The organism is Erysipelatoclostridium sp. An15, assembly GCF_002160675.1.
Lineage (GTDB): Bacteria > Bacillota_I > Bacilli_A > Erysipelotrichales > Coprobacillaceae > Thomasclavelia > Thomasclavelia merdavium.
Genome location: NZ_NFLA01000002.1, coordinates 57672 through 115342, shown reverse-complemented (window position 1 = coordinate 115342; position 57671 = coordinate 57672). Strand labels below are relative to the sequence as shown.

General features: G+C 29.1%; 50 protein-coding genes and 1 pseudogene (1 of these 51 only partly in view). 38 read left to right on the top strand and 13 right to left on the bottom strand.

The window, feature by feature from the left end; translation table 11 throughout:
• The 4 genes from B5E92_RS01595 to B5E92_RS01575 form a co-directional block, all read left to right on the top strand.
• Positions 1 to 1342, top strand: partial view of an ABC transporter ATP-binding protein gene (locus tag B5E92_RS01595; protein WP_087298672.1) — the 3' portion only. It extends 434 nt beyond the left edge of the window; only the last 1342 of its 1776 coding nucleotides appear in the window; its start codon lies beyond the left edge, outside the window; it ends in the stop codon at positions 1340 to 1342.
• A 460-nt stretch (positions 1343 to 1802) separates the two neighbouring features.
• Positions 1803 to 2108: a type II toxin-antitoxin system RelB/DinJ family antitoxin gene (locus B5E92_RS01590; RefSeq protein WP_087298671.1), complete on the top strand. Its 306-nt coding sequence runs from the start codon at positions 1803 to 1805 to the stop codon at positions 2106 to 2108.
• Positions 2105 to 2434, top strand: a complete 330-nt coding sequence (locus tag B5E92_RS01585) for a type II toxin-antitoxin system RelE/ParE family toxin (protein WP_087298670.1) — start codon at positions 2105 to 2107, stop codon at positions 2432 to 2434. Before B5E92_RS01590 ends, B5E92_RS01585 begins: the two co-directional genes overlap by 4 nt.
• 577 nt (positions 2435 to 3011) lie before the next feature.
• Complete coding sequence (locus B5E92_RS01575; RefSeq protein WP_087298668.1) at positions 3012 to 3641, top strand: SDR family oxidoreductase; 630 nt, start codon at positions 3012 to 3014, stop codon at positions 3639 to 3641.
• Between the two features lie 85 nt (positions 3642 to 3726).
• Here B5E92_RS01575 and B5E92_RS01570 read toward each other — a convergent pair whose 3' ends face one another.
• The 4 genes from B5E92_RS01570 to B5E92_RS01555 all read right to left on the bottom strand — a co-directional run bounded on the left by B5E92_RS01570 (position 3727) and on the right by B5E92_RS01555 (position 7946).
• A complete protein-coding gene (locus B5E92_RS01570; RefSeq protein ID WP_087298667.1) occupies positions 3727 to 5199 on the bottom strand; it encodes a hypothetical protein in 1473 nt (490 codons plus the stop codon).
• A gap of 173 nt (positions 5200 to 5372) precedes the next feature.
• Positions 5373 to 5885, bottom strand: coding sequence for a dUTP diphosphatase (locus B5E92_RS01565; protein ID WP_087298666.1), 513 nt, complete (start codon positions 5883 to 5885; stop codon positions 5373 to 5375).
• Positions 5886 to 5926: 41 nt separating this feature from the next.
• Positions 5927 to 7252 carry a HAMP domain-containing sensor histidine kinase gene (locus B5E92_RS01560; RefSeq protein ID WP_239406370.1) on the bottom strand — a complete coding sequence of 442 codons (1326 nt, stop codon included), beginning with the start codon at positions 7250 to 7252 and terminating at the stop codon, positions 5927 to 5929.
• Entirely contained in the window at positions 7245 to 7946 is a 702-nt protein-coding gene (locus B5E92_RS01555) for a response regulator transcription factor (protein ID WP_087298665.1), read from the bottom strand. Before B5E92_RS01555 ends, B5E92_RS01560 begins: the two co-directional genes overlap by 8 nt.
• 140 nt (positions 7947 to 8086) lie before the next feature.
• On the opposite strand from B5E92_RS01555, the gene B5E92_RS01550 reads away from it, so the two are divergent.
• The 5 genes from B5E92_RS01550 (at position 8087) to B5E92_RS01530 (ending at position 13862) form a co-directional block, all read left to right on the top strand.
• Positions 8087 to 10519: a YfhO family protein gene (locus B5E92_RS01550; protein ID WP_087298664.1), complete on the top strand. Its 2433-nt coding sequence runs from the start codon at positions 8087 to 8089 to the stop codon at positions 10517 to 10519.
• Positions 10491 to 10898 carry a GtrA family protein gene (locus B5E92_RS01545; protein WP_087298663.1) on the top strand — a complete coding sequence of 136 codons (408 nt, stop codon included), beginning with the start codon at positions 10491 to 10493 and terminating at the stop codon, positions 10896 to 10898. Before B5E92_RS01550 ends, B5E92_RS01545 begins: the two co-directional genes overlap by 29 nt.
• Positions 10885 to 11832, top strand: coding sequence for a glycosyltransferase family 2 protein (locus tag B5E92_RS01540; RefSeq protein WP_087298662.1), 948 nt, complete (start codon positions 10885 to 10887; stop codon positions 11830 to 11832). The genes B5E92_RS01545 and B5E92_RS01540 overlap by 14 nt, the downstream gene beginning before the upstream one ends.
• A gap of 62 nt (positions 11833 to 11894) precedes the next feature.
• Positions 11895 to 12740, top strand: a complete 846-nt coding sequence (locus B5E92_RS01535; protein WP_087298661.1) for a hypothetical protein — start codon at positions 11895 to 11897, stop codon at positions 12738 to 12740.
• 147 nt (positions 12741 to 12887) lie between these two features.
• Positions 12888 to 13862: a PD-(D/E)XK nuclease family transposase gene (locus B5E92_RS01530; protein ID WP_087298660.1), complete on the top strand. Its 975-nt coding sequence runs from the start codon at positions 12888 to 12890 to the stop codon at positions 13860 to 13862.
• A 523-nt stretch (positions 13863 to 14385) separates the two neighbouring features.
• Here the strand turns inward: B5E92_RS01530 and B5E92_RS01525 are convergent.
• The 3 genes from B5E92_RS01525 to B5E92_RS01515 all read right to left on the bottom strand — a co-directional run bounded on the left by B5E92_RS01525 (position 14386) and on the right by B5E92_RS01515 (position 20420).
• Complete coding sequence (locus tag B5E92_RS01525) at positions 14386 to 17943, bottom strand: M4 family metallopeptidase (RefSeq protein ID WP_087298659.1); 3558 nt, start codon at positions 17941 to 17943, stop codon at positions 14386 to 14388.
• A gap of 285 nt (positions 17944 to 18228) precedes the next feature.
• On the bottom strand, positions 18229 to 19404 hold the full coding sequence (locus tag B5E92_RS01520; RefSeq protein ID WP_087298658.1) for a MalY/PatB family protein: 1176 nt from the start codon (positions 19402 to 19404) through the stop codon (positions 18229 to 18231).
• Positions 19405 to 19406: 2 nt separating this feature from the next.
• Positions 19407 to 20420, bottom strand: coding sequence for a PTS transporter subunit EIIC (locus tag B5E92_RS01515; RefSeq protein ID WP_087298657.1), 1014 nt, complete (start codon positions 20418 to 20420; stop codon positions 19407 to 19409).
• Positions 20421 to 21361: 941 nt separating this feature from the next.
• Between B5E92_RS01515 and B5E92_RS01510 the strand changes: the two genes are divergently transcribed.
• The gene (locus tag B5E92_RS01510; protein ID WP_087298656.1) at positions 21362 to 22930 is read left to right on the top strand and encodes an AAA family ATPase; all 1569 of its coding nucleotides are present in this window, start codon (positions 21362 to 21364) and stop codon (positions 22928 to 22930) included.
• Positions 22931 to 22990: 60 nt separating this feature from the next.
• Here B5E92_RS01510 and B5E92_RS01505 read toward each other — a convergent pair whose 3' ends face one another.
• Positions 22991 to 23677, bottom strand: coding sequence for a PIG-L family deacetylase (locus B5E92_RS01505; RefSeq protein ID WP_087298655.1), 687 nt, complete (start codon positions 23675 to 23677; stop codon positions 22991 to 22993).
• A 323-nt stretch (positions 23678 to 24000) separates the two neighbouring features.
• On the opposite strand from B5E92_RS01505, the gene nrdD reads away from it, so the two are divergent.
• The 6 genes from nrdD to B5E92_RS01475 all read left to right on the top strand — a co-directional run bounded on the left by nrdD (position 24001) and on the right by B5E92_RS01475 (position 30142).
• A complete protein-coding gene (gene nrdD, locus B5E92_RS01500; protein ID WP_087298654.1) occupies positions 24001 to 26160 on the top strand; it encodes an anaerobic ribonucleoside-triphosphate reductase in 2160 nt (719 codons plus the stop codon).
• Positions 26161 to 26162: 2 nt separating this feature from the next.
• Complete coding sequence (nrdG, locus tag B5E92_RS01495; protein WP_087298653.1) at positions 26163 to 26675, top strand: anaerobic ribonucleoside-triphosphate reductase activating protein; 513 nt, start codon at positions 26163 to 26165, stop codon at positions 26673 to 26675.
• Positions 26676 to 26976: 301 nt separating this feature from the next.
• Positions 26977 to 27591: a phosphatidylcholine/phosphatidylserine synthase gene (locus tag B5E92_RS01490; RefSeq protein WP_087298652.1), complete on the top strand. Its 615-nt coding sequence runs from the start codon at positions 26977 to 26979 to the stop codon at positions 27589 to 27591.
• Positions 27588 to 28445, top strand: coding sequence for a phosphatidylserine decarboxylase (locus B5E92_RS01485; protein ID WP_087298651.1), 858 nt, complete (start codon positions 27588 to 27590; stop codon positions 28443 to 28445). The genes B5E92_RS01490 and B5E92_RS01485 overlap by 4 nt, the downstream gene beginning before the upstream one ends.
• Positions 28446 to 28461: 16 nt before the next feature.
• Positions 28462 to 29232 (top strand): ParA family protein, encoded by a 771-nt coding sequence (locus tag B5E92_RS01480; protein WP_087298650.1) that lies wholly within the window; start codon positions 28462 to 28464, stop codon positions 29230 to 29232.
• The gene (locus B5E92_RS01475) at positions 29222 to 30142 is read left to right on the top strand and encodes a ParB/RepB/Spo0J family partition protein (protein ID WP_087298649.1); all 921 of its coding nucleotides are present in this window, start codon (positions 29222 to 29224) and stop codon (positions 30140 to 30142) included. The genes B5E92_RS01480 and B5E92_RS01475 overlap by 11 nt, the downstream gene beginning before the upstream one ends.
• A gap of 464 nt (positions 30143 to 30606) precedes the next feature.
• Here B5E92_RS01475 and B5E92_RS01470 read toward each other — a convergent pair.
• Positions 30607 to 31356: pseudogene (locus B5E92_RS01470) on the bottom strand (Abi family protein).
• A 646-nt stretch (positions 31357 to 32002) separates the two neighbouring features.
• Between B5E92_RS01470 and B5E92_RS15885 the strand changes: the two are divergent.
• The 6 genes from B5E92_RS15885 (at position 32003) to B5E92_RS01435 (ending at position 37467) form a co-directional block, all read left to right on the top strand.
• Entirely contained in the window at positions 32003 to 32290 is a 288-nt protein-coding gene (locus B5E92_RS15885) for an HAD hydrolase-like protein (protein WP_087298646.1), read from the top strand.
• Positions 32263 to 32658, top strand: a complete 396-nt coding sequence (locus tag B5E92_RS15880; protein ID WP_087298645.1) for an HAD family phosphatase — start codon at positions 32263 to 32265, stop codon at positions 32656 to 32658. The genes B5E92_RS15885 and B5E92_RS15880 overlap by 28 nt, the downstream gene beginning before the upstream one ends.
• 2 nt (positions 32659 to 32660) lie before the next feature.
• Positions 32661 to 34061, top strand: coding sequence for an ROK family protein (locus B5E92_RS01450; RefSeq protein ID WP_087298644.1), 1401 nt, complete (start codon positions 32661 to 32663; stop codon positions 34059 to 34061).
• A gap of 148 nt (positions 34062 to 34209) precedes the next feature.
• Positions 34210 to 34920, top strand: a complete 711-nt coding sequence (locus tag B5E92_RS01445; protein ID WP_087298643.1) for an ABC transporter ATP-binding protein — start codon at positions 34210 to 34212, stop codon at positions 34918 to 34920.
• The gene (locus B5E92_RS01440) at positions 34904 to 36457 is read left to right on the top strand and encodes a putative ABC exporter domain-containing protein (RefSeq protein ID WP_239406369.1); all 1554 of its coding nucleotides are present in this window, start codon (positions 34904 to 34906) and stop codon (positions 36455 to 36457) included. The genes B5E92_RS01445 and B5E92_RS01440 overlap by 17 nt, the downstream gene beginning before the upstream one ends.
• A 128-nt stretch (positions 36458 to 36585) precedes the next feature.
• Positions 36586 to 37467, top strand: a complete 882-nt coding sequence (locus tag B5E92_RS01435) for a radical SAM protein (protein WP_087298641.1) — start codon at positions 36586 to 36588, stop codon at positions 37465 to 37467.
• A gap of 23 nt (positions 37468 to 37490) precedes the next feature.
• Here B5E92_RS01435 and B5E92_RS01430 read toward each other — a convergent pair whose 3' ends face one another.
• A complete protein-coding gene (locus tag B5E92_RS01430) occupies positions 37491 to 38252 on the bottom strand; it encodes a DeoR/GlpR family DNA-binding transcription regulator (RefSeq protein WP_158095177.1) in 762 nt (253 codons plus the stop codon).
• A 138-nt stretch (positions 38253 to 38390) separates the two neighbouring features.
• Between B5E92_RS01430 and B5E92_RS01425 the strand changes: the two genes are divergently transcribed.
• The 10 genes from B5E92_RS01425 to prmC all read left to right on the top strand — a co-directional run bounded on the left by B5E92_RS01425 (position 38391) and on the right by prmC (position 49432).
• The gene (locus B5E92_RS01425; RefSeq protein WP_087298639.1) at positions 38391 to 39056 is read left to right on the top strand and encodes an HAD family phosphatase; all 666 of its coding nucleotides are present in this window, start codon (positions 38391 to 38393) and stop codon (positions 39054 to 39056) included.
• Positions 39049 to 40440: an ROK family protein gene (locus B5E92_RS01420; RefSeq protein ID WP_158095176.1), complete on the top strand. Its 1392-nt coding sequence runs from the start codon at positions 39049 to 39051 to the stop codon at positions 40438 to 40440. Before B5E92_RS01425 ends, B5E92_RS01420 begins: the two co-directional genes overlap by 8 nt.
• 186 nt (positions 40441 to 40626) lie before the next feature.
• Complete coding sequence (ascB, locus tag B5E92_RS01415; RefSeq protein ID WP_087298637.1) at positions 40627 to 42102, top strand: 6-phospho-beta-glucosidase; 1476 nt, start codon at positions 40627 to 40629, stop codon at positions 42100 to 42102.
• Between the two features lie 140 nt (positions 42103 to 42242).
• Positions 42243 to 42809 carry a DUF2232 domain-containing protein gene (locus tag B5E92_RS01410; RefSeq protein WP_087298636.1) on the top strand — a complete coding sequence of 189 codons (567 nt, stop codon included), beginning with the start codon at positions 42243 to 42245 and terminating at the stop codon, positions 42807 to 42809.
• 41 nt (positions 42810 to 42850) lie between these two features.
• Positions 42851 to 44809: a DHH family phosphoesterase gene (locus tag B5E92_RS01405; RefSeq protein WP_087298635.1), complete on the top strand. Its 1959-nt coding sequence runs from the start codon at positions 42851 to 42853 to the stop codon at positions 44807 to 44809.
• Positions 44809 to 45255 carry a 50S ribosomal protein L9 gene (gene rplI, locus B5E92_RS01400; RefSeq protein WP_087298634.1) on the top strand — a complete coding sequence of 149 codons (447 nt, stop codon included), beginning with the start codon at positions 44809 to 44811 and terminating at the stop codon, positions 45253 to 45255. Before B5E92_RS01405 ends, rplI begins: the two co-directional genes overlap by 1 nt.
• A gap of 9 nt (positions 45256 to 45264) precedes the next feature.
• Positions 45265 to 46638: a replicative DNA helicase gene (dnaB, locus tag B5E92_RS01395; protein WP_087298633.1), complete on the top strand. Its 1374-nt coding sequence runs from the start codon at positions 45265 to 45267 to the stop codon at positions 46636 to 46638.
• An 11-nt stretch (positions 46639 to 46649) separates the two neighbouring features.
• Complete coding sequence (locus B5E92_RS01390) at positions 46650 to 47240, top strand: thymidine kinase (protein WP_087298632.1); 591 nt, start codon at positions 46650 to 46652, stop codon at positions 47238 to 47240.
• A 258-nt stretch (positions 47241 to 47498) separates the two neighbouring features.
• Positions 47499 to 48575: a peptide chain release factor 1 gene (gene prfA, locus B5E92_RS01385; protein ID WP_087298631.1), complete on the top strand. Its 1077-nt coding sequence runs from the start codon at positions 47499 to 47501 to the stop codon at positions 48573 to 48575.
• Positions 48575 to 49432: a peptide chain release factor N(5)-glutamine methyltransferase gene (gene prmC, locus B5E92_RS01380; protein ID WP_087298630.1), complete on the top strand. Its 858-nt coding sequence runs from the start codon at positions 48575 to 48577 to the stop codon at positions 49430 to 49432. The genes prfA and prmC overlap by 1 nt, the downstream gene beginning before the upstream one ends.
• Positions 49433 to 49480: 48 nt before the next feature.
• On the opposite strand, the gene B5E92_RS01375 is transcribed toward prmC, so the two are convergent.
• Entirely contained in the window at positions 49481 to 49927 is a 447-nt protein-coding gene (locus B5E92_RS01375; RefSeq protein ID WP_087298629.1) for a hypothetical protein, read from the bottom strand.
• Complete coding sequence (locus B5E92_RS01370; RefSeq protein ID WP_087298628.1) at positions 49920 to 50438, bottom strand: CarD family transcriptional regulator; 519 nt, start codon at positions 50436 to 50438, stop codon at positions 49920 to 49922. Before B5E92_RS01370 ends, B5E92_RS01375 begins: the two co-directional genes overlap by 8 nt.
• A gap of 216 nt (positions 50439 to 50654) precedes the next feature.
• Here B5E92_RS01370 and B5E92_RS01365 point away from each other — a divergent pair, with 216 nt between their 5' ends.
• The 6 genes from B5E92_RS01365 to B5E92_RS01340 all read left to right on the top strand — a co-directional run bounded on the left by B5E92_RS01365 (position 50655) and on the right by B5E92_RS01340 (position 56693).
• Positions 50655 to 51029, top strand: coding sequence for a YbaN family protein (locus tag B5E92_RS01365; protein WP_087298627.1), 375 nt, complete (start codon positions 50655 to 50657; stop codon positions 51027 to 51029).
• Positions 51022 to 52755 carry an ABC transporter ATP-binding protein/permease gene (locus B5E92_RS01360; RefSeq protein ID WP_087298626.1) on the top strand — a complete coding sequence of 578 codons (1734 nt, stop codon included), beginning with the start codon at positions 51022 to 51024 and terminating at the stop codon, positions 52753 to 52755. Before B5E92_RS01365 ends, B5E92_RS01360 begins: the two co-directional genes overlap by 8 nt.
• Positions 52742 to 54388 (top strand): amino acid ABC transporter ATP-binding/permease protein, encoded by a 1647-nt coding sequence (locus B5E92_RS01355; protein WP_087298625.1) that lies wholly within the window; start codon positions 52742 to 52744, stop codon positions 54386 to 54388. The genes B5E92_RS01360 and B5E92_RS01355 overlap by 14 nt, the downstream gene beginning before the upstream one ends.
• A complete protein-coding gene (locus B5E92_RS01350; protein ID WP_087298624.1) occupies positions 54389 to 54679 on the top strand; it encodes a nitrous oxide-stimulated promoter family protein in 291 nt (96 codons plus the stop codon).
• Positions 54680 to 54881: 202 nt separating this feature from the next.
• A complete protein-coding gene (locus B5E92_RS01345) occupies positions 54882 to 55376 on the top strand; it encodes a GNAT family N-acetyltransferase (protein ID WP_087298623.1) in 495 nt (164 codons plus the stop codon).
• Between the two features lie 93 nt (positions 55377 to 55469).
• Positions 55470 to 56693, top strand: coding sequence for a PrsW family glutamic-type intramembrane protease (locus tag B5E92_RS01340; RefSeq protein ID WP_087298622.1), 1224 nt, complete (start codon positions 55470 to 55472; stop codon positions 56691 to 56693).
• 16 nt (positions 56694 to 56709) lie between these two features.
• On the opposite strand, the gene B5E92_RS01335 is transcribed toward B5E92_RS01340, so the two are convergent.
• On the bottom strand, positions 56710 to 57300 hold the full coding sequence (locus tag B5E92_RS01335; RefSeq protein WP_087298621.1) for a putative immunity protein: 591 nt from the start codon (positions 57298 to 57300) through the stop codon (positions 56710 to 56712).
• Positions 57301 to 57671: the final 371 nt, after the last annotated feature.

Sequence of the window (57671 nt, the reverse complement as noted above, 5' to 3'; positions counted from 1 at the left end):
TAATGCCTTACAACAAAGTTTTACTCAGATAGTTAGCGGTGTTTTAACAGTGACACTTGCTTTATCAATGATGTATATGATCAATGTCCAAATGGCATTAATTGGAACATTGATAATTCCTTTATCACTATTAGTTACTAAATTAGTAGTTGGTAAAAGTCAAAAATTATTTAAAAAACAACAAAATGCTTTAGGTGATTTAAATAGTGCTATTACAGAAATGTACACTGGATATAATGAAATATTGCTATTTAATCAACAAGAAGAATCAATTGATAAATTTAAACAAATTAACGAGAACTTAAGAACTAATGCTTTTAAAGCCCAGTTTGTTTCTTCAACGATTGCGCCATTAAATTCTTTAGTTACATATTTATCAATTGGGGTAATTGCTATCATGGGAACAGCTAATGTAATTGCTGGAACTTTTATGGTTGGACAATTACAAGCATTTATCCGTTATATTTGGCAAATCAATGATCCATTATCACAAATTTCCAATTTATCAGCTCAAATTCAAGCTGCATTTGCTGCTTTAGGTAGGGTCATTGAATTATTAAATGAACAAGAAGAAGTACCAGAAGCTAATCCACCTAAACATATTGAAAATGTTCAAGGTAATGTAACTTTTGAACATGTTAAATTTGGATATTATGATAATTTATTGATCAAAGATTTTAATGTAGAAGTAAAAAGTGGCCAAATGGTTGCCATTGTAGGTCCTACTGGAGCTGGAAAGACAACAATTATCAATTTATTATTACGTTTCTATGATGTTAAAGGCGGAAGCATTAAAATTGATGGTGTTGATATTCGTGATTTAAAACGTGGCGAACTACGTTCAATGTTTGGAATGGTATTACAAGATACTTGGTTATATTCAGGCAGTATTTATGATAATATTCGTTATGGTCGTTTAGATGCGCGAAAAGATGAAGTTATTAATGCTGCCAAAATGGCCAATGTTCATCATTTCATTAGAACTTTACCAGATGGTTATGATTCAATGATCAATGAAGAGGCTAATAATATTTCCCAAGGTGAAAAGCAGTTATTAACGATTGCTAGAGCTATTTTAAAAGATCCACAAATTTTAATTTTAGATGAAGCAACTTCATCAGTAGATACCCGATTAGAAAAAATGCTTCAAGAAGCAATGCACCGTGTTATGGAAGGGAGAACAAGTTTTGTTATTGCCCATCGTTTATCAACAATTAAAAGTGCTGATTTAATTTTGGTAATAAATAATGGTGATATTGTAGAAAAAGGTACTCATGAAGAATTGTTAGCCAAAAAAGGCGCTTATGAAAAGCTATACAATTCGCAATTTAATCATGAATAATTTTTATACGATTCTTAAAAGTAGGTGTTATCTACTAATAAGAATCGTTTTTTTTGTTGTGGAAAAAACAACTAAAAATTCTGATTGTCCGCTAAAATACTGTACTTATCAGCACATCAGTATTAAAAAGATTAAAATTGAACATCACAAGTAGATTATGGAATGTCGATATTGACGTTCTTTTTCTATTTCCAGCCGTTTAGAAATGGACGGTTTTTTCTATATCCAAACGAAAGGAGAATTATAAAAGCTATGAAAAAGATATTGAAGCGATTAATCACATGCTTCCTTGTGATTGCTCTAGTCGCTGTCGGGCTGGCGTTCAATGCTTTTGGTGTCAAGGACATGTTGTTGCAACTGTTCAACAATTATCGAAGTGTAAGAAATAATGCATTGCTGTTGTGCGGACAATTGTGTATAATAAAGAAAAAGATATGCACGCGAAAGGAGTGTTGTTATTATGGCAAAGTCAGCAAATTTATATGTGAGAATAGAGCCTGAAATCAAAGAGCAGGCTGAAAAAATCCTATCTACACTGGGTATTCCTGCTTCTAATGCTATCAATATGTTTTATAAACAGATTATCTTACAGCGAGGAATTCCCTTTGAATTAAAAATCCCAGACAGAACGCCCGCAGACATAAGTATGTTGGAAACAGATAAATTGCATGCAGAGCTGAAGAAAGGGTATGCGGATATGAAAGCTGGTCGAACCAAAGACGCAAAAACGGTTTTTGCTGATATTCGCAAAGATTATGGTTTATGATTTTTAATGTAGTTACATCCATACAGGCTGAGGAAGATTTACGAGGGATATTTGAATATATCGCTTTTGAACTTTTATCGCCGGAAAACGCAGAAAAGCAACTGGAACGTCTGGAAAGGCAGATATTAAGTTTAGATGAAATGCCGGAACGCTTTCCGAGATATGGAAAAGAACCGTGGCATAGCCGTGGATTACATTTTGTTGCGGTAGATAACTATATTGTGTTTTATATTTTAGATATAGAAGAACAGGTGGTAACAATTCTACGTGTCATGTACAGCGAACGCAACATTGAAGAACAGCTAAGTGTTCATACAAAGCAATAAACAATTTCATATGCCACACACAAAGCGGTTACTCCATTGTAGATCAACCGCTTTTCTATACTCAAATTTAAGATTGGAGTGATTGATTGAATGATATTTTTACGGATATGCAGTCAAAAATCGGGTGTCCGTATTTTTTCGACCTACTCTATTACAAGCGTGCAGTCTGGTTTGAGATGAAACGCCTTTGCCTGTCTGACTATCTTAAGAAAACGTTAGAAGATTTTACTTGCTATGTATTCGGTGTGCCTTACGCCATCATACTGGAAGTATTGAAAAGAGAGGACGTAATGAAACATGGAAGAACTGCTAGGAATTGATATAAATACAGACTATTACTATATCACGGGCAAGGAGCGTATAAAAGTTAAAATAAGATTACCCAAATTGTTGCAGATAAGTGGTTACGCTTTGTATCAATTAAGATAATTTTTTATATGAATGTTTTGTAGAAAGTGATAGCTAAAGAAGAAAGATTAAAAGCTTTTAATGTAACCATCGGCATTACATTAAACTGGTGTTATATTATAGATGTAATGATAAAAGTTACATTAAATAAGAAATGGAGGAAATAACAATGAAAATTGCAGTAGTATGTGCTAACGGGAAAGCCGGTAAATTAATTGTTAAAGAAGCAGCAGAAAGAGGTTTAGATGTAACAGCAGTTGTAAGAGGTGAAAATCAATCTGTTGCTACAAAAGTAATTCAAAAAGATTTATATGATCTTACAAAAGATGATTTAAAAGATTTTGATGTTGTTGTTGATGCCTTTGGTGCCTGGGCTGAAAAAGATTTACCACAACACAGTACATCATTAAAACATCTGTGTGATATTTTATCAGGAACAGATATTAGATTATGTATTGTTGGTGGAGCTGGAAGCTTATATGTTAATCCAGAACATACTTTATGTGTTGCTGATGGAACAGATTTCCCGGATATCTTTAAGCCATTAGCTTCAGCAATGGCTAAAGCTTTAAAAGAATTAAGAAAACGTTATGATGTAAAATGGACTTATGTTTCACCAGCTGGAGATTTCCAAGCTGAAGGTGAAAGAACTGGAGCTTATATTTCAGGTGGCGAAGAATTAACATTGAATGAAAAAGGTGAAAGTGTTATTTCATATGCTGATTATGCAATTGCTATGGTAGATGAAATTGTAAGTGGAAATCATCTTCAAGAAAGAATAAGTGTTGTTCAAAAATAAAGAATTAAATATAAAAAGTTCACTCAATATTTTATCAAGTGAACTTTTAATTTCAAATATTTATTCTTTTCAACAAAATCTAATACTATTTAATCTTTTCGATACTGTAATCATCAAATTCAGTTTTTAAACTATCTTCAACACCATCAGCAGTAGTTAAGTAATTTCTTTGACTATCATCTAATACAGTATAATGCCAGTAATGACTGTTATCATCATCTAAATAAGCTGAGTTAATTTCGGTATTTGTATAGAATGCATAATAGTAAGTATTTTGAGTTACTTCATTGTTCCAAGAAGATGTTCTAGTGGCATCTACTTTATAAACAGCAATAGCACCATCATAGTCGTCACCTTTAGCGAACCACATTGAATCTAATGAGTAGTTATAAGTTGTTGAATAACCATCATCAAATTGATCTTCAGCTTCATCGTTTGCTTCAGATTCTAATTCTTCAATTAAATCATCAGGTAATGCTGCTGCATTTTTATATCTTTCGATTAACCCTTTTACTTTAAAAGTTTTAGAATCATTAGTAACTTTAATTTTATTTGCTTTTGCAGTTTCTTCTGAATATTTGACAGTAATTGTTACTTCATCACCGTTTGAAAGTTCATAACTAGTATCATAATCAAGACGTGTATCGTTGACAAATGCAGCTAATTGTTGATTGTTTTTGTCATAATCAATGTCATTTTTGACATCAGTGATATATCCTTCTCCATCTTTACCAGTAAATTCACAAGTAATGTTTTTAGCTAAATCGATTTCAGTATAGTTAAAGAAATTATCATAAATTTGATAACCAATAAAGGCAACCAAAGCAACAGCAATTACACCAACAGTAATTTTACCATTTTTTGATTTGATAAATGCTTTAAAATCAAAACTTGATTTAGGTGCATTTTGATAACCACCAGAATTATTTGCACCATTACCAGTATAATTACCAGAGTTAGAACCGTTATTTGTTCCTTGATATGAGTAATTATTTATATATGGACCTTCTTCTAAAGAATATTGGAAGTTATTGATATGAATAACATTTTTAATGATTAGAAGGACAACCATATTTAAAATAAATACAGCAATTGATACATAAAGATAATATTCAAGATTTGTTGCCATGCTAGAAAGTGCTGAGTAAGCAGATTCATTGCTAATACTACTTACAGCGCTAAAATCTTGACTTAAATAAGCTCTTACAGCTTTACAAACCAAGTTTACACCAGACATTGATAATAAAAGTAGTACTGAGCTAATGCATGATGCAATGAATTCCCCTAACATAATGTAATCTTGTTTGTCTTTTTTAAAGAAATAAAAAGCACTCAAGATTGCTGTAACAATAGCTGCAATCAATAACACGTAGAAGACAATCTGAAATAGAGTAATAATTGTTCCAATTGATGATAAAGCATCAATACTGCTATAACTACTACTAGAACTACCAATTCCAAGTTTTGAAAGTAGCCATAATACGGTAATAAAACCTGATGAAACTGTTGCTAAAAGATAAACAGTTTTCTTTTTTGAATATTTATTTAAAATATCCATACTATTCCCTCCTTATAAAAATACATAGATATAATAACAAAATTAGCTATAAAATACCATTATTTTAGCATTATAAACACAAAAAATGCCTTATTTTTACGAGTTTTTTTGATATTTTAATAAATTATTTATAGAAAAACAAAAAATCTCATGTTTATAACATGAGATTGAAACTATTTAGTTGTTGAACCAAAACCACCATTACGAATAGCATCGCTATCATCATCTTCGACAATACCAAATGGCATAAAGATACCTTGTCCAAAACCTTGACCAGCAGTTAAAGAAACTGTTTTATCTTCGTTACTATCATTAGTTATTTTGATAAAAATATGACCTTCATTATCACTATGATAATAATCACTATCAATTATTCCTACTGTATTATTAAGTTGTAAACGATATTTAAAACCTAATCCACTACGAGGGAAAATAGCTAAAAACCATCCTTCATTAATAATAACTCTAATACCAGTAGGAATTTTAATTGTTTCATGTGGTTTTAAAGTAAAATCAATAGGTGTATAAAAATCATAACCAGCAGAGCCAACCGTAGCTCTTTTTGGTAATTTTAAATTATCATAAATTTTTTCAATTTCTTCGATATCATAGTTTGTGAAACTATCTTGAAAATCGTTAATAAATTGTTGTTTTGATACTTTTTCAAATTTTGCAACTACTTGCATGTCATTCTCCTTTTCTTTGATTTGCAACTATTATACACTAATTACTTTATTAAAGGAAAGGTAATTATAATAGTAAAGTAACTTTTATCATCAATAATAGTCAAATTACCATCATGAATTTTCATCATTTGTTTAACACTCTTTAATCCAATGCAATTACTCTCAATATAATCAACAGTATGAATTTTAGTATTTTTAACAGTAAATTTTAAATTATTATCATCAGTAGTTAATTCAATATTAATAGGTTCATTTTTATTAGCATATTTAGAAACATTAGAGAAAATATTATTAATAATACGTTTAAGAAGATTAATATTACCAAAGATGAAATTATCACTATGTTCGATTTGTTTTAATACTGTAAACTCATTTTCTTCTAAAGCAGCAATATTTTCAATAATATATTCATAAATAACGCCTAGTGATATTTTAGTAAGTTCGGTATCTTGTTCTTTACTAAAAACTAAAAAGTATTCAAACATTTTATTAGCTAGTTCATTAATTTGATTAACTTTATCAATTGAATTATTTAAATATAGATTATACTGCTGTTCATTTTTATATTTTTTAAATCTAATAATATCTAGATATCCCATTAAAGAAGTTAGTGGTGTTCTAAGGTCGTGAGATAAAGCAGTAACTAGTTCATAGTTAGCACGCCGATTAGTTTCTTCGGTTATAAAATTATTTTTTAAAGTGATTCTAAGATCATTAATTTGTTTTGATAATTCGGCGATTTCAGTATTACCGTTAATGGTAATTGGATGATCTAAATCGCCTTGAGACATAATTGTTACTTCGTCTTTAAGTTTAACGATATAATTTACTTCTCGTTTAATAAAAAGGAAGGTTGGAAATATAAAGATAATCAACGAAATAATAGCAGCAAAGCTAATATAAGGAATTACCGATTTTGCTAGTGCATATGAGTAAGTGTATATTTCGATAGAACCATCCTTTAATTCCAAAATACTATAATATGGTTCGACATCATAGATAGACTTAGATTCATAGATTGTAGTACTAATAATAAAATCTTCAAGAATTGTTGCATAAGAACCGGTTATATAAAGATTATCATCTGCATTATAAATAGAGACACTATATATTTCACTAGATCCTAAAATTTCATCAATAGCATTAATATCATTGATAGAAACATTGTTATCAATTAGTTTGTTTTCAATTTCGGTAGCATAAGTTTCCGTATTGTCAGAAATAATACCTAAATCTAAAACAAAGTTAAAGAAATAATCTTTATTATAATATAGAAAACTAAAAGTAAGGAGAGCTAAAGCGCCAAACAGGATAATTACTGCTGAAATCTGGATACTTAGTTTATTTAAACAATTTTTTTTAATCACAGCGATACCCCTTACCCCAGATCGTCTTGATTATTTTAGGATTTTGAGGGTCTGCTTCAATTTTTTTACGTAAGTTTCGAATATGGACCATGATCGTATTGTTAGCACTATAATAATATGGTTCATTCCAAATACTTTCATATAAAGCTTGAGTCGAAAATATTCGTTTACGATTACTTACTAATAAATAAAGGATTTGATATTCCAGATATGTAAGTTCAACAGGTTTCCCATCTAATAATACTGTTTCATTATTTGGATTGATGACAATATTTTCATAAACAATATTATCATCTTGTTTTTCTTGGTGTTCAGCTTTTCCTTGATATACATAATAACGACGTAATAACGCTTTAACCCTAGTCGTTAATTCATTATAAGAAAAAGGTTTAGAAAGATAATCATCACCACCACTAGAAAAACCTAGGGTTTTATCACTTTCTTGCCCTTTAGCAGTTAAAAACAAAATTGGAGCATTAGACTTTTTTCTAATTTCAACACAAGCCTGATAACCATTAACAATAGGCATCATAATATCTAAAATATAAAGATCAATATCTTCGTTAGCTTTATCAATTGCTTCTTGACCATCTTTAGCTTCAATAACTTCATATCCTTCACTAGAAAGTAAAACATTAAGAACCTCTCTAATTTCTGGATTATCATCAACGATTAATATTTTATTATTTGTCATAAATTCACCAACTTTCGTATCTATTATACATCATAATAAGGATGAAAAAATTGTTTAAATTAAATTTAAGAAATATTTAGATATTATTAAGCAGATTCTTAAGCAATGTATGTAATAATTTTTTCGGAAGGGTGATAGTAATGAAAAAAAAGCAGTTAGTATGTTCAATTATATTTTTATTCTTTTTAACAATTGTGATGGTTATGATCATCACGCCTTCTTCATATCTTTTTGGCTCAAATACCGATTGGCTTAGTCAGCATGTAAATTTGGCTGATTATTTGCGTCATACTATGATAGAAAACAAAACACTTTTCCCCGATTTTGCTTTCAATATTGGCGCTGGAGTAAATATTTATAATCTATCTTATTATGGTTTGTTTCGACCAGATGTCTTGATTGGCTGTTTGATTCCTAGCGTAGCTATGAAAGACATAATAATTATATATATGGTTATCAATCTAATATTAAGTGTTAATTTGCTCTATATTTGGCTAAAAAGTAAAAATTTTAATAATGGCTTATGTATTATTGGAGCTATTTTGTTACTATGCTCTTCCGTTTTATTTCATAGTCATCGACAAATTATGTTTGTTGATTATATGCCATGGCTGATTATGGCATTAATAGCAATAGATCGTTATTTGAAAAATAGTCGAAGTTTAATGTTAATTATTGCGATTGTTTTAATGATTGTTAATAGCTATTTTTTCAGTGTTGCAGGCATAGTGGTCGTATTTAGTTATTATTGTTATTGTGTAAAGAAGATTAATTTGAAAAATATTTGGGCATTTATTAAACCGGTAATGATAGGTATTTTAATATGTAGTGTTTTATTATTACCTACGGCATATGTGATGCTTGAAAATCATCAAAGTAAAGGAAGTAGTATTAATTTTTTATCTTTATTTATACCACGTTTAAATATGGAAGGGTTACTTTATGATAATTATGGTTGTGGATTAACTTATTTAAGCTGGATTGGTTTGGTTTTAAGTTTAAAACTAAAAGAAATTAGGAAATTAAGTATTTGGTTATTATTGTTGATTTTTATACCAGTATTTTGTTTTGGATTAAATGGATTTTTATATTCACGACCTAAAATATTGATACCATTTATTCCGTTATTAATTTATGTGACAATATATTCTTTAAGTAAGTTCGAAGAATTAATGATAAAAATCGATTATCGACTATGGATATTGATTTTATTACCAGTAGTTATTTTTTATCAAAAACCACTAGTGATTTTTGATATTGTTTTTGCTATTTTTAGCGTATGTTTATATTTAAGATTTAATAAAAAAGCGCTTTATTTAATGATGATCATGCCATTAGTCTTGAGTTTTAATATTAATAAACAGGAAGAATTTGTATCATCTGACACTTATCAACAAGTTTCTAGTATAAATGGTATTAAAGTAGATAACGGTACTAGATATGATATTTTTAAACAATCATTAAATACTAGTAATCTTGCTAATAATAATGAACTACGGACATCAATTTATAGTTCAGTTAATAACAGTTTATACAACCATTTTTATTACGATATTATTAACAATCCGATTTCAATAAGGAATCGAGTTGCTTCACTGTCTAATTCTAATATTTTATTTCAAGGAATGATGGGGGTTAAAACAATTTATAGTGAAGAAACTGTACCTATTGGATATCAAAAAATTGGTAATAATTTATATGAAAATAATGATGTTTTACCAATTATTTATGCTACAAGTGATACTTATAGTGAAGAAAAGTTTGATGAGCTGGCTTTTCCAGCTACGTTAGATACTATTTATAATAATGTTGTTGTTGCAAATGGTGATAATCAATATCAAAGTCAAATAAAAGAATTAAAATTAGATTATCTGATTAACAAGCAAAGTTCTAATTTACATATAACAGCTTTAAAAAGTGGTTATCGGGTCAATACTAAGGGCAAAGGTGTATTGCAATTAGATCTTAATCAAAATTTTGAAAATCAAATTATGATTATTGAATTTGATATTGATAAAGTGAAATATTTAAAAACTAGGGATACTTCAATTACTATTAATGGTATTAAAAATAAATTATCAAGTACATCAGCTGCTTATCCAAACGGAAATAATCATTTTACATATGTAATAAGTCAAAATGAACCTTTAAGTGATTTACAAATAGAGTTTAGTTCCGGACGGTATGATGTTTTAAATATTAAATTATATAGTCTTGATTATAATGTGATTAAAAATCGTAATAGTCAAATTGATAAATTAAACGGTGTTTATAATCAAGATGGTAAGATTGTTAAAGGCAGTATTGATGTAAGTAAAGATGGTTACCTGGTCACTTCTTTACCTTATCAAAACGGTTATATTATTACTATTGATGGTAAAAAGGTTGATTCATTTTGTGTAAATAAAGCATTTTTAGGAAGTAAAATATCTAGTGGAAAGCATCAAATAGAAATTACGTTTAAAGCACCAGCTAAAAATATTAGTTTATTTGGTAGTGTAATAGGGTTGGTTTTATTATTATTGCATGGAAGAAGGGAAAGAAATGAGGAAAGATTTAAAAGAATTAATTAGTTATATCTTTGTAGGTGGGTGCACAACCCTAGTTAATTTTATTATTTATTATATAACTATTCAATGGCTAAATATAGGCTGGTTAATTGCTAATATCTTATCTTGGTATGGTGCTGTTATTTTTGCTTATTGGGCTAATCGTCAATATGTTTTTAAAAGTTCTAATGATACTAAAAAAGAAGCTTATCAGTTTTTTGTATTACGTTTAATGACGTTAGCTGTTGAAAGTAGTTTATTGTTTATTTTTATTCAACTGTTAGGAATAAATGAAATGGTAGCTAAAGTATTTGTTAGTGTTGTCACAGTAGTTTCTAACTATGGACTATGCAAATTCAAGATTTTTTCGCCTAAAGGAGAACATGGATATGGACAAAATTAGTGTAATAGTTCCTTGTTATAATGAAGAAGAAGTTTTACCGATGTTTCACCAGGAAGTTACTAAGGAATTAAGAAAAATTGAAAATATTGATTATGAGATCATTTTTATTGATGATGGAAGTAATGATCGAACAATTCAATTATTAAAAATGATTAGTGCTAAAGATAAACGATGTGATTATTATTCTTTTTCAAGAAATTTTGGTAAAGAAGCAGCAATGTTGGCGGGATTGGAAAAATCAACCGGTAATTATTGTGTCATTATGGATGCGGATTTACAACATCCTCCTAAATTGTTAGCACCGATGTATCAGGCTGTGAGTAAAGAAGGTTATGATTGTTGTGCTGGTAAACGAATTGATCGTGAAGGTGAAGGGAAAATCAGGAATTTTTTAAGTCGAACATTTTATAAAATTATGCAAAAAATATCAAAGCTCGATATGAGTGATGGAGCTGGCGATTTTAGAATGATGAGTCGTTTAATGGTTAATTCAATAATTGAAATGCGTGAATATAATCGCTATATGAAAGGCTTGTTTTCATATGTTGGTTTTGAAACTAAATGGCTGCCATTTCATAATGTTGAACGGGCAGCTGGTAAAACAAAATGGAATTTTAAAAGTTTGTTTTCTTATGCTTTAGAAGGAATGTTTTCTTTTTCGACAGCACCGCTTAAAATTGCTGGAATATTTGGGATTATTTTATTTGTTGCTTCAATAATATTGGCATTATATACAGCTATCTCTACTTTATTATTTGGAAATAGTGTCGGTGGTTATACTACTATTGTTTGTTTAATTTTATTTTTAAGTGGAACGCAGATGTTGCTAATTGCAATACTAGGAGAGTATGTATCAAAAGATTATATGGAAAACAAAGCTCGACCAATTTACATAGTTAAAGATAGTAATCGTAAAGAAGCGTTAAGTAAGTAGTAATAAAATTTTGACTTGGATTAATAGAGCTATTATAATGAAGTTATCAAGGAAGTGATAACATGAAAAAATTTGTTAGTGTAGTATTAGCAATCATAATGGTTGGTTTGGTTGTTTTGCTTTGTATTAATATATCAATAAAATCAATGGCTGCTAAAACTGTATCTAATGCAGTTGTAGCTAATGAAACAACTGATCAAATTCAACAAGTAATAACGGAAAATTTTCCTAACGTTACAGATGATCAGATTCAACAGATTCAAGAAGTTATTTCTACTAGCAGTTCTATAAACTCATTTACTGATGATCTATTAAATCAAATTACTGAAGCAACGTTAAATGGTGAACAAGTAGATACTGCTTCAATTATGAATCAATTATCACAGGTGTTTGTTGATAATGTTGATCAAATTGAACAAGTAATTGATCAGGACATTACTGATGAGCAAATTCAAATTGTTCAAGAACGGTTAACTGATCAAAATGGAGCTCTTCAAACTAAAATTAATGAAGTAGTTGATTCTGTTCAAAGTGGTTCTACTAGTACCACTGAGTTTTTACAAACTTATCAAACAGTTAGTAGTATGGCAGTTAGAATTGGCTGTATAATTGGAATAATTGTTTGTATTGTATTAATTGGTTTATTAAATCGTTCATTATATGACTGGTCAATCTATGCCGGTGTAGCCGCAATTGTTTCAGCAATAATAATTGGGCTTTTTGCACCACTGGTAGTAAATGCAATTGAATTTACAATTGGGCTTCGGGTTTTAAATATGAGTATTGATATTCCGGTATCGATGTTAAGAGTAGAAGGAATTGTACTAGGAGTTATTGGAATTATTTTAATTATTGCTTATATTATTTTAAGCCGTAAGTTCCCTAAGTATGAAAGAAGTTATTATTAATATTGTTTTAGTAATTTGATAGTTGAATGGAATAAGGATAGAAATTATAGTAATTTTGATTTCTATCTTTTTTATTTATATATTTTTTAATTAATAAAAGTAAAAACCTCTTTTGTAAATGTATATAAATAACAAAGGAGGTTTTTTATGAAAGAAACAGATAAAAAGATTTATGATTTTAAAAGTGATGTTCTTTTTAAATATTCATTAGCCAATGATCAAGATCATGACTCTCTTTATTTGTTAAAACTGTTTATTGAAGGTATTTTAAATATTCAATGTCAGGATATCAAAGTATTAAATCCCGATTTAAATCGTAATCATGTTGAAGATAAAGATATGATCTTAGATATTAGAGTAACTGTTGCATCGGGTGAGCAGATTGATATTGAAATGCAGAAATCATCTTTTTCTGTTAGCCAACGCCATCGTTTTCAACTATACGGAGCTAAAATGCTTACATATCAAGAAAAAAAGGGGAATAAATATCAATTTATTATTCCAGTCTATCAGATTATTTTTATCAATGATATAGATAGTGATAATCTACAGCTTTATGATACATATCAAAGTAGAAATAAAGAAGGTAAATTAGAAAAGAATAATCTGATGAATCGAGTATATGTTCAAGTGCCTTATATCAATGTCATAAAGCAGTATAAAGAACTAGATAAATTCAGTGAATTAGAACTAGCGATCTATATACTTGCAAACGGGATAACAGATGATATAATGAAACTGAAAGAATCGAAGGTGATTGAGATAATGAAAGACAAGATGGAAAGATTTAATCAGGATGATGAACTAAGATTAGCAGCATATAATCGGGAGCTGAATATTTATGCTCATGAAATGGAACTCGAAGAGAATTATCAAAATGGAAAAGCAGAAGGAAAAGCGGAAGGAAGAGAAGAAGGAATAGGAATTGGTAAAGAAGAAGGCATAAAGATTGGCAAAAAAGAAGAAAAGAAAAATCTAACTAACCAATTATTTAAATCGAAATATCCAAATGAAGACAGTAGCATTTTAAATGATTTAGAAATAGAAGTTTATGACCTTATTTTTAAAATGTTATTAGAAGATCAATCACTAGAAAAAATCAAGAATGTAATTAAAAAATAGTTAAAAGCTTAATTTATTAAACAGGTGAGTAGAAGAAGCAATCGCTATTGATACAAGCAAGAAGTATATTAGTCTATAATTATTTGATGATTAAAAAGAAATAGATAATAAAAAAATGTAATGTTTTATTATAGCAATCGGTTAAAAAACATAAGGTAAAAATGGCAGCTATTACTTAGCTGCCATTTTTAGTTATCTTTATCATCTTTTAAGATCGTAGTAATTTCACAATTTTCAATACTGCTTATATTTATTAAAAACATTAATTTTTTATGATATATTTTATTGATATTATTTAATTTTTTCTCCCTTGTTTTAAAAAGCAAAAGGAAATTTGGGATTTGATCCTACAAATTTCCTTTACGAGATTCTTTAATTTAAATTGTATTTCTTTATTATTTTAACCTTAATCACGGCATATCTAGTTATCAATAGTAGATCCATATTATCTTGATAACTACAATATACTTGAAAAATTATAGTAAATGTTTTCTTTATAAGATGTAATTTTTTATAAATTAAATTATTTTTTATGTTTTTTAAAATACCAGTAACAAATAATACCACCTAAGAAAACAACAATAGTTAAGATAAAAATCAAATCAAGCCAGGAATTATTTTCAACAATAGAACCACTTTCATTGGCTGCTGCCTGATATCTTAAATCATAATTACCATCGCCATCTTCATCAACATTGATGACAGTTGTTTCACTGACTTCGGCTTTAGTGTCAATTACAGTCTGATTAGTAATTTCAATATTTTCAAATTCTCTAAAGTCACTGTAGTTACCTTCTTCATCCATAAAGCCAATAGTATAATTCATCGTACCTTGATCAGTACCATTGATTTTAATATCATAAGCCTGCTCTTCTTTTAATCGTAAAATTTTAGTTTGATTGGCGGTGCCATTATCTTCAAAGCTTAATACACCAAACTTAGTTCGAGTATTTAAATCACTTTCTTTTGAGCTTAATGTTTCTCCATTGTAGCTAACAGTAACATCAACAGGACAAGCAATTCTAATATAGATATATCGTTGACCATTGATTTGATCAGCAACATCATCAAAGAAAAATACTAGATCGTCGCTATTGGCTACTTCATAATGACAACCTTCACTAGCAATTCCTTCCATTAATTCTTGGGCTTCGCTTTTATCATCCATTTTTTCAAAGAAGCCTAGTGTATAAATTAAAATATCAGAATCTTTTATTTGATCGGCATATGAGATTAAGGCGTTACCCTCTTTTCCAACATTAGGGACCCCATCACTCATTAACACAATAATTTTAGTTTTAGCATTGCTATTTTCAAGCATGTCATAAGCCTGTTCTAGACCGTCACCAATATTAGTATTACCATTACAATCTAGAGAATCAACGTTTTCTTCTAAATTATCATAATCCACAGAGAAATCAGAAATTATATTGGCATTACTATTATATGTAACTAAACCGATACCGGCATCTTCTTTTAAGACTGTTTCAATAAATTTATTAGCAGCTTTTTTTGTTTCTCTAAGTGGAGAACCGGTCATACTATTAGAAGTATCTAAAACTAAGACTATTTCTCGTTCATTTACATTGGTGCTATCTTGGCTTGTACCTTCATAGTCACCCCATTCACAAATAAAAGCAGCATTACTATTAACAGTTTGATGACCAAAATCACCATCATTCCATGTTCCATCAGAATATTTATAATAGAACATAGCATAATCTTCATTTTTATTTTCACTATTTGGTTCACCAGGATGCCAATTGGTATAAGAAACTTCTTCACCGTTTATCCATTCCCACTTACCTTCTTGATTATAATCAGATAAACCAAAATAAGCACTTTCAAAATCTTGTCCGGTAAGATAATTGTATAAAAATTCATTTTCTTGAGCAGATGTAATTGTTGCAAGATAACCACCTTGGTTTTTACAATATACACTAGCTTCTTGCCCATTATCTATATCATCAAGTTCATATAAATAATAATAATGACCATTAAATTCAACCGCATTTTCAGGAATATTGGTAGTATCAGTTTGTTTTTTATTATCGGTTACCTTTTTAAATTGGGTGATAACATTTATAGTATCACTGCCACTAGAAGAAACAGTTACATAAAACCTTTGAGTCTGGCTATCATCAGTTAAATCAGTTATTGTAAAATAATAAATACCAGGTTCTAATGAAAGTGAGTATGGTTTATCATCACTGATAGTTACTGTATCGACTTCTTTAGTATTAGGTTTTGCACTTGGTCCTTGTGGCAGATTTGTTATGTCTACTTCCTCGATTTTTAATGAATAATTATCATAAAGTTCATTATCGATATCATAAACACAAAGATCAAAATTTTCAGTAACAGTATATGTTGTTGTTTCGCTAGATAAGCCAACTTGGTTAAAAGCTTCTTTGATAGTTAAAACCTGTTTATTTGATAGGTTTTCTTGTTCATACATTTGTAAGGCACAATTTATGATAATTTGTTTAAATTGCTGAAATGTACAATTAGAACTCATATGAGGCATAGCACTATAAAATAAATCAGCAATATCTTTAGTACTTAAACTACTATATATTTGTGAATTATCTTCAATGCCAATAGACATTAAATAAGCAGCATGAGAAATAACGGTATTATTAGTATGAACACCACCTTTATCATTATTAGTGTCAACAACATCCACCCAATATTTGCCTAAATAGCTATCAGGATCATCATTAGAATTTGGATCAACTATATCACGATATGGATTGATCCAATCGCAAGTACCGTTAAAAAGTCGATCATCGGCCCAATCTTCAACGATTTCGCCAAAGATATCACTATAAGCTTCCATTAAAGCTCCTGATTCGCCTAAATAATTTAGATTGCTGATACATCGTTCCACTGAATGAGTATATTCATGAGAAATAACATCATAATCTAAAGTATTATCAGAACCAAAGGTAAGAACTGTCAAAGGTAATTGACTAGCTCCCCATGAATAGGCATTAGTAGTATCACCAACTAACCAGTTTACTCCTAAAAAATCATCATAAACGGCAAGAACCACACCATTTTTGCCATTAAAACTAACCCGGTTATAGTTTTCTTTCCAAAAGTCGTAATTAGTACTTACGCGTGACATCAAAGTAACAGCTTTAGGATTATCCCAGGTTGTGGAATTGGAAGTTACTTCGGTTACTGTCGTGAATATATTTTTAGTAGTTAATCTAACTGCATATTCACCTTTAGTAGCAATGACTTTGCCATCTTTATCTTTGATTTCGAAACTATAGTTATCACCGGTAATTGTTACTTCGTTGTTATCTTCATCATAATATTTTTTATCTTTAGAGGTATAAATTTTATTGTTTTCATCAACGATTACTATTTCAGGAACAAGAGTTGAGTTATTAGCATTAAATACCCGAATATCTTTTTGATTATCGCGCATTCGATAAGAACCATCAATTTGTTCAGTTGTAAAGTTTTGATTTTGACCATCTATATCAAGACCATTTCCTGAAACATCTTCACCATAAGCCATTGAAAGTTCAGCAAGAATATCACCGGATTTTGCAGAAACAAAACACTGTTCATTGACGTCCTCATTTATAACATTTATTTTCCAGGCAATTTCGGGTTCTTGTTTATCTAAAGAATATATAACTAATCCTTCACTAGTAATGAATGTTTCACTTCCAAATTGTTCTTTCATACTATTAAAAGCATCATCTTTAGAAAAGTCAACACTAGTATCTAAATCACCAAGGTTTAAATAATTACCGGATAGCATTAAGCAATCTCCTTGACTATTAGCATTAATGGTAACTGTTCGGCCATAGACAGGAATATCATCGTATTCTTGATAAAAGCGATAATAATTATTTTCTAAAATATTTTCTGTTTGACAATTATTTAATTCATCTTGAACATCCTGGATTCCTAAAAGATCTTTGGCATCATCAATGGCATTTAATGCTGATGTTTCATCTTCGATAGAAACATCACTAAAAGAACCATCTAAACAAACAAAATTAGATGTACTATCGTCTTCTTGATTATTTTTATGATCAATTAAGCCCGTTTTTTCCATGACATCACTAATAATCGGAAAATCAATAATGCCAAAATAAACTAAAGTACTAGTGATTCCCGTAAATAATATTACGAGTACTAAAAAAGTTATTAAAAATCAAATACTGTACTTTTTTAATTTTTGCTTTGATTTACTTATTGCTTGTTTATCACAATTAGGGCATAATCCCTTCTTATTTAATTTAGCACCACATTTACCACAATATTTTTTCATGTCTATCCCCTCATTAATATAATTTTTATCTATTTTAACATGTTTATTTCAATGATAAAAGTAAGCGCTTTATTTATTATAGTTTAAGTAATCAATACTTATTTTTAATCGCTTTAAGCCTTCTAATAATTTATCTTTACTACAGCCAACGCACATTCTTAAATAACCATCTTCAAAATAAGTATTGCCAGGCATAATTCCCGCTTTACCAATGTTTACTAGGGCATGTTGTAGCTGTTTGCTGGTAAATGGTAATTGGCGACAGTCGATCCAGGCCAAGTAAGTTGCTTCTGGTTTGATAAATTTTAATGGTGAACAATTATTATTAATATATTCTTCAATTATGTTCATATTTTCATTTAAGTAGGCAACTAGCTGTTGGCGATAATCGTTGGCTTCATTGTAGGAACTAATTAATGCCATCATCCCCATATAATTAGCTGAGTTTACAAAATCACGATGTTTAGTTATTGTTAAAAAGTTATTTTTAATCTCAGGATCACTAATAAAAGCATAACTACCACCAAGACTTGGATAATTGTAGGTTTTAGAACCAGAAGAGACTAGATATAATTGTGAATATTGATCTAAAAAAGAAACAATTGGATAATGCGTTTTATGATAAACGATGTCCATATGTATTTCATCAGAGATGATTTTTACACCATATTTTTTAGCTAATTCAATTATTTTTAATAATTCATCTTTGTCCCAAACTCGTCCAGTAGGATTATGAGGTGAACATAGTAAGAAGACTTTACATTTTTTAAAAGCATCTTCTACGGCTTTAAAATCGATGGTATAATAACCGCCATTATTATTTAATTTAATACGAACTGGCTGTAAATGATGATTAATAATCGCATCTTCAAAATCAGGGTACATTGGTGAAAAGGTCGCAACATAGTCGTTTGGGTTAGTAAGCAAAGACATTAATAATGATAAACTATACATAACCGATGGACTATAAATGATCCAGTCAGGATTAATTAAAGTATTAAAATGTTTTTTAAAATAATTACAAATTGCATTTTTAAAGTCATCGTGATTCCAACGCGTATAACCAAAAATTTCCATTTTGGTAGCTTCTTTTAAAGCATTTGTAACTGGTTTAGGGATGATAAAATCAGTATCCGAGATAGAAAAGGGTAAAATATCATCACGACCAAATCGATCAGCGATATAATCCCATTGGCTGCTGTAAGTATTTTTTCGATTGACTAGTTGATCAAAGTTATATTTCATGTTTAATTCTCCCTATATAAAAATTTCCAAAATAGTAATGATCCACCAATTTGGATCAGATTAACAATGATGCTTCGATAATCAAAGTTAACTAAAAAGCCCTCAATAAAAATACCTAGATATGGGGCATCAAAAATAGGCTTGTTTAAATAGCCTAATGCCATTAAAACAAATGGGAAACTGCCAAGGATCGTGCCACCAATAACAAATGGTAAAAAAGCTTTTTTGTTTTTTGTTACTGGCAAGCCAAAAATAACATTTTCATTTACACCAAACCAGGCTGCTTTTAAACTGCTAGGAGCTAATTTTTTTGATAATAAGACAATACCAATAGTAACCCCAGTACCAGACATATTTGCAAAAGCTGACATCGTTCCATGAGTAAATAAATGTTCTAATGGTAAATTAAGTAAAGCGGCCTGAATATTTTCGCTTAAAAATAATAATTGAATCGGACCAAGAAAAGCTAATAATAAAGCTGGATGATAACCAAAATAAAAAAGCAGGCAGTAAAGAAAAATGATTAGGATACAAGTGATCGGTAAATCGAATAAAGATAGCCAATCTAAGTTTATTTTGATTTGTAAGGCGATAAAAGTGATTACAATAAAGCTTAATATTAAGATAATCTTTTTAACTGAATCCTCAACAAATTTTGGTAAATCTTTAATAAAATGATAATTAAGCAAATATTTTTCAAAAATATAGTTTAGATAATATAATACTATAGCGATAAGATAGGCACTAATGATGTTGTTTTGTTTAGTGATAATTAAGATGATAAAAGCAAATAGACAATATTCAATTCTATTAGTTAGATAGAAACTTAATACAACTGCTATAAAACAAGGTAGGAGAGTAATAATCAACAAACATATTTTACTAGCAAGTAAAGATGAAGAGAAATTATTTATTAATAGACAAATTGAAGCTAGATTTAAAACTAAAAAAAGAGCAGGAAATGAATTGTTGATAGATTGAATAATATGACTGTTAGTTATTTTTTCGATCTTCATAAAAATCCTCCTTTAAATAAGTATAGTAAATATTTTTATAAAAGTAAAAAGGATTAGTACCATTCCTTCAATTCGTAAAGTGAAAAATTAAAATCGTAATTACAGCAGAACATAAATACTAAAATTATTTTGGTTTTTTAGTATCAGGAGATGTTATGCCTGTGTAACCTAGTTGATGATACAATTTGCTTAACCCTTGTTCCAAGATGGAGGATGTCGAATGAAAATAAGATACTAAAAAATTCATTTAACAAAATTTCAATAAACTTATTATTTACAAACATTCCTCCTTTGTATTTGGGGTAGAGTCAGAGAGCATTATACGATCATTCGGAAAATGCCGGCGGGAAAAGGATTTGCTGATTTAGTATTTATTCCAAGATATGATAAACTAGCAATGATAGTTGAATTGAAATGGGATTAGGATGTTGAAACTGCAATCACGCAAATTAAGAAAAAGAAGTATCCAAAAGCGTTGGAACGATATCAGGATAATTTATTAATTATAGGAATAACTTATAATAGGGAGAGCAAGGAACATATTTGTCATATCGAAAGAATAACAAACAAGAAATGATCAATAATCAAATTAGAAAGGATCCGGTAAAATTATCGGTCCTTTTTGTTAATGATAGTTCATGAAGATGGAAGTTAGCAGCTGATAAAAAGTGCATCGGATAGATAGCAGAAATATTAAAGGATTTTTTGAATAGACAAATAACAAGAGATAATGAGATATTCAAAAAAATAAGGAAATTATGTTTATTTAAGAATAGTGGTGATTACCAATCAACTGGAATTATGAGAAAGACTAAGTTCCACTTTCATCATTTTAAAATGGAATTTAATTTTTTACTTTAGATTTTTGCATTAGCAAATAAAAAATCAGTGCCAGATATTAGATAAAATGGTACAATATATATACAAGGCGGGTGAAGAACATGGGAATTTATTTAAATCCGGGAAATGCTTTATATACAGAAACGTTTAATGATACAATATTTGTAGATAAATCAATGCTGATTAATGAATTAAATCAATGTATAAAAAAAGCGTCAAAAAAATATGTATGTGTATCAAGACCAAGACGTTTTGGAAAAAGCACCGATGCCAATATGCTTGTAGCCTATTATTCAAAGGGTTGTGATTCACATAATATCTTTGATTCCTTAAAAATTAGTCAAACCGAGATGTATTTAAAACATCTTAACAAACATCATGTCATTCATATAAATATGCAGGACTTCTTAAGTATTAGTCATGATATTAATGAAATGCTTGAAATGCTACGAATAATGATTAGTGAAGAACTAGAAAAAGAATTTAAGGTTAGACCAACAATACCAACATTATTCATATATTTTAATAAAATATATAGTGAAACTAATAATGGATTTATCTTTATTATCGATGAATGGGACTGTATTTTTAGAGAATACAAAGAAGATGAAAGTTCACAAAAAGTGTATCTAGATTTTTTACGAAATCTGTTGAAAGATAAACCTTATGTATCACTTGCCTATATGACGGGAATATTGCCAATTAAAAAATATGGGACTCATAGTGCGTTAAATATGTTTAAGGAAATATCGATGTTGAATGCAACACCTTTAGAATCCTTTATGGGCTTTACTGAAGAAGAAGTACATGATTTATGTAAAAAATATAATATGGATTATAATGAAATGCAGCAATGGTATGATGGTTATATGATGTCAAAGGATATCTCTGTCTATAATCATCGTTCTGTTGTTTATGCCCTTATGGATAGAAAATATGAAAACTACTGGACATCAACAGAGACCTATGAAGCTTTGCAGGTTTATATTGATATGAACTTTGATGGCTTGAAGGATAATATCATTCAATTGTTATCTGGAGAGAGCATCAATGTTAATACGAGTAAGTTTCAAAATGATATGACAACATTCAAATCAAAAGATGATGTATTGACACTTTTGATACACTTAGGCTATTTAGGGTATAACAGTTATGATCACACATGTTATATCCCTAACAAGGAAGTATCTACCAGTTTTATTGATTCCATAGAAGATTCTAACTGGCAGGAAACGACAAAGGCATTATTGAATAGTCGAGAACTGCTGGAAGCGACATGGAGAAAAGACGAAAAAGCGGTAGCAAGATATATTGAAGAAGCTCATCTGGATACATCAATATTAACTTATAACAATGAAAATGCCTTAGCATATACATTGTCATTGGCTTATATTACAGCCAGAGATCATTATACGATTATTAGAGAAATGCCAACGGGAAAAGGATTTGCTGATTTAGTATTTATACCAAGATATGATAAACCGGCCATGATAGTTGAATTAAAATGGGATCAGGATGTTAAAACAGCGATTACACAAATCAAAGAGAAGAAATATCCTAAAGCGTTGGATCGATATCAGGATAATCTATTAATTATAGGAATAACTTATAATAGGGAAAGCAAGGAACATATTTGTCATATCGAAAGAATAACAAACAAGAGGAATTAGTAGAAGTTTAAAACTACCCAAAATTATATCGGGTAGTTTTTTTGTTGTTATATGTGTACTTTACGAATTGAAGTACCATTCCTGGTAGCTAATCCAATTCTCGTATGCATTCATATGTTGTAAATGCTGACAAACTTTATCTTGCGACGAATATATTGAGAGTAATTGATTTTTTTGTTTCAACAATTCTTCATTAAAAGTAGGTTTCATTGACAACATTGGACTAGTTTTTTTGTAATATTTTCCAAAATAATATAAACAATTAGTTTTGTTTAATTCTTTGGCAATATTTGTAACAATAGAACTAGTCATTTTATGATGCTGATGACCATATTCACCACTGGGGTTATGAGTTACAATTTTTGAAAATGTCTGTTTTTGTAACAAATAGTTAAGATCGTTTTTAATATTTTTTTGTGAGTTTTTCCAATCGTCCCGTTTACCGTTTGTTTTATCAGGATAGTCAAGAATAATTCCCGTACCCTTAGTTTGTTTAATTACATCATTAAACTCCTTAGCACGAGTTTTATTGTCACCATTAGTTAAACAGATTACTAAATATTTATCCTTGATAAGATGCATACCGCCCCAGATTGTTTCATCATCAGGATGGGCAACGATCATAATGTTTTGATAACTGTTTATATCAATTTGATCGAATAGATCTTGATGAATAGCATTACTATGATTAGTATTGCTACAAGCAGTAAAAAGGATTAAAGATATAATAATAATTAATTTTTTCATGATTTTATTTTAACATAGCAAGTTATTAATGAAATTAAAGGTTTCTAAACAATAATTAAGTATTACTTAATTATTTATAAAGTTAGTTTAACCTGTTTTTAAAAGGATATACTTTAAGATGGTAAGAAAAATTAAATATAAAAAAGTAGTGATTTAAACAAGATAATATGTTATAGTTGGGATTTGTTGAGGTTTAAATTTTTTATTTATGTTATAGATTGGATTAAGTTTTGGTTAAAAAATTTCTAAGTAAAGGTGCATATCATTATCAAAATGATTTTTTTAATGATAAGATAGGATTTGTAATTTTAGGAGGGAACATGATGAGAGTAATAAAAAGAAACGGCCACACTGTTGATTTTGATGCAACAAAAATAGAAAACGCTATTTTAAAAGCAATGAAATGCGGTAGTGGAATTATTGATGAACAATGTGCTAAAGATATTGCAAGAGAAATTGAAGAATGGCATCGTTATAGCGATGGTGATATTTCAATTTATCGTATTGAAGGACAAGTGTTCGAAAAATTAATTGAAAAAGGGCAGATCTTAACTGCTAAAGCTTATGAAGGATATCGAAAAGTTAGAGAGTTTCAACGAGAAACCAACACTATCGATAATGAAATTTATGGCATCGTAAATCAAACTAATAAAGAAGCTATGGAAGAGAATTCTAATAAAGATGCGACCGTTTTAGCTACTCAAAGAGATTTGATTGCTGGTGAGTTTTCAAAAGATTATTGTCGAAGATTGTTATTACCACCAAAAATCGTTCAAGCTCATGATGATGGAATCATTCATTTCCATGATATGGATTACTATATTCAAAAAATGCATAATTGCGACTTAGTTAATTTAAAAGATATGTTCGCTCAAGGTACAGTAATAAATGATAAATTAATTGAAACACCAAAATCATTACAAACTGCTTGTACGGTAGCTACTCAAATAGTCCAACAAGTAGCAAACGGACAATATGGTGGGCAAACAATCTCATTAGCGCACTTATCACCATATGTAAGAATTAGTTATGAAAAACATAAAAAGAACGTTATCAATGAAGGTAAAATGATTGGTATTGATTATAGCGATGAACAAATTGAAAAAATAGCTAAATCTAGATTAAAAGATGAAATCAAAGCTGGTATTCAAACAATTCAATATCAAATCAATACTTTTTCAACAACTAATGGACAAGCACCATTTTTATCTGTCTTTATGTATTTAAAAGAAGAACCCGAATATATTGAAGAAACAGCAATGTTAATTGAAGAAACACTTAGACAACGCTATGTAGGAATGAAAAACCCAGTTGGGGCATATGTAACACCAGCTTTTCCAAAGCTATTATATGTATTAGATGATAATAATGTTCCTCAAGACAGTAAATATCGTTATTTAACTGATTTAGCTGTTAAATGTGTTGCTAAAAGAATGATGCCGGATTTTATTTCAGCTAAAATCATGCGTGAAAATTATGAAGGTCAAGTATTCCCTTGTATGGGGTGCCGTAGCTTTTTATCACCATGGAAAGATGAAAATGGTGAATATAAATGGTATGGACGCTTCAACCAAGGTGTCGTTACTTTAAACTTAGCTGATGCTGGTTTATCTGCAGATCACAATCTTGATAATTTTTGGAAAATTCTTGATGAAAGATTGGAATTATGTAAAGAAGCATTATTATTACGTCATGAAAGCTTAAAAGGAACAATTGCTGATGTAAGTCCGATTCATTGGCGTTATGGAGCTCTTGCAAGATTAAAATCTGGAGAAAAAATTGATAAATTATTAGAAAATGGTTATTCAACTATCTCACTTGGATATATTGGATTATATGAATGTGTTGTTGCTTTAATTGGTCAAACTCATACTTCAAAAGAAGGAAATGAATTAGCAACAAAAATCATGGAACGTTTAAGAGAAGCTTGTGATAGCTGGAAAGAAGAAACTGGTTTAGGTTTTGGTTTATATGGTACTCCAGCTGAATCAACTACTTATACTTTTGCTAGAGCATTGAAAAAACGTTTTGGAATTGTTCCAGGAGTAACTGATAAGGATTACTTAACTAATTCATATCATGTTAATGTTCGTGAACATATTGATGCCTTTAGTAAATTAGAAGTAGAAGCTAAATTCCAGAAATTATCTTCTGGTGGTGCTATCAGTTATGTTGAAGTTACTAACATGTCACAAAATTTAGATGCCTTATCAGCATTGATAGATTATATGTATGAAACAATTCAATATGCTGAAATTAATACAAAATCAGATTATTGTCAAGAATGTGGTTTTGACGGTGAAATTTTATTAGATGAAAATCGTGAATGGTATTGTCCAAACTGTGGCAATAGAAATCACAAAACATTAAACGTTTGTCGTAGAACATGTGGATATCTAGGTGATAACTTCTGGAATCAAGGAAGAACTCAGGAAATTGCAGAACGTTTCGTTCATTTAGATAATCATTTATATGGAGAATAATTGTGAGGTACGCACAAATAAGACAAATTGATATAGCTAATGGCGAAGGTATTCGAGTTTCATTGTATGTTCAAGGGTGTCATCAGCATTGTTTAAACTGCTTTAATCCTGAAACATGGGATTTTTGTGGTGGAAAGGAATTTGATCAACAGATTGCTGATGAGTTAATTAAGCTGATTAATCAGCCCCATATTAATGGTGTTACTATCTTAGGTGGTGAGCCTTTAGAAAAGGAAAATCGCTATGATGTTGCTGATTTATTAAAAAGAATAAAAAAAGAATGTCCTGATCGAACAGTTTGGCTATATTCAGCATTTCTATATGAAAAAATTCAAGAATTTGATGTTTTGATTTTACCTTATATCGATGTTTTGGTTGATGGACCATATGTTGATCATTTAAGTGATCGAAAACTTAGATTTCGTGGTTCATCTAATCAAAGAATTATTGATGTTCAAACTTCGCTTAAACAAAATAAGGTTGTATTGTATCAGCCAAGTCGTTATTATCGATAAGCAGTTTACTTTAAGTAGACTGCTTATTTTAATGAAAAGTTAGCGATAAAATTTTTTTATCTAAGATGGTAAATGATATTTTTTATGATATAATGACTCCTTGAGGTTAATATAATTGAGTTTAAATAGTAACTATTCTTTTTTAATATGAATAAAAATGTGGTAGAATCGACTGTTTTTGGTTGATTAGGATTTAAACTTTGATATAATAGAAACCTAAATTTAGCTTAATTTTGTATCGTATTATTTAAATATGTGCTATACTGTTTTTGTTGAAATTTTTTATTAGGGAGCAGGAAAAATGATCGGATATTATAGTTATACGGTTATTCTTACATATTTATCACTGGTTTTTGCAATGGCAGGAATCCATTTATCATTTAATGGTATGTATCAGTGGGCTTTTATTTGTTTAATAATGTGTGGGATTTGTGACACTTTTGATGGAATGGTAGCACGAAGTAAGAAAAATCGTACAGAAGAGGAAAAACGTTTTGGAATCCAGATAGATTCTTTATGTGATTTAGTTGCTTTTGGAGTTTTCCCGGCAATTTTAGGATATAATGTAGGCTTGAGTTCTATTGGCTGGCTAGCAATTGAAATTTTCTATGTTTTAGCGGCTGTAATTAGATTGGCTTATTTTAATGTTCAAGAGGAAACACGTCAAAAAGAGACAAATGAAAAAAGAAAATATTATCAAGGTTTACCAGTAACAACATCATCATTTATCTTACCGATGGCTTATGCACTTCGCTATGTTGTATTTAGTCTGGATTATCTTTATGGTGCATTGATGTTGATTACCGGAATTTTGTTTATTGTTGATTTTAAAGTTCCAAAAGTGCAATCAAAAGGATTAGCGGCTTTAGGGGTATTAGTAATCGTGGAATTGATTCAAATAATGGTGGTAAAATGATAGTAGTTGATCGTTTAGGAAATATTCAAACTAATGGGGAAAGTCAAAATAATTTTTTAAAGAAACTTTATGGCACATTTCTTGGTAGATGTGCTTTAAAAATTCTTGTTTGCCGGTTTGTAAGTAATTTAGGTGGCTGGTATATGAATTCACGTTTTTCTAAATGGCAAATCAAATCATTTATTGAAAAAAACAATATTGATATGTCACAATTTGAAAATCGTCAATTTACTAGTTATAATGATTTTTTTACAAGAAAAATATTACCAGGCAAAAGACCTTATAGCAAAGATGATAATGTTTTAATTAGCCCAGCAGATGCTAAATTAAGTTGTTATCGTATCGATGATAAGTGTCGTGTTACTATTAAAGATACTAGTTATTTATTAGAAGAATTATTAGAAGATAAAGAATTAGCTAATGAATATTTAAACGGTTATTGGCTTGTATTTAGATTGACAGTTGACGATTATCATCGTTATCATTATATTGATGATGGTAAAATTATTGGAAATAAATTTATTAACGGGAAATTTCATACCGTTAATCCAATTGCTAATGATTATTATCCTATTTATAAACAAAATACTCGTAGTTACACAGTTATTGAATCAAAAAAATTTGGTAAAATGGTTCAAATGGAAGTTGGAGCTATGATGGTTGGTAGAATTGTTAATTATCCTAAAAAACAATGTTATCGTGGTGAAGAAAAAGGATATTTTGAATTTGGTGGTTCAACTGTAGTTATATTGTTAAAAGAAAATCAAGCAATTATTGATGAGGATATTGTTAAAAATACTATTAATGACAAAGAAACAGTAGTAAAATTAGGAGAGAGTATAGGTAAGAAGTAATGAAGGAGGCCAAATAATGACAAGAATAATTGCAATTACAAATCAAAAGGGGGGCGTTGGTAAGACAACAACGAGTATTAATTTAGCTGCAGCTTTGGCAAATACTAAATATCGTGTTCTTCTTATTGATATGGACCCTCAGGCAAATGCAACTCAAGGGATTGGAATTGATCGTGATAATATTGAATTATCAACTTATAATATAATTGTTGAAGAATGTGATATGAAAGATGTCATTGTTCCTTCATATATTGCTAACCTTGATGTAGCACCGGCGAGTATTGATTTGGCTGGTGCAGATTTAGAATTGGCTAATGTAAAATCGGGGCGTGAACAACGATTAAGAAACGCTCTTAATAAAGTAAAGAAAAATTATGATTATGTAATCATTGATTGTCCACCGGCACTAGGGTTATTAAATACTAATGCATTAACAGCATGTGATTCGGTATTGATCCCAGTTCAATGCGAATATTATGCTTTGGAAGGTTTAACACAATTATTAAATACAGTATTATTAACACAAAGTGTGTTTAATCCTAAGCTTACAATTGAAGGGATCCTTTTAACAATGTTAGATCAACGAACTAATTTAGGGGTTGAAGTTTCTCAAGAAGTAAGAAAGTATTTTAAAGAAAAAGTATATAAAACTGTTATACCTAGAAATATTAAATTATCTGAAGCGCCATCTGAGGGATTAGCTATCTTTGATTATGATAATAATTCTGAAGGAGCCCGTTCTTATCGAGAATTTGCAAAAGAGGTGTGTAAACGAAATGCCAAATAATACAACAAAAAAGACTAAAAAAACTACAAATACAAATACAAATTCTAAAAACAAGCGTTTAGGTAAAGGGTTAGATGCTATATTTGGTGGCGATATTACAACTTTAATTGATGATATTGAAAATAATACTCCTGCAAGTAAACAGGTGTTAGTATCGTTAGATGAAATTCGTCCTAATCCATATCAACCAAGAAAATTATTCGATGAAGAAAAGCTTCAAGAATTAGCGGTTTCAATTAAAGAACATGGGGTTTTTCAACCGGTTATTTTAAAAAGTTCTATTCAAGGATATGAAATCGTTGCTGGTGAAAGACGATGTCGTGCGGCGAGAATAGCTGGATTAACAGAAATCCCTGCAATTATTGTTGATTTTACTGATCAGCAAATGATGGAAATTGCTTTGTTGGAAAATATTCAAAGAGAAGACTTAAATTCAATTGAAGAAGCTCGTGCTTATCAACAAATGATGGAAAGACTAGAGCTTACTCAAGAAGAATTAGGTAAGAGAATTGGGAAATCTAGAAGTTATATTGCTAATACTCTTAGATTATTACAATTACCAGATAAAATTCAAAACTACGTTCTTGAAGGTAAAATTACAATGGGGCATGCTCGTTGTTTAATTACGTTATCAAAAGAAAAAGCTGAGAGTATTGCTGATAGATGTATTAATGAAAATTTATCTGTTCGTGATGTTGAAAATATTGTAAAGGGAATTGAATTAGGAAAAACTCGTAAAAATCAACCTAAAGTTGAAAAACCTAAAGAGTATAAATATGTTGAAGATTTATTGCGTAAAAAATTTAGAACAAAAATTAAAGTTGATGATAAAGCTTTAACAATTAAATATACTGATATCAAAGATTTAAATCGAATCTTAGAATTAATGGGTGTTATTGAAGAGAGTTAATATTGGCTAAAACGTGTATCAAATTGGTACACGTTTTAATGTTATAAAATTATTGATTTATTGTATTGCTATTATTAATTAAACTGATTAATAAAGATAAAAAATTTAATAAAAAAAGAAAAAGTTGAAAGAATATTTTAGGACTAAATAAAACATGCTCTTTTATTTATTGAACGTGTTTCTATAACTAGATTTAAATACATAATATATGTCTAAAGATGTATTATTTATTTTTTATAATAATTTATGCTTTGTATTTTTACGAATATTATTACTCCTTTTGAATAATAATATTATTGATCCTAAGTTACCCGCGTGGGCTTAGGACTTTATATTTTTTTAATAAGATTCCAATTTTTAGATAATCCCATTTGATTATATATTTCAGATATTGGTATTGTTTTCAATTTTTAGATAGACTTGTTAATCTACCACTAATTTTATTAAACATGGTATTAAATTCTTCAGGAGGTAATAAAATTTTTGGATATGATTAGGACTGAAAATATATTATTTTTACCACAAATGTGTTGATTCTTATCATTTTTAGGTATTTGTAAATTTTCATGGTAGGGAGTGTTTGAAATCAATTTTTTGCACTTGGCATTATAAATTCTATCATCATGCGCACATAGGTTTCTAAAATAAGCAAGGACTTCAATATATGATGATAAATCTTGTTCCATTATATCCCAATGTTGTGAAACTTCGATACGTTCTTTTTGTTTCATAAGTTTATAAAAGGTAGATAGTCTTGAAAAAGATATGGTGTTAACTAATACCCATAAAGGAACATAACCATGCTTTACTACATAGTGATTTATATAGTCCTTTTTTAAAGTGGCTTGTGCAAGATCCATTTGAATCTTAGAAATTAACTCATTGATATGTTTAGCTCTGTTGCTTACTTTAATTTTTGATGCAGCATCATATTTTATATAATCAAAATTAGAATATCGCATTTAATTTTCAACACCGTGATATTTAGAAAATACATATGAAATTAAGGTCCTCAATGTATTTTCGATTTGTAAAGTGTATTTAAAAATTATAGAACACAATTCTCTATCAAAGCAATATAGTGCGTATAACTCATCGAAAGTAGTACCATTTATAAAATTTTCGTTATTATTTTCATCTCTGCAACAAAATAACTCCTTATAGCCATTTATCACGTTATAATAATTGTGAATGGTCAAAATTTCTTTTGCCATGCTTTCATCATTTATAATCAAATTTCGATTTTTTAAAATTTCAATTTGTTGTTCAAATGTTTTATATTCTCTTATCATAAATATTCTCTTAAAAAATAAAAGTCTCGAGCCCCAACGGGTAACTCGAGATTTTTCGTACTCAAGTAATATACCATTAATTGGGGCAATGTCAATAGTTCAATATGAAGTAATCTATATTTTACTAAACGATTAGTTTTGTTTCTGAAGTCTTGAATCAATTATTATATTTTATGTTTTTGATATGATAAAAAATAGATTTTATGAGGTTAAAAATGAATTATTTTGATATAAAGGAAGTTAATTAGAAATATACGTAAATAAATGAAAGGATAAATATTATTTTCTATTTATAATATAAGTAAGTACCAAGATGGTTGTATTTAAATGATTAATAAAATGATAGCATAAATTTTGCATGGTTACAAATCGTTTATCAATATGATGTATTTTTAGGTGTTTAATGTATTTAAAATATATTTATTTTTAAATAGTTGTTTTCTTATTATACAGATTAGACAAAATTACTGGTTTAATCTTTTTCTTTATTTTAAATTTTTGTAGTAATTCTTGATAGAAAATAAACATAGTTTATAATTAATATATAGAGTTAGGGGAGAAAAAAACAATGATTAAAGGAGTTATTTTTGATTTTGATGGTGTAATTGTTGATAGTGAATATATTTCATATGAATGTTATCGTGATTTTTTAAAAACTTATAATATTATTTTTACAAAAGAGGACTATATAAAATATTGCCCAGGAAAACAATTAATCACAACGATGAATTTCTTTAAAGAATTTTATGATTTAGATATTGATATTGATCAGGCTTGTCAGTATTTTAGAAATAGAGAGCAATACTATCTAGATAAAGATGGTGTACCATTAAAAAAGGAGTTAAAGAATTATTAGATTATCTTGTTAGTAAAAAAATTGCTATCTGTTTGGCCACTTCTAGTGTAGAAAAGCGTGCAATAACAATTTTAGATAATTATCAATTAACAAAATATTTTGATGCTTTTGTTTTTGGGGACGAAGTAAAACGAGGGAAACCATTTCCAGATGTGTTTTTAAAGGCTTGTAAAAAAATTAATGTTCAAAAAAATGAGGCAATAGTAATTGAAGATAGTGAAGCTGGGATCGAGGCAGGTTACAATGCAAAAATTAGAGTGATTTGTATACCAGATATGAAATATCCTGATGATAAATATCAGTTAATGACTTGTAACATTTATAGAGATTTAACAAATATAATAAAATATATTGAAACGGTGGGATAATAATGGATGAATTTTTAAGAGAAATAAATGCTGCTATTTTTTGGCAGTATATTAGAAATTATCAATATGAAAATAATATGCAGGTTACAGTCACTAATGAAACAATTATTATTAAAACAGCATATAGTTATAGTGAAATCAATGCTTATGATCAGCAAATATTTGAATTTAAAGTATCAAATACATATAGTCATGAAGATGAATTTTATTTGCATTTTCAAATGAAAAATATGAAACATGCCCTCGAATTATTTGAGGAGATGTTAGAAATTATCGGAACATTAGTAAATAAACCAAAAACTAAAGTATTATTGTGTTGTAGTGGCGGTTTAACTACTGGTTTTTTTGCAATGAAATTAAATGAAAGTGTTAAAATATTGCAAAAAGATTATTTATTCGAAGCAGTGGCTTTTGATCAGTTATCGACAGTTGCTAAAGATTATGATGTTATTTTATTAGCGCCACAAATTTCTTACCAGCATGCCACCGTTCAAGAACAGTTTCCTAATAAAATAGTTTTAAAAATACCAACTCGAGTTTTTGCAAAATATGATACTAGTAAAATGTTAAATTTGATTGAAAAAACACAGATTAAAGAATATAGAAAAAAACATGAAGTTTTAACGTTAGGTGAAATTACTCGTAAACATGGTGAAATCCTTACTTTGGCTTTAATTAGAAATAGTGTTCGAATTCATATTGGATATCGTTTGTTTGGCCGGGATAATGAAATACTAGAAGATGGTGAAATAATTAAAACTTATCTGACAGTTGATGATATCTGTGATGTTATCGACACAATGATGTTAAAACATAAGCACATTGACGCAATTGCAATTGCTACCCCAGGAATTATAAATAATGGAATTGTTGATACTATGAAAATAGAAGGGATGGTTGATGGTACTGATATTAAAGATGCTTTAAATAAACATTATCGCCAAAAAATAATTCTTTGCAATGATGTTAACTCAGTCGCTGTAGGGTATCACGCTTGTCAAAATAATTATCATAATATTTCAGTAATATTTCAACCAGTTGGAACTAATGCAGGGATAGGAAATATTATTAATGATCAGTTACACGTTGGTAATAACTCATTAAGTGGTGAAGTGCAGTTTATGCCATTAAAGTTATCAAAAAGTCGTTTTGAACTTAATAAAACCGCTGAAGGAACAATTGAACTTTTAACCCAGGAAGTACTTTTATGTATTGTTACAGTTGCTCCTGAGTTAATAGTTATTTGTAATGTTCTTTTTGATTTAGATGAATTAAAAAATGAATTGCTTAAATATTTACCAAAAGATTATTGTCCTAAAATAACAAAAATAGACTATTTGCAAGATTATAGTTTTATTGGAAGTTTTATCTTGGCGATTCGCGAGTGTGGCGATGACAAATAATATATCGAATGAAGGTAGCAAATCACTAACATGCTGATTACTACCTTTTTTGTTTATGAAAAATATTTTCTTAATAAATATTAATATAGCTAAGTTGCATATACAGTTGGTGTTAGTTACTTTATAATAGAAATAGGAGGGAATTTTTATGATCGAAGTAATTGATTTATGTAAAAGATATAATAGTTTTAAAGCAGCAGATAATGTTAGTATAGTTGCCAAGCCGGGGAAAATAACTATTTTACTTGGACCTAATGGGGCTGGTAAGTCAACTACGATAAAAAGTATTGCTAATTTATTAGAATTTGATGGGAAAATAAAAATTTGTGGATACTATAACGATACTGTTGAAGCAAAAAGGTGTTTTGGCTATGTTCCAGAAACACCAGTTTTATACGATGTTTTAACAGTTAAAGAACACATTGATTTTATTGGTAATGCTTACCGAATTAATAATTATCAAAAAATAGCGGATTATTATTTAGATTTGTTTAAATTAAGTGAAAAAAAGAATCGTTTAGCTAAAGAGTTATCTAAAGGAATGAAGCAAAAATTAAGTATGCTATTAGCATTGATGATTAAACCCCAAGCTTTATTAGTGGATGAACCAATGGTAGGATTAGATCCTGCAAGTATTGAAACTGTATTAGAAATATTTAAAACACTCAAAGAACAAGGTTGTGCCATTTTGATTAGCACTCATATTATTGATATTATCAACGATATTTATGATGAAGCTTATATTATGGATAAAGGAAAAATTATTAATCATGTTTGTAAAGAAAATTTACATGATGAAACGCTAAAAGAATATTTCTTTGAAGCAACAGATGGTAAACAAGATGAAACCGTTAATTAAATTGAAAATATTAAAAACTAAAGGTTCTATTCGTGAGTTGTTTGAAAATAAAGCGGCTGGTATTATTATTATATTCACTGGATTAATTTATTTATTAGGATTAGGGACAATGATTGGAAATACTAGTGCATCAATGCAAAATAATCCTTTAGTAAATATTATGATTTTAATCTACATTGGTTTTTTAGCTATTTTGATTTTTTCAACTTTTATGTCATCTAGAAAAGCATTATTTTTTGGTGAAGATGCCTTTTATCTATTTACTGGACCATTTACTAAAACGCAAATCATGACCTATTTAACTTTTCAAAATTTATCTCAATCATTGTATTTAACTTTGATTTGTTTTATGATATTTGTTTTCTTTTCAACGATTGTAACTGTAAGTTTAGGGTTTATGATTTTAACAGCAGTTGTTTCTATGATAGCATTTTTTTGCTTTTTGATATTAAGTGATTATTTATATGTATTATCAATTGGTGATCGTAAATATCGTAAATATTCTAAAATCATCCCAGCAATAATAATAATTCTAGTCCTAGTGGTAGTGGGGCTGGTATATTTACAAACAGGTGATTATAATAATTTATTACTTAATTTGATTAAATCAGATTTATTTTATGTCATTCCAATATTTGGCTGGATCAGATTAATTTTAGTGTCATTTATTGAACAGAATTTTTTAATCACTTTACTAACTTTCTTGTTACTTTTAATTACAACAGTTTTGATTTATTATGCATTTATCAAATATCAAGGTGACTTTTATGAACAAGCCTTACAAGATGGTTTCGAATATCCTAAAGTAATGAAAGCTGCTAAAGAAGGAAATCAAAGATCAATCAGTAATCAAAAAGTAAAAACCAAAATTACTGGTAAATTTAAACAAGGTGCCTGGGCTATCTTGTCAAAAAACTTCTTAATTATGAGAAAAGGAAATGAATTGATCAATAAAAATGATATTGTTACTTTAGGTATATATATTGCAATTACGATATTTTTAAAAGCTGATTTAGAATTATTTATATACTGGGTTATACTTTGGGTATTTACAGCGATTCGACAGTCTGAATTAGCTAGAGATATGAAAAACTATCAAATTTATTTAATTCCTGAAAATCCTTTTAAAAAGCTTCTTGCCGTAACAATACCAACATTTATTAAAGTGTTTGTTTATGCGTTTTTTGCCTTTTTAATAGTTGGCATTTATTACCATCATGGGTTAGGTGTTATAATAACATATTTTATGACTATTTTAGGATATACAGGAATTATCATTAGTGGAACTATCTTATCACTTAAGTTTTTTAAAAATCTTTCTTCAAGTTTTTTTGAGACTATCATGACGATAATTTTGATGATGATAGCAGCAATTCCTAGTACTATAATTTTAGCATTTGTGGTTACTAGTATAGATTCGCAAGTATTGTTAGTACTTGGAAGTTATGTTAGTTTAATTGTGAATTTAGTAATTAGTTTATTAATACTTTATTATTGTCGTGATATGATGAACGGCTGGGAATTGAATGATAAATAATCTTAATAGATAAACTAAAGACTTGTTGGGTTGATTACTATCTAACAAGTCTTAAATATTATTATAATTATAGTTGTTGATGTATTATAAAAAGCTAGATATAATTAATTATCTATAGGAGGAGTTTTATGCATTTTAAAAATGTTAAGGGAATTTTGTCTTCGACAAATGGCATGAATTTATATCGCGGTTGTTTGCATGGCTGCATATATTGTGATTCAAGAAGTGAGTGTTACTGTATGGATCATGATTTTGAGGATGTTGAAGTTAAGGCAAATGCCCTTGAATTATTGGAAAATAATCTTAAAAGAAAACGTTCAAAATGTATGTTGGCTACCGGATCGATGAGTGATCCTTATATTCCTCTTGAAAATGAATTAAAACATGTTCGAAAAGCATTGGAGTTAGCTTATAAATATGGTTTTGGTTTTACTCTAATAACAAAATCAAATCGCGTATTAAGAGATTTGGATTTATTGACAGCGATTAATAATAAAACCAAATGTGTAGTACAAATGACATTGACAACTTGTGATGAAAATTTATGTAAAAAAATCGAACCCAATGTAAGTACAACTAAAGAGCGAGTTGCAGTGTTAAAAAAATTGCATGAAGCAGGCATTCCGACGGTTGTTTGGCTTTGTCCAATTTTACCATTTATTAATGATACTAAAGAAAATATCAAAGGGATCTTAGATTACTGCATTGAAGCTAAAGTCTATGGCATAATTTGTTTTGGCATGGGAGTTACTCTTCGCAAAGGAAACCGAGAATATTTTTATCAACAGTTAGACCACTTATTTCCTGGTATGAAAGAAAAATATATTAAGACCTATGGGGTGAAATACCAGCTAAATAGCCCTAATAACAATGAATTAATGCAATTATTTCATCAAACGTGTCAGGCTAATGGCATAGTTCATGATAATAATCAAATATTTGATTATTTAAAAAAATATGAAAATAAGCATGAAAATATTCAATTAAGTTTGTTTGATGATATCGAATAAAGAACTTTATTTATGAAGTTCTTTTAATTAACAACAATAACATTAATTTTATGCTTTTTACATAATGTTAATAAATTCTCAGGGAGTTCTTGATCTACAATTACGATATCAATATCTTCATAAGAATATACTAAATAATAATTGATTTCATTGAATTTAGTATGATCCATTAATAATACTGTTAAATCAGAACATTTTTGAAATGCTTGTTTTGTTGCAATATCACGTTTAGTCTTTGTTGATACTCCGTTACTATTAAAACCGCTAGCAGAGACAAACAAGATTTCAGCATGTCTTTTAGCTATATAATTAGCAGCATCATTACCGAAAATACTCCCATGTTTATAATTATAAGTGCCACATACCACTTCAACATGATTAGTTTCATCTTTTGATAAGATTTGAGCAATTGAGACATTATTTGTTAAAACGTTCAAATCTTTTTTATTGGCAAGTTCTTGAGCAAGCCAAAGAGTTGTTGAACTAGAATCAATAAAAATATTCATACCATTATCAACTAGCAAGGCGGCTTTTTTTGCTATTTTGATTTTTTCTTCACTGTTCCAATTAGTTCGATAGTCAATAGAAGTAATCATGTGGTCTTGACTAATAAAAGAAGCACCACCATGAGTTCTTTTAAGAAAACCATTTTTTTCTAATTCGTTAAGATCACGTCTAATAGTAGCTAAGCTAACATATAGTTTTTTTGATAACTCTTCTACAGAAATATATCCTTTGTTATTTAAGGTCTCTAAAATTGCATCTTGTCTTTCCTTAGGAATCATATTTTTCTCCTTTTGATTGTTTTCAATCATATTATAGGCTTAAATATGTTTGTTTTTCGATATTATCGCCAAATATTGAAAGAAAAAAAGCAAATCGTATAATTATTAGTGTAAAAAGATAGCGATGGAGGTTATAAAATGATAAAAGGTGTTATTTTTGATTTTGATGGAGTAATTGTTGATAGTGAGTATATTTCGTATGAATGTTATCGAGATTTTCTTGAAAATTATAATATAAGTTTTTCTAAAGATGATTATATTGAACATTGTCCTGGTAAAACATTGGTGACAACAATGAATTTTTTTAAAAAACATTATAATCTTGAATATGATATTGATAATGCATGTGCTTTTTTTCGAGAAAGAGAACAATATTATGTTGATAAAGATGGAGTAGCTTTAAAAGCGGGTATAAAAGATTTAATGAATTACTTAAAAAATAAAGATATTTATATTTGTTTAGCTACTTCTAGTGTTAAAAAAAGAGCTTTAACAATTTTAAATGAACATAAGTTGACAGGTTATTTTGATGATTTTGTTTTTGGTGATGAAGTTGAAAGAAGTAAACCATTTCCTGATGTTTTTTTAACTGCTTGTAAAAAAATTAGTATAAATCCCGAGGATGCTCTTGTTATTGAAGATAGTGAAGCTGGAATCGAAGCGGCTCATAATGCAAAAATAAGTGTTATTTGTATACCAGATATGAAACAGCCTGATCATGAACATTGTTTATTAGCTACAAAGATTTATCCTGATTTATCTTGTGTCAAAGATTATATTGAACAGGTCAATGGAAATGGATGAGTTTTTAAAAGAAATTAATGCTGATATTTTTTGGAAATACATTAAAGCCTATGATTTTAATGAAAATATGCAAGTTAAAGTCGAAGATAAATCGGTAATTATTAAAACGGCGTATAGTCATAGTCAAATTAATTACTATAATATGCAGCTTTTTGAATTTAAAGTGTCTAATACATATTTGCACACTGATGAATTTTATCTACATTTTCAAATGAAAAATATGAAACATGCTTTAGAATTATTTAATGAAATGTTAGAAATAATTCAAACTCTTGTAAATCGACCACAAGTAAAAATATTACTTAGTTGTAGTGGTGGATTAACGACTGGTTTTTTTGCCATGAAATTAAATGAGTGTGCTAAACTTTTTGATAAAGACTTTAAATTTGAAGCAGTTGCTTTTAATAAATTAATAGAGGCAGCAGAGAATTATGATATTATTTTATTGGCACCACAGATTTCATATCAACATGCTTCACTTCAAGAACAACTGCCTAATAAAATAGTATTAAAGATCCCTACACAGGTTTTTGCGAAATATGATGTAAGCAAAATGATTGATTTAATTGAAAAAGTTCAAGTTGCCGAGTATAAAAAAGAACATGAAGTTTTAACATTAGGGGAAATTACTTGTAACCATGGTGAAATATTAACTTTAGTATTGATTAGAAATAGTCTTAGAGTTCATATTGGATATCGTTTATTTGACCGAAATAATAAGGTTCTTGAAGATGGAGAAATAATAAAGAATCATGTTATTATTGAAGATATTTTTGATATTGTCGATACGATGACACTTAAACATACTCATATTGATATTATCTCTATAGCAACGCCAGGAATAATCAATGATGGAATTGTAGATGTTATGAAACTTTCAGGTATGATTGATGGAATTGATCTAAAAAAGGCTTTTGGAAAAAGATATCGCCAAAAGATTATCTTATGTAATGATGTAAATGCTGCAGCTGTAGGGTACCATGCTTGTCAAAATAACTACCATAATATTTCTGTTATTTTTCAACCGGTTAGCACTAATGCTGGAATGGGACATATAGTTAATGATCGACTGCTTGTTGGTAGTCATTCATTAAGTGGTGAGGTACAATTTATGCCGCTAAAGTTATCAAAAAGCCGTTTTGAACTTAATAAAACTGTTAAAGGGACAATTGAACTTTTAGTACATGAGGTTCTTTTGTGTATAGTTACAATAGCTCCTGAATTAGTAGTTATATGTAATTCTCTTTTAGATTTGGATAAGTTAAAAAATGAATTGATTAAATATTTACCTAAAGATTATTGTCCAAAAATAGTCCGGATTGATTATTTACAAGATTATTGTTTTATTGGCAGTTTCATTCTAGCGATAAGAGAATGTAATTAATTATTTTTGATATAATGTTTAAAATTGATGACTTAGAATAACAGTCTGATAAAATCCTCTAGATAAGTAAAATTCGATTAGTATCTATATTATATATTAATTTTGTTTCATCTCATGAAATAAACAGGCAAAAAAAATTTGAAATGCTAAGATATATAAGGATAGAAAATAAGGAGGTCAAATAATATGACAAGAAAATTTCCTGATGGATTTTTATGGGGAGGAGCTACTGCTGCTAATCAAGTAGAAGGTGGCTGGAAAGAAGGCGGAAAAGGAATTTCAGTATCAGATTGTGCTCGTTCGCATTTAGATGTTGATGTTCAAGATTACGCTAAACAAAATGAAATTACTAGTAAGGATATTGAAGAAGCATTAGCTACTGATGATGAATCTTTATATCCAAAACGTCATGGTAGTGATTTTTATCATCATTATAAAGAAGATATTGCAATGTTTGCCCAAATGGGCTTTAAGGTATTTAGATTGTCAATTGCCTGGTCAAGAATTTTTCCTAATGGTGACGATGAAATGCCCAATGAAGAAGGTTTAAAATTTTATGATAATGTATTTGATGAATGTTTAAAATATGGAATCGAACCATTAGTTACAATGTCACATTATGAACCACCACTTAATTTAGTATTGAAATATAATGGCTGGTATAATCGTAAATTAGTTGGATTTTTTGAAAAATTTGTTAAAACAATCTGTACTCGTTACAAAGATAAAGTTAAATATTGGCTAACATTTAATGAAGTCGACAGTATGATTCGTCATCCTTATACAACAGGTGGCTTAGTAAGAGACCGTTTTCCAGAAGATGTGAATTGGAATCAGATTATTTTCCAATCAATGCATCATCAATTTGTAGCTAGTGCCCTTGCAACAAAGATATGTCATGAAATAATTCCTGGTTCAATGGTTGGATGTATGTTGACAAAATTAACTTATTATCCATATTCATGTAAGCCAGAAGATGTATTGCAAGCCCAACAAGATATGCGTAGTACTTATTGTTATAGTGATACTCAAGTATTTGGAGAATATCCAGCGTATTTATTAGCTAAATTTAAAAACGAAGGGGTCGAAATTGTTAAGGAACCTGGTGATGATGAAATCATGAAAAAATATCCAGTTGATTTCGTGTCATTTAGTTATTATTCAAGCAGTTGTGTTGCTAAAGATGATCAGGGTTTAAAGAAAACAGCAGCTAATACAATGACCGCAATTAAAAACCCCTATATTCCAACTAGTGATTGGGGTTGGCAAATTGATCCAATTGGTTTAAGAATTTCAATGGTTGATTTATATGACCGTTATCGTAAACCGCTATTTATTGTTGAAAATGGTTTAGGAGCTAAAGATGAAGTACTACCTGATGGTACAATTGATGATCAATATCGAATTGATTATTTTGATGCTCATTTTAGAGAAATGTTAAATGCTATTGAAATAGATGGAGTTGAATGTTTAGGATATACGTCTTGGGGATGTATTGATTTGGTATCAGAATCAACTAAACAAATGTCTAAACGTTATGGCTTCATTTATGTTGACGTGGATGATTATGGAAATGGTACCTATAAACGAATTCCTAAAAAAAGTTTTTACTGGTATAAAAAAGTTATTGAGACAAATGGTGCTTGTTTGTTTGAAGATTAGAATATCCTTAGGGGTATTCTTTTTTTGTTGATATTTGCTTATTGATGGTTAATTGATGGTTAATTGATGATAGGAATTGATTGTGATATAATCTTTTAAACTATTATAAAGACTATCGTTATAGTTTAAGGAGGACGAAAATGAATAGTGGCCGAATAAAAATGATGACGCAAGGAGCGATGTTAGCGTCGCTATTTGGTGTATTAGGAATTATTAATATGTATACAGGGAGTTTATTTGATGTTCTTTTTACCTATGTAATGGTAGTTATTTTAACTTATTATACGTATATTTATGATTATCAAGCTGGGTTGATTGTCTTGATAACGACATTTTTTGTTTTGTTTTTAGCTGGTGAATTGTTTTTTACTTTTTTTACAAGTTGTACTTTGTTGATGGGAATTTTTTATGGTTATTGTTTAAAACATCAAAAAAGTATTAATTTTAGTAAATATGGTTTAATTTTTATATCAGCTATAAAAAATATAGTTGTTTTTTTTATTCTTAGTGGTCTGCTTGGAATTGATGTTATCAAAGAAGGGCTAGAAATTTATCAAGGAATTATTAATGTGATACCTTTTTTACAGGGAATATTAAACCCGATAGTTATGTTTGTAGTTTTATGGATTTTAATGATTATTTGTGAATCCTACATTATTAGGGTGTATTCTGGGTTATTGATAGTTAAAATGATGAAAAGAAAATAAAATTCATGTATAATGATATTACTAATAAGGTGGTGGGTTTAGTGACTGTAAAGATGACAAGATTAAAAAATTTTGTAGAAATACTTTTGGTAATTGAAGGTTTTTTTGCATTATTTTTATATGTTTTTGTATCAAATAACTTCTTGCTCTTTTTGATTTATGTTTGGATTAAAAATTTAATAGTTTTTGGATTCATTATTTATGCAACAAGTATTCATAGTGAAAATAATTTAAGTGTTAGTGAGGCGTTAAATGATGAGGCTAAGAATGCATTTATTTTTGGTGGTATTGGTTTAATACAATATGATGAAAATCGTAATATTACATGGATCAGTGATTTATTTATTGAATTGCAATTAAATATTGTTGGTAAAAAATTATTGGAATGGCAACCACTTTTAGCTTCGTTGTTTGAAGATGATGATATAAAAGTTATTGATATAAATTCAAGAAAATATGAGGTATATAATAGTAAGGAAAAAAGGCTGCTATATTTAAAAGATGTTACTGATTATATTACTATTAGTAAAGAATATACTGATCAGCAAATTGCTGTTGCCTATATCACTGTTGATAATTATGAAGAATCTATTGAACAGGCTGATGAACAAACATCGGCATCAATTCAATCAACAACTAGGCAAATAATACTTGATTGGGCTAAAGAAAATGGTGTTGTTTTGAAACGTTATAAAAGTGATGGGTATATTGCAATATTTAATGAAAGAACTTATCGCAAACAGGTAGAAGATAAATTTAGAATTTTGGACGGTTTTAAAAAACAGGCTGAACAGTTAGGTCAAGTAATGACTCTTTCAATTGGAATTGGTCGTGGTAGTAATATATTAAGAGAGTTAGATCAAATGGCTTTTTCAGCACTTTCTCTTTCTTATTCACGTGGTGGCGATCAAGTAACTGTTAAATCTAGCGATGAACCAATCCGTTATTTTGGTGGAAATAGTGAAAGTTATGAAAAATCAAATAAAATTCGGGCTCGAGTTATTGCTCAAACTTTAGCTGGATTAATTAAGCAGGCTGATAATGTATTTATTATGGGACATAAACAATCAGACTTTGATTCATTTGGGGCTTCGATTGGAATGTATGCATTAGCTAAAGCTTATGATAAAGAAACTAGAATAATTATTGACTATGATTCTTTAGAAGAAAAAACTGGTGCTGTTGCTAAAAGCTTACAAAATGTTGAAAAATATCGAGGTGTATTTATTTTGCCACAGCGAGTACACGATTTTATTCATGAAAAGAGTCTATTGATATGTGTTGATAATCATAAACCATCGCTGGCAATTGATAGTGATGTTTTAGATTTGATTCAAAATAAAGTTGTTATCGACCATCACCGTCGTGGTGAAGAATTTATCGATTTGCCACTACTTACATATTTGGAACCATCAGCGTCTTCAACAGTTGAGTTAATTGTTGAATTGTTTGACTATCAAAAAGAAACAGTTCCTGTAACTGAACGTGAAGCAACGATTATGTATACTGGAATGTTAATTGATACTAATTATTTTAAAACACGTGTTGGAACAAGAACTTTCCAGGCAGCTGCTCGTTTAAAAGAAATGCAAGCTAATGTTAGTCAGGCTTATAAATATCTAGAAGATGATTATGATACTACAGTGACAAAATTATCGATCACCCAAACTGCATATCGCTATGGGCAAAATATCTTGATTGCATATGGAAGACAAGATAAAATATATAGTCGTACTTTATTGGCTAAAGCTGGTAATGAGTTGCTTGGTATTAGTGGTATCAAAGCAGTCTTTATTGTAGGTCGAACGGCGAAAGAAGAAGTTTCTATTAGTGCTCGTAGTAGTACTGATATAAATGTTCAGCTAATAATGGAAAAAATGGGTGGCGGAGGTCATTTTTCAATGGCAGCCTGCCAATTAAAATATGAAGATATTACAATTGTAATTAATTTATTAGAAGAAGCAATTAATGAATATTTAGATGAAAGGACGAATGATTAATGAAAGTTATTTTATTACAAGATGTTAGAAAGTTAGGAAAAAAAGGTGATATTGTAAAAGTTGCTGATGGATATGGTCAAAATTATTTGATTAAAAATAAATTAGCAGTATTAGAAACTAATGCAACTCGTAAAGTTGTTGAAAATGAAAAACAATTAGCACACGAAGAAGATTTAAAAAGACAAGATGACGCTAAACAATTAGCAAAAAGATTAGAAGATATAACATTAGAATTTTCTTTAAAATCAGGTAAAGATGGTAAGACTTTTGGTAGTGTTTCAACAAAACAGATTGTTGAGCAACTACGGGAAAAATATGATATTAAAATTGATAAAAGAAAATTCATCGATGCTCATCCAATTGGAGCATTAGGATACACAAAATTAAAAGTTGATTTATATAAAGGTATCATTGCAACAATTACTGTTCATTTAAAAGAACAATAGGAGAAAAATATGGCTGGTCGTGAATATCCTCATGATATTGTAGCAGAAAGATCGCTACTAGGAGTAATGCTGATTTCTAAAGATAAGTGTATTAATATTTTAAATAAAGCAGTTGAAGAGGACTTTTATGAAGATAGTCATCGAGCAATTTTTAAAGCTATGGCCGCTTTAAATGATGCGGGAACAGCTGTTGATGTTACTACTGTGACATCTTATTTATTAGATCATGGCTTACTTGAAAAAAGTGGTGGTGTCGATTATTTATTACGTTTAAGTGAATCGGTTCCTACCGTGTCTCATAGTGATCATTATTTAAAAATTTTGCATAATAAAGCAACGTTACGAAAAATAATTCGAGAAACAACTAGAATTGCTGAAGAAGCTTATGGTGACGTTGATGATATTGATGAATTTATCGATGATACTGAAAAAACAATTTTAAAAGTTACTCAAGAACGTAGTGCCGGGGAATTTAGAGATATTCGCGGTGTAATTAGAAGTGTCACTGATCGTTTGAATTTATTACAAAAAATTGATGGTAATATTTCAGGGGTTAAATCTGGTTTTAGAGACTTGGATAAAATAACCTCAGGATTTCAAAAAGGTGATTTGATAATTTTAGCAGCTCGTCCTGCAATGGGAAAAACAGCTTTTGCTTTAAATATTGCCCATAATGCTGCATTTAAATCAGAAGAACCAGTAGCAATATTTTCACTAGAAATGCCTGCTGAACAGTTAGTACAAAGAATCATCTGTTCAATGGGTGGTATTGAAGGTTCTTCAATTAGAACTGGTGAAATTTTAAAGACTAATGCTAATAAATATTATGCTGCTGCAGAGCGAGTATCTAAATGTAATATGTATATTGATGATAGTCCGGGAATTAAGATCAATGATATTGTAGCTAAAAGTCGAAAATTAAAAAGTGAACATGGTTTAAAATTAATCGTGATCGATTATTTACAGTTAATTACATCATCATCAAAAAATCGTGAAAATAGACAACAAGAAGTATCTGAAATATCACGTACTTTAAAAGCTTTAGCCAGAGAATTAGAAGTACCGGTAATTTCACTTTCACAGTTATCTCGTTCGGTTGAACAACGTCCTAACAAACGGCCAATGATGTCGGATTTAAGAGAGTCTGGGGCAATTGAACAGGACGCTGATATTGTATCTTTTATCTATCGTGAAGATTATTATAAAGATCCAAGTGAACAAACAGAAAATAGCGGTTTAACAGAAATTATTATTGCTAAACATCGTAATGGAGCAACGGGAGAAGTTAATTTAGCGTTTGAAAAGAATTATAGTCGCTTTTCAGATTTAGCACATGTTGGTCCAGATGGTACTAGTGAAGGCGTTCGCGATTTAAGAAGTTAGGAGGAAAATAAATGTATCATTTATATCGAGATGGCTGGATAGAAGTAATCTGTGGATGTATGTTTGCTGGTAAGACTGAAGAATTAATTCGGCGCATTAATGTTTTAAGTTATGCCAAAAAAGATATCATGGTTTTTAAACCTAAAATTGATAATCGCTATTCTGATAGTGAGATTGTTTCTTATTCAGGAGCACATGTTCCTTGTTTAGTAGTTGAAAAAGCCAAAGATATATTAAAAAAGATTACATCTGATGTAGAAGTAGTTGCGATTGATGAAGTTCAATTCTTTGATCAAGATATTATCGAAGTTTGTGAATATTTGGCTGATAAAGGAATTCGAGTAATGGTAGCTGGATTAGACAAAGACTTTAGAGGTGAGTCATTTGGTGTTATGCCCGAGTTGCTTACACGAGCTGAATTTGTAACTAAATTAACAGCAATTTGTGCTAAATGTGGTTCTCCGGCTACTAGAACGCAACGATTAATTAATGGTAAACCAGCTTCTTTTGAAGATCCAATTGTTTTAGTTGGGGCTAAAGACCATTATGAACCACGTTGTCGTCATTGTCATAAGGTTTATGATAAACCACATAAATTTTAGAAATAAAAATATCAGGAAAAATCCTGATATTTTTGATAGCTAAAAATAAAGACAAGTTACGGCGGTAACTTGTCTTTGGTTTCTATGATTAAAGGGAGGGTAGTTTTCTTACTACACCTATATAATAAAATAGCTTAGTGAACTGAATGTGAACAAATAAAAATAATTATCAAAAAAAATAGCGATTGATTCGCATAAATTTATTTTGCTTATTTATAATGTTTATTATATAATAGGATAGGTTTGGAGGTATAAATCATGAATGAAAGCATGTTAGAACGATTAAAAGCAATGGAAAATAGATATGAAGAATTAAGTCATATGTTAATGGATCCTGATATAGGTAGTGATATCAAAAAAATGACTGATGTTACTAAAGAACAAGCCTCACTTCAAAGTGCTTACGATTTATATCAGGAGTATAAAAAAGTTACTACAGGAATCGAAGAAGCTAAGGAATTAGTTAAAGAAAATGATCCTGAAATAAAAGAAATGGCAAAGATGGAATTAGAAGAATTAGAGGGGAAATTACCTGATATTATTCATCGCTTAGAATTAGAATTAATTCCTAAAGATCCAAATGATAATAAAGATGTAATTATGGAAATCCGTGGTGCAGCTGGTGGTGATGAAGGAAATATTTTCGCTGGTGACCTATATCGGATGTATGTTAAGTACGCAGAATCACAAGGTTGGAAAATTGAAGTTATGGAAGCTGATGCTGCTGAAGCTGGTGGTTATTCATTAATTTCATTTATGGTAAAAGGTGAAGATGTTTACGGAAAATTAAAATTTGAATCAGGATCACACCGTGTTCAAAGAGTTCCTAAGACTGAAACGCAAGGACGTGTTCATACATCAACAGCAACTGTATTAGTTATGCCAGAAGTTGAAGAAGTAGATGTTGAAATCAATAAAAATGATTTAAGAATTGATACATATCGTGCAAGTGGTGCTGGTGGACAACATATCAATAAAACTGATTCAGCAGTAAGAATTACCCATATTCCAACAGGAATTGTTGCTGCTAGTCAAGATGGCCGCTCTCAACATGATAATAAAGATAAAGCGATGAAAGCTTTAATTGCTCGTATTTATGATTATTATCAACAACAACAAGATCAACAAGTAGATAGTGAACGTAAAAGTAAAATTGGTACCGGTGATCGTGCCGAAAAGATTAGAACTTATAATTATCCACAAAATCGTGTTACTGACCATCGTATCGGTCTTACTATCCAACAGTTAGATCGTATAATGGAAGGTAAATTAGACGATATTATTACAGCTTTAATCAATGAAGATCAACGTTTAAAAATGGAAGGACAACATTAATGGCAACAGTAAAACAATTAATTAATGAAGCAGAAAGTAAACTGGATGCCGAGTATAAAGATGTTAACGTTGCTAAAGTTTTATTTTATCATTTAGCTAATAAAGAACCTCATGAATTATATTTAATGTATGATGAAGAAGTTGATCCTGAATTAGAAGCTAAATTTTTAGCTGGAATGGAAGAGTATTATCAAGGACGACCAATTCAATATATTAAAGGGGTAGAAACATTTTTTGGGCGTGACTTTAAAGTCAATGAGGATGTTTTAATTCCTCGTTATGAAACAGAAGAATTAGTAGAAAATATTTTGTATCATATTGATGATTATTTTAGTGACTATCAAACAATAGATTTATGTGATGTTGGTACTGGTAGTGGCGCCATTGCAATTAGTTTAGCGTTAGAAGAACCACGAACAAATGTTTATGCTAGTGATATTTCTAGTAAAGCTATCGAAGTCGCTAAAGAAAATGCAGCTAATTTAGGCGCAAATGTTAATTTTATGGTTGGAGATTTATTGGAACCATTATTAGAAAAAGAAATTAAAGTTGATATTTTTGTTTCTAATCCGCCATATATTCCTAATAATCAAGAGATAGAAGCAATGGTAAAAGATAATGAACCTCATGTGGCTTTATTTGGTGGTAATGATGGATTGTATTTTTATCGCCGAATTTTTAAAGAGGTAAAACCATTATTAAAAGATCGGGCTTTATTAGCATTTGAAATGGGATTTGATCAACGTGAATTAATGGAAGAAGCTTTACAAACATATTTCCCTGATGATCGCCATGAGATAATTAAAGATATTAATGGTAAAGATCGAATGTTATTTATTTATCATAATTTAAAGTAAACCTATTAGAATCAATTTCTAATAGGTTTTAATTTTATAAATAATTATTTAAAATTTTAATACTTTTTTACTAATATAATCTTCAACATCTTTAATTTGCATATTTAAGCTGGCGGCAATTTCTTCATGGAAAAGATTTTTAGCTAATTGGTAGTATTTATTTTCATAACTATGATTTTCTTTTCTTTTTTTACGGATATAAATGGATTTGATGATTTTAATTAAATCAACTTCATCAAAAGTTGCTATTGTTTTTTGATAAATTTCCTGGCGAAAACGATCATTTTCGATTTGTAAAGTTCGAATATAAGGAATACGTTCAATGACTTCATTGATGTTATCAATCGATGGGACTCTTTTTATAATACTTGTTGAATCAACATTAATTGTATGGGGGTTAATTAATGAAGATAAGGTATAGTAGAATTGATTTACTAGCATAACTTGATAAACATGATAATCATTTACAATTACAAAATCATTAATTTTATACATTTTTACTTTCCTCGCTATTATTAATTGTATTGATAATAAATGGAACAACCTGGTCTGGTTCAATATTTAAGATTGTTGAAAATTCATCATCTAATATTTTTTCGCAGGTATCTAAAAATTGTTGATCTTGAACATGAAAATTCTTGCCAAGTTTTAACTGCTTTTCACGTTGTAGATATAATATTTTAATTAATTTTACTAATTGTTCATGATTGCCATTAACGATTATATTATTATATTTTTGTTTGCGAACATTTTTATCTTCAATCCAGATAGTTTCGTTATCAGGCATTGCTTTAATTAACTTATAAATAGCTTCTTTAGATAATACTTGCCGCATTTTTAAAACAGCCTGCTTATTATCAATAGGTATAAAAATAGTAATATGATGGTCCTGGGGAGCAAGGACATAATACTTTTTTTCTTCTCCTTTTATTTTTCGAGTTACTATATCTGTAATAGTACAAACCTCTTCACGGACATATAAAAAATAATCACCAATTTGATACATTGATAAGCCTCCTTTCAAAATAAAAGTGTAGTTTGCAACTGGACTTATGTTCAAACAAACTACACGTTAGCTATTTTAATTTTATCATTTAAAAATAAAAATTTCATACGAAAATTTAAAAAAAGATTTACTGTAATGGTTGCAAAGTTTTTTTGATGATGTTAAAGTTAGTTTTGTATAACTTTGTTAGATTACTATAACAAAAAGGAGAGAAAGATGAGATATTTATATTTTGGATTAGGAATAGTATTTATGGCATTAGGGATGATTGGAGTAGCTTTACCAATCTTACCAACAACACCTTTTTTATTAGTAGCTTTGTTCTTTTTTACCAAAAGTTCGAAACGAGCTAAGGAGTGGTTTGAAGGAACTAAATTATATCAAAATCATTTAAATGATTTTGTTACAAGTAGAAAAATGACATTGAAAACAAAGGTTATGTTATTAAGCTTTGCAAGTACAATGCTATTAATAGCTTTTTTAATGATGAGTAATATTTATGGAAGGATAACAATTGTTTTATTAGTGATATTTAAATATTATTATTTTATTTTTCGCATTGAAACAATTAAAGAGTTAAGAAATGATTAATAAAAAATTAGTTAGTTATTTAAAAGAAGATAAAAAATATGTATATTTACAGGTTTTAATGCAATGGTTAGCATTGCTATCTCAAATAATTATTGTTGCTATTATGGCAAATATGATTAATGAGCTATTTATTGACCAAAAAATAAATAATCTTGCAATCCAAGTAATTATAATTATTATATTGATTTTTGTTAAAGGATATTTTGGTAGACAGGCTACAATGTATTCTTTTAAAGCCGCTAAAAATATTAAAGGAAAATTACGAGTTGCTGTATATAAAAAGATCTTAGCACTTAATAATCATTATAGTGAAGTATTAAGTATGGCCTCATTAACACAATTGATGAGTGAGGGTGTTGAACAGTTAGAAACATATTTTGGTAAATATCTACCACAGTTTTTTTATAGTATGTTAGCACCGATAACTTTATTTATAGTATTGTGTCAGGTTGATTTTAAAGCAGCCTTGGTTTTATTTATTTGTGTTCCTTTGATCCCGTTATCAATTGTTTTAGTTCAAAAGTTTGCTAAAAGACTATTAAGCAAATATTGGGGTTTATATGGAAACTTAGCAGAAAGATTTTTAGATAATGTTAGTGGTTTAACAACACTTAAAGGTTATTGTGGCGATGCTAGCAAGCATCAGGAAATGAATGAAGAAGCTCAGCGTTTTCGTAGTATTACGATGAAGGTATTAGTAATGCAATTAAATTCGATTAGTATTATGGATTTAGTAGCTTATGGTGGAGCTGCTTTAGGAATAATTTTTTCATTGCTTAGTTATTATGATAACAAAATTGATTTAGGACAAACGTTTATGATGATCATGTTATCAGCTGAATTTTTTATTCCGCTTAGACTATTAGGTTCATTTTTCCATATTGCTATGAATGGAAATGCGGCTAGTGAAAAAATCTTTAAATTATTAGATACACCAGTTAGTGATAATAAAACATTGGCACTTGGAAAAATTAATGAGATTGAACTTTCTAATTTAACTTTTGCATACAAGCAAGATAATGTACTTGAAAATATCAATTTAAAAATAAATGAACCAGGAATTTATGGAGTAGTGGGAAGTTCAGGTAGTGGTAAAAGTACGATTGCAAAACTATTACTAGGATATTTTGATCATTACCAAGGTAGTTTAACTTATAATGGTCTACAAGTAAAAGAAATTAATCATCATGATTTGATGAAGCAGATAACATTGGTTGAACACAATCCATATATTTTTGCGGGAACAGTGCGTTCTAATTTATTAGATGGTAACTGTTATGCCAGTGATGAACAATTGATGGCAGTATTAGAGAAAGTAAATCTTTTAAATTATTTCAAAGAGCTAGATGGATTAGATAGTGAAATTGAAGAAAGAGGAAATAATTTATCTGGTGGTCAAAAGCAGCGTTTAAGTATTGCTCGGGCCCTATTGCATGATAGTGGTGTTTATATATTTGATGAAGCAACTTCAAATATTGATATTGAAAGTGAAGAAATTATTATGCAGGTTATTGAAGCAATGAAAAAAGATAAAATAGTTATTTTAATCAGTCATCGTCTTGCCAATGTTGTTAATTGTAAATGTAATTATGTTTTTAGTCACGGTAAATTAATTGGAAATGGTAGTCATGACCAATTGATGCAAGAAAATCAGGAATATCATCAGTTAGTTAAGACCCAACAGGAAATTGAAAATTATGGAGGTAAAACAAGTGAAAAGGCGTAGTAATTTAAAAGTTGTAATTAGCTTGATTGCCTTAGTAAAATCAATGCTATTAATAATGTTATTAGCAATATTTTTAGGAGTGTTGGGATACTTAGCAGCAATCTTTTTAACTGTTATTGCTGGTCAGATAATTATTAAAATAATTAATCATCAGGCGTTTACTAGTTTATTTTACCTGCTGGTTATTTGTGGTATTTCAAGAGGTTTTCTACGTTATGGTGAACAATGGTGTAATCATTTTATTGCTTTTAAATTACTAGCAATGATTAGAGATATTGTTTTTGCTAAACTAAGAAAATTAGCGCCAGCTAAGTTAGATGGTAAAGATCATGGTAATTTAGTAGCGATGATTACTAGTGATGTTGAGTTATTAGAGGTATTTTACGCTCATACAATATCGCCAGTTATGATTGCTTTGATTGTTTCTTTAATAATGATCTTTTATCTTGGTAGTTTTCATATTTTATTAGCTTTATTGGGTTTAGTTGCCTATGTAGTTATTGGAATTGTTATACCAATAATTGTTGGAAAGGCTTCTGGAGATAAAGGATTAGAGTATCGTAATGATTATGGGAAATATACTAGTTATGTTTTAGAATCAATTCATGGTTTACGAATTGTTGATCAATTCTCTCGTGGTAAAAAACGTTTAGAAGACATTGATCGTAAAAGTGAGATGCTTAATTATCAAAATGAGGATTTGAAAAAATTAGAAGGTAATTTTAAAATGCTTAGTGATATTTGTGTAAGTATCTTCTCTTTACTGATGTTAATATTAGCTTATTATTTATATAGTCAAAATATGATTACTTTTGATGCTGTTATTTTAAGCACGATTGCTTTAATGTCGTCTTTTGGACCGGTTTTAGCACTATCTTCATTAGCGCATAATTTAGTTATTACTTTTGCAAGTGGTAATCGTGTTTTAGATTTATTAGAAGAAAAACCACAAGTTGAAGAAGTAGTAGACGGTTATAAAGGGGGCTTAGGTGATATTGAAATTAAAAATTTATCGTTTAGTTATCAAGATGAAAAAATCTTAGATAATATTAATTTAACTATTAAGCCTGGCGAAATCATTGGGATTGAAGGAAAAAGCGGTAGTGGTAAAACGACATTATTAAAACTTATAATGCGTTTTTATGATCCAAGTGCGGGTGAAATTCTGATTGATCATCACAATATTAAAGAGTGGAATAGTGAAGCATTAACTAAGTTAATGAGCTATGTAACTCAAGATACTTATATTTTTAATGATAGTATTAAAAATAACATTAAATTAGGAAAAGAGGCTAGTGATCAGGAAGTAATTGAAGCATGTAAAAAAGCCAACTTACATGAATTTATTATAACTTTAAAAGATGGTTATGATACGATGATTGGTAGTCTTTATCAATCACTTTCTGGAGGACAGTTACAAAGATTAGCCTTAGCTAGAGCGTTTTTACATGATACACCATTAATTTTGTTAGATGAACCAACAAGTAATTTAGATAGTTTAAATGAAGCTTTGGTTTTAAAAGCTTTAAGTAATAACAGTGCTGGAAAGACGATTATAATGGTTAGTCATCGACCATCATCATTAAAAATTTGTAATCGTATTATTAAAATAGAAAGTGGAAGACAAAGTTAAATGACAATAGAACAAGAAAAAAAGTTAATTACAATAATGATTGAAATATATGAAAAAGGACATGGTGAAGATCTTTCAACACTAAAAGAATATGCTTATAAGCGAATTGATCATTGCCCTCGTAAAGAAGAAAAAACATTTTGTTCAAGTTGTCCTATTCATTGTTATGCTCCTGTTTATCGTCAACAAATTAAAATGGTCATGAAATATGCGGGACCTAGAATGATCTATAAACATCCAGTTATTGCAATTAAGCATATGATAAATACAATTAAAACTAAAATAAAGTAATCTAGTAGTTAAAAAGAGATTTCGAGAATTGTGCAATCTATCAGCAAATAAGAAATCTCTTTTTTATTAATTAGATGAAATTTGATAAAAAGATTGATTAACAGATATTTCTTTAATTATTTATAAGTTGTCTAATAAACAGTATAAACTAATTGTATTAGTTAAAATGTTGGTGTATGATAAAAAAGAATGGAGTGACTTGATGGAAGCGGTAGAAACACAACGGTTATTGATACGGGAATTACAATTAGATGATGCTAAAAGAATGAGTGAATATCGAAATAAAAAAGAAGTAGCTTTTTATCAATCATGGTGGCGTTATCCATATAAAAAAGCAGTGAAAAGAATAGAGTATTGTCTTGAACATCCTTTTAATGGTGATATTGGCAGTTATCAGTTAGCAATAATTTTAAAAGAAACTAATGAAATGATAGGAGATTTCTATTTAGATGTAATGGATTCTTCTTGTGTTACAATTGGATATACGTTTGATAGTTTATACTGGGATCATGGTTATGCGACTGAGACATTAAAGAAAATATTACAGATTTTGAAAGATGAATATCATTTTCAATTTGTTTTTGCCCATGTATACGATGATAATTATCGTTCAATTCGTTTGTTGAAGAGATTTGATTTTAAACAATATGACAGTTCTCGAATATTAGGGGATATTAGTTTTAAATTAGAATTATAATATTATAACATCAGTTAAAAACTGGTGTTTTTTTGTAAAATAATACATAAATGTGCTATAATAAAATAAATTTTAGGTAAAAGAGGCGGATTTATGGAAAAGAGATGTCAAAATTGCGGTCAACCAATTGACCCAAACGCTCGGTTTTGCAGATATTGTGGACATGAAAATGTAGTTGAAGAAAAAAAGGTTCAATATTGCTTTAGATGTGGAAAGCCATATACTGGCAATGTTGCATTTTGCTCTGGTTGTGGAGCAAGATTAAACAACTATCCAAATAACAATGGGGAGAATATTTTAAAAAAAGGGTTAGACAATTTTACTTCTACAATTAATAGCATGACAGGAGAGCAAGGAAAAGTAGAAATTAAATTGAAAGAGTTGTTTTCAGAGGTATTTAAAAAACACACTGTTGAAGAACGCGAAGAAATGTTTATCAGTGGTACTAAGTATACAACTCCAAGAGAATCACAAATGGTTTCTAGCTGGCCTAAACCATGGCTATATTCTCGAGTGTTTATTATGTTTTTAATTGTCTTTATTGCTTTGTTTGTAATGGTCAATAATTTTTATAATACTAATGCTATTCCAGGGGCGATTTTTATTGGTGCCTTAATGGTTCCATTTTCAGCATTAATATTTTTCTGGGAAGTGAATGTCCCTAGAAATATTAGTATTTTTGACGTTATTACGATGTTTTTTGTTGGTGGTGCTTTATCACTTATCTGTACATTGATTTTATATGAAATAATTAGAGTTGAACAATTAGATTACTTAGGTGCAATTTTAGTTGGAATTGTTGAAGAAGTAGGAAAAATTGCAGTAGTAGTTTTTTATGTATCACGTAAAAATACTAAATATATTTTAAATGGTATGCTTATTGGTGCCTGTGTTGGGGCTGGCTTTGCGGTATTTGAAACTGCTGGTTATGCATTTAATGCTTTTGTTGGTAGTGGTGGCCAAGCAAGTGTAATGTTGGATATTTTATGGTTACGTTCAATTTTATCATTTGGATGCCATATTACTTGGACAGCGATTGCTGGCGTTGGTTTGATCGTAGCTAAAAAAGAAGAGCAATTAAATAGCAACCATATTTTAAATGGTCAGTTCTTAAAATTCTTATTGTTGGCGATTGTTTTACATGCAATTTGGGATATGCCAATAACATTTGGAAGTGAAATTTATTTAGTTCAATGGGTATTGACATTTATTGCAATTGTAACAGTTCTAGTTTTATTAAACGCTGGATTACGGCAAGTTTCTCAATATGCAAAACTAGCTAGAGAAAAAGAGTTACAAGAAATAAAAAATCAATAAAAATAAAGAAAAAGAATTATTTATCAGCTTTTTTGTTAGCGATAAATAATTCTTTATTTATTTTATTATCATTAAGTAAAAATGAGGCCCAAGGACCTGAGTAATTATCAATTTCACTTTCCCATAATTTTAATGTATTTATATATTGTTCGATTTTATTACTAGCAGCAGCTTCAAAATTATCAATTCCTAATTCTAAAACTAATGCGGTTAAATCATAAAATACAAAACCAATAGCATGGGTTTCAACATGAACACTAGAACAAGCTTGCCCGATTGCATGACATAAAGCAATATCGATAGGATCATCGATTTCTTTAGCAACCTTATGACAGTCTAAAATTGCTTTTTTAGCAATAGGCATTTTTATTTTACCCATTGCCCATCTAGTTGATTGAACAATAGCATTATTAAATCTTTCTTCATCAGGGTAACGCTTGTTTAAAATATCGGCGGTTTGATTAGCCCACTGTAATATCCACATAACAATTGTTCGATGTTCTTGTTTACAAATTAAAGCTATCAGTTCTTGTAGGCAAAGACTTTCACGTGAAAATAGAATTTTATTTTTTCGTCGATATTTTGCTTTTGCATCATCAAAATTCAATTTTTTAACCACCTTTACTTATAATAGATATAGTATAACATCTTATCATTCTTTTTCATAACAACAATATAAATATATTTTATTGATAATTAAAAAAATGACAAATTATTTAACAACCACTCTTTATAATCTTGTTTATGAGGTGAATGAAATGGATTTGACAGTATCGAAGGCAAAAGAAAAAATAAAGAGTAATAAATTGACGTATCTATCAATCTTTGGACTGACCCTCCTTCTAGGTTTAGTAAAAATATACGATACATCACTTTGTTTTGTCCTGCCCATGCTAGTAATATCTTTTGCGTGTGGATATCCTAGTATAATTGCATATATGATAGCAATAGCCCTAATATCATATTTGACAAACGATA

Bases quoted from the DNA above. Each gene is read 5' to 3' on its own strand.
- B5E92_RS01345 (WP_087298623.1), top strand. From the start codon at position 54,882: ATGGAAGCGGTAGAAACACAACGGTTATTGATACGGGAATTACAATTA.
- B5E92_RS01515 (WP_087298657.1), bottom strand. From the start codon at position 20,420: ATGAAGATCGAAAAAATAACTAACAGTCATATTATTCAATCTATCAAC.
- B5E92_RS01365 (WP_087298627.1), top strand. From the start codon at position 50,655: ATGAGATATTTATATTTTGGATTAGGAATAGTATTTATGGCATTAGGG.
- nrdD (WP_087298654.1), top strand. From the start codon at position 24,001: ATGAGAGTAATAAAAAGAAACGGCCACACTGTTGATTTTGATGCAACA.
- B5E92_RS01435 (WP_087298641.1), top strand. From the start codon at position 36,586: ATGCATTTTAAAAATGTTAAGGGAATTTTGTCTTCGACAAATGGCATG.
- ascB (WP_087298637.1), top strand. From the start codon at position 40,627: ATGACAAGAAAATTTCCTGATGGATTTTTATGGGGAGGAGCTACTGCT.
- B5E92_RS01430 (WP_158095177.1), bottom strand. From the start codon at position 38,252: ATGATTCCTAAGGAAAGACAAGATGCAATTTTAGAGACCTTAAATAAC.
- B5E92_RS01490 (WP_087298652.1), top strand. From the start codon at position 26,977: ATGATCGGATATTATAGTTATACGGTTATTCTTACATATTTATCACTG.
- B5E92_RS01570 (WP_087298667.1), bottom strand. From the start codon at position 5,199: ATGGATATTTTAAATAAATATTCAAAAAAGAAAACTGTTTATCTTTTA.
- B5E92_RS01340 (WP_087298622.1), top strand. From the start codon at position 55,470: ATGGAAAAGAGATGTCAAAATTGCGGTCAACCAATTGACCCAAACGCT.
- B5E92_RS01480 (WP_087298650.1), top strand. From the start codon at position 28,462: ATGACAAGAATAATTGCAATTACAAATCAAAAGGGGGGCGTTGGTAAG.
- B5E92_RS01510 (WP_087298656.1), top strand. From the start codon at position 21,362: ATGGGAATTTATTTAAATCCGGGAAATGCTTTATATACAGAAACGTTT.
- B5E92_RS01540 (WP_087298662.1), top strand. From the start codon at position 10,885: ATGGACAAAATTAGTGTAATAGTTCCTTGTTATAATGAAGAAGAAGTT.
- B5E92_RS15885 (WP_087298646.1), top strand. From the start codon at position 32,003: ATGATTAAAGGAGTTATTTTTGATTTTGATGGTGTAATTGTTGATAGT.
- B5E92_RS01520 (WP_087298658.1), bottom strand. From the start codon at position 19,404: ATGAAATATAACTTTGATCAACTAGTCAATCGAAAAAATACTTACAGC.
- B5E92_RS01425 (WP_087298639.1), top strand. From the start codon at position 38,391: ATGATAAAAGGTGTTATTTTTGATTTTGATGGAGTAATTGTTGATAGT.
- B5E92_RS01350 (WP_087298624.1), top strand. From the start codon at position 54,389: ATGACAATAGAACAAGAAAAAAAGTTAATTACAATAATGATTGAAATA.
- B5E92_RS01390 (WP_087298632.1), top strand. From the start codon at position 46,650: ATGTATCATTTATATCGAGATGGCTGGATAGAAGTAATCTGTGGATGT.
- B5E92_RS01535 (WP_087298661.1), top strand. From the start codon at position 11,895: ATGAAAAAATTTGTTAGTGTAGTATTAGCAATCATAATGGTTGGTTTG.
- B5E92_RS01440 (WP_239406369.1), top strand. From the start codon at position 34,904: ATGAAACCGTTAATTAAATTGAAAATATTAAAAACTAAAGGTTCTATT.
- B5E92_RS01575 (WP_087298668.1), top strand. From the start codon at position 3,012: ATGAAAATTGCAGTAGTATGTGCTAACGGGAAAGCCGGTAAATTAATT.
- B5E92_RS01555 (WP_087298665.1), bottom strand. From the start codon at position 7,946: ATGACAAATAATAAAATATTAATCGTTGATGATAATCCAGAAATTAGA.
- B5E92_RS01505 (WP_087298655.1), bottom strand. From the start codon at position 23,677: ATGAAAAAATTAATTATTATTATATCTTTAATCCTTTTTACTGCTTGT.
- B5E92_RS01375 (WP_087298629.1), bottom strand. From the start codon at position 49,927: ATGTATAAAATTAATGATTTTGTAATTGTAAATGATTATCATGTTTAT.
- B5E92_RS01475 (WP_087298649.1), top strand. From the start codon at position 29,222: ATGCCAAATAATACAACAAAAAAGACTAAAAAAACTACAAATACAAAT.
- B5E92_RS01420 (WP_158095176.1), top strand. From the start codon at position 39,049: ATGGATGAGTTTTTAAAAGAAATTAATGCTGATATTTTTTGGAAATAC.
- prfA (WP_087298631.1), top strand. From the start codon at position 47,499: ATGAATGAAAGCATGTTAGAACGATTAAAAGCAATGGAAAATAGATAT.
- rplI (WP_087298634.1), top strand. From the start codon at position 44,809: ATGAAAGTTATTTTATTACAAGATGTTAGAAAGTTAGGAAAAAAAGGT.
- B5E92_RS01370 (WP_087298628.1), bottom strand. From the start codon at position 50,438: ATGTATCAAATTGGTGATTATTTTTTATATGTCCGTGAAGAGGTTTGT.
- B5E92_RS01445 (WP_087298643.1), top strand. From the start codon at position 34,210: ATGATCGAAGTAATTGATTTATGTAAAAGATATAATAGTTTTAAAGCA.
- B5E92_RS01545 (WP_087298663.1), top strand. From the start codon at position 10,491: ATGAGGAAAGATTTAAAAGAATTAATTAGTTATATCTTTGTAGGTGGG.
- B5E92_RS01565 (WP_087298666.1), bottom strand. From the start codon at position 5,885: ATGCAAGTAGTTGCAAAATTTGAAAAAGTATCAAAACAACAATTTATT.
- B5E92_RS01525 (WP_087298659.1), bottom strand. From the start codon at position 17,943: ATGGAAAAAACGGGCTTAATTGATCATAAAAATAATCAAGAAGACGAT.
- B5E92_RS01590 (WP_087298671.1), top strand. From the start codon at position 1,803: ATGGCAAAGTCAGCAAATTTATATGTGAGAATAGAGCCTGAAATCAAA.
- B5E92_RS01450 (WP_087298644.1), top strand. From the start codon at position 32,661: ATGGATGAATTTTTAAGAGAAATAAATGCTGCTATTTTTTGGCAGTAT.
- B5E92_RS01360 (WP_087298626.1), top strand. From the start codon at position 51,022: ATGATTAATAAAAAATTAGTTAGTTATTTAAAAGAAGATAAAAAATAT.
- prmC (WP_087298630.1), top strand. From the start codon at position 48,575: ATGGCAACAGTAAAACAATTAATTAATGAAGCAGAAAGTAAACTGGAT.
- B5E92_RS01485 (WP_087298651.1), top strand. From the start codon at position 27,588: ATGATAGTAGTTGATCGTTTAGGAAATATTCAAACTAATGGGGAAAGT.
- dnaB (WP_087298633.1), top strand. From the start codon at position 45,265: ATGGCTGGTCGTGAATATCCTCATGATATTGTAGCAGAAAGATCGCTA.
- B5E92_RS01410 (WP_087298636.1), top strand. From the start codon at position 42,243: ATGAATAGTGGCCGAATAAAAATGATGACGCAAGGAGCGATGTTAGCG.
- B5E92_RS01530 (WP_087298660.1), top strand. From the start codon at position 12,888: ATGAAAGAAACAGATAAAAAGATTTATGATTTTAAAAGTGATGTTCTT.
- B5E92_RS01585 (WP_087298670.1), top strand. From the start codon at position 2,105: ATGATTTTTAATGTAGTTACATCCATACAGGCTGAGGAAGATTTACGA.
- B5E92_RS01550 (WP_087298664.1), top strand. From the start codon at position 8,087: ATGAAAAAAAAGCAGTTAGTATGTTCAATTATATTTTTATTCTTTTTA.